47 protein-coding genes are annotated in these 54943 nt (G+C 71.2%); 27 read left to right on the forward strand and 20 right to left on the reverse strand.

Features of this window, described 5'->3' with window-relative positions:
• Positions 1–680: 680 nt before the first annotated feature.
• Both AB8A24_RS30190 and AB8A24_RS30195 read left to right on the forward strand, forming a co-directional pair.
• On the forward strand, positions 681–2153 hold the full coding sequence (locus AB8A24_RS30190) for a hypothetical protein (protein ID WP_328960776.1): 1473 nt from the start codon (positions 681–683) through the stop codon (positions 2151–2153).
• The gene (locus AB8A24_RS30195; protein ID WP_328960775.1) at positions 2150–2848 is read left to right on the forward strand and encodes a hypothetical protein; all 699 of its coding nucleotides are present in this window, start codon (positions 2150–2152) and stop codon (positions 2846–2848) included. Before AB8A24_RS30190 ends, AB8A24_RS30195 begins: the two co-directional genes overlap by 4 nt.
• 28 nt (positions 2849–2876) lie before the next feature.
• Here the strand turns inward: AB8A24_RS30195 and AB8A24_RS30200 are convergent, their stop codons facing one another.
• From AB8A24_RS30200 to AB8A24_RS30210, 3 genes are all read right to left on the reverse strand, one after another.
• Positions 2877–3395: a hypothetical protein gene (locus tag AB8A24_RS30200; RefSeq protein WP_328960774.1), complete on the reverse strand. Its 519-nt coding sequence runs from the start codon at positions 3393–3395 to the stop codon at positions 2877–2879.
• Positions 3396–3722: 327 nt separating this feature from the next.
• On the reverse strand, positions 3723–4664 hold the full coding sequence (locus AB8A24_RS30205; RefSeq protein ID WP_328960773.1) for a restriction endonuclease: 942 nt from the start codon (positions 4662–4664) through the stop codon (positions 3723–3725).
• 422 nt (positions 4665–5086) lie between these two features.
• Entirely contained in the window at positions 5087–5485 is a 399-nt protein-coding gene (locus AB8A24_RS30210) for a hypothetical protein (RefSeq protein ID WP_369478081.1), read from the reverse strand.
• A 55-nt stretch (positions 5486–5540) separates the two neighbouring features.
• Between AB8A24_RS30210 and AB8A24_RS30215 the strand changes: the two genes are divergently transcribed.
• From AB8A24_RS30215 to AB8A24_RS30225, 3 genes are all read left to right on the forward strand, one after another.
• Positions 5541–6590 carry a PucR family transcriptional regulator gene (locus tag AB8A24_RS30215; RefSeq protein WP_369478104.1) on the forward strand — a complete coding sequence of 350 codons (1050 nt, stop codon included), beginning with the start codon at positions 5541–5543 and terminating at the stop codon, positions 6588–6590.
• A gap of 195 nt (positions 6591–6785) precedes the next feature.
• Positions 6786–7295, forward strand: coding sequence for a hypothetical protein (locus tag AB8A24_RS30220; RefSeq protein ID WP_266481381.1), 510 nt, complete (start codon positions 6786–6788; stop codon positions 7293–7295).
• Between the two features lie 108 nt (positions 7296–7403).
• Positions 7404–8930 carry an SPFH domain-containing protein gene (locus AB8A24_RS30225; protein WP_328960770.1) on the forward strand — a complete coding sequence of 509 codons (1527 nt, stop codon included), beginning with the start codon at positions 7404–7406 and terminating at the stop codon, positions 8928–8930.
• 52 nt (positions 8931–8982) lie between these two features.
• Here AB8A24_RS30225 and AB8A24_RS30230 read toward each other — a convergent pair whose 3' ends face one another.
• Complete coding sequence (locus AB8A24_RS30230) at positions 8983–10470, reverse strand: SulP family inorganic anion transporter (RefSeq protein ID WP_369478082.1); 1488 nt, start codon at positions 10468–10470, stop codon at positions 8983–8985.
• Between the two features lie 352 nt (positions 10471–10822).
• Between AB8A24_RS30230 and AB8A24_RS30235 the strand changes: the two genes are divergently transcribed.
• A complete protein-coding gene (locus AB8A24_RS30235; protein ID WP_328965800.1) occupies positions 10823–12115 on the forward strand; it encodes a DUF5933 domain-containing protein in 1293 nt (430 codons plus the stop codon).
• 98 nt (positions 12116–12213) lie between these two features.
• Positions 12214–12861, forward strand: coding sequence for a GNAT family protein (locus AB8A24_RS30240; protein ID WP_328960768.1), 648 nt, complete (start codon positions 12214–12216; stop codon positions 12859–12861).
• A gap of 142 nt (positions 12862–13003) precedes the next feature.
• Here the strand turns inward: AB8A24_RS30240 and AB8A24_RS30245 are convergent, their stop codons facing one another.
• Positions 13004–15853: a M4 family metallopeptidase gene (locus AB8A24_RS30245; RefSeq protein WP_328960767.1), complete on the reverse strand. Its 2850-nt coding sequence runs from the start codon at positions 15851–15853 to the stop codon at positions 13004–13006.
• Between the two features lie 149 nt (positions 15854–16002).
• Between AB8A24_RS30245 and AB8A24_RS30250 the strand changes: the two genes are divergently transcribed.
• Positions 16003–17106: a hypothetical protein gene (locus AB8A24_RS30250; protein WP_369478083.1), complete on the forward strand. Its 1104-nt coding sequence runs from the start codon at positions 16003–16005 to the stop codon at positions 17104–17106.
• 36 nt (positions 17107–17142) lie between these two features.
• Here AB8A24_RS30250 and AB8A24_RS30255 read toward each other — a convergent pair whose 3' ends face one another.
• The 3 genes from AB8A24_RS30255 to AB8A24_RS30265 form a co-directional block, all read right to left on the reverse strand.
• Entirely contained in the window at positions 17143–17460 is a 318-nt protein-coding gene (locus tag AB8A24_RS30255) for a hypothetical protein (protein WP_369478084.1), read from the reverse strand.
• 80 nt (positions 17461–17540) lie between these two features.
• The gene (locus AB8A24_RS30260; RefSeq protein ID WP_369478085.1) at positions 17541–18698 is read right to left on the reverse strand and encodes an agmatine deiminase family protein; all 1158 of its coding nucleotides are present in this window, start codon (positions 18696–18698) and stop codon (positions 17541–17543) included.
• Positions 18699–18891: 193 nt separating this feature from the next.
• Positions 18892–19488, reverse strand: coding sequence for a TetR/AcrR family transcriptional regulator (locus AB8A24_RS30265; protein ID WP_369478086.1), 597 nt, complete (start codon positions 19486–19488; stop codon positions 18892–18894).
• A 115-nt stretch (positions 19489–19603) separates the two neighbouring features.
• Here AB8A24_RS30265 and AB8A24_RS30270 point away from each other — a divergent pair, with 115 nt between their 5' ends.
• The 11 genes from AB8A24_RS30270 (at position 19604) to AB8A24_RS30320 (ending at position 32700) form a co-directional block, all read left to right on the forward strand.
• Positions 19604–21289, forward strand: coding sequence for a serine/threonine-protein kinase (locus AB8A24_RS30270; RefSeq protein ID WP_369478087.1), 1686 nt, complete (start codon positions 19604–19606; stop codon positions 21287–21289).
• A 115-nt stretch (positions 21290–21404) separates the two neighbouring features.
• Positions 21405–22574: an agmatine deiminase family protein gene (locus AB8A24_RS30275; protein WP_328960761.1), complete on the forward strand. Its 1170-nt coding sequence runs from the start codon at positions 21405–21407 to the stop codon at positions 22572–22574.
• A gap of 113 nt (positions 22575–22687) precedes the next feature.
• On the forward strand, positions 22688–23269 hold the full coding sequence (locus AB8A24_RS30280; protein WP_202505360.1) for a TetR/AcrR family transcriptional regulator: 582 nt from the start codon (positions 22688–22690) through the stop codon (positions 23267–23269).
• Between the two features lie 450 nt (positions 23270–23719).
• Positions 23720–24430 carry an urease subunit gamma gene (ureA, locus tag AB8A24_RS30285; protein ID WP_369478088.1) on the forward strand — a complete coding sequence of 237 codons (711 nt, stop codon included), beginning with the start codon at positions 23720–23722 and terminating at the stop codon, positions 24428–24430.
• Entirely contained in the window at positions 24427–26163 is a 1737-nt protein-coding gene (locus tag AB8A24_RS30290) for an urease subunit alpha (protein ID WP_369478089.1), read from the forward strand. The genes ureA and AB8A24_RS30290 overlap by 4 nt, the downstream gene beginning before the upstream one ends.
• 122 nt (positions 26164–26285) lie before the next feature.
• Positions 26286–27299: an agmatine/peptidylarginine deiminase gene (locus AB8A24_RS30295; protein ID WP_369478090.1), complete on the forward strand. Its 1014-nt coding sequence runs from the start codon at positions 26286–26288 to the stop codon at positions 27297–27299.
• A gap of 87 nt (positions 27300–27386) precedes the next feature.
• Positions 27387–29060 carry an ABC transporter substrate-binding protein gene (locus AB8A24_RS30300; protein ID WP_369478091.1) on the forward strand — a complete coding sequence of 558 codons (1674 nt, stop codon included), beginning with the start codon at positions 27387–27389 and terminating at the stop codon, positions 29058–29060.
• Complete coding sequence (locus tag AB8A24_RS30305) at positions 29057–30019, forward strand: ABC transporter permease (protein WP_328960756.1); 963 nt, start codon at positions 29057–29059, stop codon at positions 30017–30019. Before AB8A24_RS30300 ends, AB8A24_RS30305 begins: the two co-directional genes overlap by 4 nt.
• Positions 30016–30870 carry an ABC transporter permease gene (locus tag AB8A24_RS30310; RefSeq protein ID WP_328960755.1) on the forward strand — a complete coding sequence of 285 codons (855 nt, stop codon included), beginning with the start codon at positions 30016–30018 and terminating at the stop codon, positions 30868–30870. The genes AB8A24_RS30305 and AB8A24_RS30310 overlap by 4 nt, the downstream gene beginning before the upstream one ends.
• Positions 30867–31886, forward strand: a complete 1020-nt coding sequence (locus AB8A24_RS30315; protein WP_369478092.1) for an ABC transporter ATP-binding protein — start codon at positions 30867–30869, stop codon at positions 31884–31886. The genes AB8A24_RS30310 and AB8A24_RS30315 overlap by 4 nt, the downstream gene beginning before the upstream one ends.
• Positions 31876–32700: an ATP-binding cassette domain-containing protein gene (locus AB8A24_RS30320; protein WP_328960753.1), complete on the forward strand. Its 825-nt coding sequence runs from the start codon at positions 31876–31878 to the stop codon at positions 32698–32700. The genes AB8A24_RS30315 and AB8A24_RS30320 overlap by 11 nt, the downstream gene beginning before the upstream one ends.
• A gap of 10 nt (positions 32701–32710) precedes the next feature.
• Here the strand turns inward: AB8A24_RS30320 and AB8A24_RS30325 are convergent, their stop codons facing one another.
• Positions 32711–33361, reverse strand: coding sequence for a TetR/AcrR family transcriptional regulator (locus tag AB8A24_RS30325; protein WP_328960752.1), 651 nt, complete (start codon positions 33359–33361; stop codon positions 32711–32713).
• 158 nt (positions 33362–33519) lie between these two features.
• Here AB8A24_RS30325 and AB8A24_RS30330 point away from each other — a divergent pair, with 158 nt between their 5' ends.
• Both AB8A24_RS30330 and AB8A24_RS30335 read left to right on the forward strand, forming a co-directional pair.
• A complete protein-coding gene (locus AB8A24_RS30330; RefSeq protein ID WP_369478093.1) occupies positions 33520–34695 on the forward strand; it encodes an agmatine/peptidylarginine deiminase in 1176 nt (391 codons plus the stop codon).
• Between the two features lie 240 nt (positions 34696–34935).
• Positions 34936–36753: an ABC transporter ATP-binding protein gene (locus tag AB8A24_RS30335; protein WP_369478094.1), complete on the forward strand. Its 1818-nt coding sequence runs from the start codon at positions 34936–34938 to the stop codon at positions 36751–36753.
• A 28-nt stretch (positions 36754–36781) separates the two neighbouring features.
• Here the strand turns inward: AB8A24_RS30335 and AB8A24_RS30340 are convergent, their stop codons facing one another.
• Both AB8A24_RS30340 and AB8A24_RS30345 read right to left on the reverse strand, forming a co-directional pair.
• Positions 36782–37678, reverse strand: a complete 897-nt coding sequence (locus AB8A24_RS30340; RefSeq protein ID WP_369478095.1) for an alpha/beta hydrolase — start codon at positions 37676–37678, stop codon at positions 36782–36784.
• A gap of 136 nt (positions 37679–37814) precedes the next feature.
• Positions 37815–38654: an alpha/beta fold hydrolase gene (locus AB8A24_RS30345; RefSeq protein ID WP_369478096.1), complete on the reverse strand. Its 840-nt coding sequence runs from the start codon at positions 38652–38654 to the stop codon at positions 37815–37817.
• Positions 38655–38820: 166 nt separating this feature from the next.
• Between AB8A24_RS30345 and AB8A24_RS30350 the strand changes: the two genes are divergently transcribed.
• From AB8A24_RS30350 to AB8A24_RS30365, 4 genes are all read left to right on the forward strand, one after another.
• On the forward strand, positions 38821–39678 hold the full coding sequence (locus AB8A24_RS30350; RefSeq protein WP_328960747.1) for a helix-turn-helix transcriptional regulator: 858 nt from the start codon (positions 38821–38823) through the stop codon (positions 39676–39678).
• Between the two features lie 4 nt (positions 39679–39682).
• Positions 39683–40219, forward strand: coding sequence for an NADPH-dependent FMN reductase (locus AB8A24_RS30355; RefSeq protein WP_328960746.1), 537 nt, complete (start codon positions 39683–39685; stop codon positions 40217–40219).
• Positions 40220–40280: 61 nt separating this feature from the next.
• Positions 40281–41018, forward strand: a complete 738-nt coding sequence (locus AB8A24_RS30360) for a carbonic anhydrase (protein WP_369478097.1) — start codon at positions 40281–40283, stop codon at positions 41016–41018.
• A 132-nt stretch (positions 41019–41150) separates the two neighbouring features.
• Positions 41151–43112 carry a flavin monoamine oxidase family protein gene (locus tag AB8A24_RS30365; RefSeq protein ID WP_369478098.1) on the forward strand — a complete coding sequence of 654 codons (1962 nt, stop codon included), beginning with the start codon at positions 41151–41153 and terminating at the stop codon, positions 43110–43112.
• A gap of 39 nt (positions 43113–43151) precedes the next feature.
• Here AB8A24_RS30365 and AB8A24_RS30370 read toward each other — a convergent pair whose 3' ends face one another.
• The gene (locus tag AB8A24_RS30370; RefSeq protein WP_369478099.1) at positions 43152–45140 is read right to left on the reverse strand and encodes an NAD-binding lipoprotein; all 1989 of its coding nucleotides are present in this window, start codon (positions 45138–45140) and stop codon (positions 43152–43154) included.
• 80 nt (positions 45141–45220) lie between these two features.
• Positions 45221–45802 (reverse strand): isochorismatase family protein, encoded by a 582-nt coding sequence (locus AB8A24_RS30375; RefSeq protein WP_328960742.1) that lies wholly within the window; start codon positions 45800–45802, stop codon positions 45221–45223.
• A gap of 113 nt (positions 45803–45915) precedes the next feature.
• Between AB8A24_RS30375 and AB8A24_RS30380 the strand changes: the two genes are divergently transcribed.
• Entirely contained in the window at positions 45916–46476 is a 561-nt protein-coding gene (locus AB8A24_RS30380; RefSeq protein ID WP_328960741.1) for a DUF6434 domain-containing protein, read from the forward strand.
• A 171-nt stretch (positions 46477–46647) separates the two neighbouring features.
• On the opposite strand, the gene AB8A24_RS30385 is transcribed toward AB8A24_RS30380, so the two are convergent.
• The gene (locus AB8A24_RS30385) at positions 46648–47211 is read right to left on the reverse strand and encodes a dihydrofolate reductase family protein (RefSeq protein ID WP_328960740.1); all 564 of its coding nucleotides are present in this window, start codon (positions 47209–47211) and stop codon (positions 46648–46650) included.
• Between AB8A24_RS30385 and AB8A24_RS30390 the strand changes: the two genes are divergently transcribed.
• A complete protein-coding gene (locus AB8A24_RS30390) occupies positions 47210–48373 on the forward strand; it encodes an enoyl-CoA hydratase/isomerase family protein (protein ID WP_369478100.1) in 1164 nt (387 codons plus the stop codon). The genes AB8A24_RS30385 and AB8A24_RS30390 overlap by 2 nt on opposite strands.
• Here the strand turns inward: AB8A24_RS30390 and AB8A24_RS30395 are convergent.
• The 6 genes from AB8A24_RS30395 to AB8A24_RS30420 form a co-directional block, all read right to left on the reverse strand.
• The gene (locus AB8A24_RS30395) at positions 48360–49100 is read right to left on the reverse strand and encodes a TetR/AcrR family transcriptional regulator (RefSeq protein ID WP_328960738.1); all 741 of its coding nucleotides are present in this window, start codon (positions 49098–49100) and stop codon (positions 48360–48362) included. The two genes, AB8A24_RS30390 and AB8A24_RS30395, sit on opposite strands and share 14 nt — an antisense overlap.
• A 127-nt stretch (positions 49101–49227) precedes the next feature.
• Entirely contained in the window at positions 49228–50151 is a 924-nt protein-coding gene (locus AB8A24_RS30400) for an SDR family oxidoreductase (RefSeq protein WP_328960737.1), read from the reverse strand.
• Between the two features lie 9 nt (positions 50152–50160).
• On the reverse strand, positions 50161–51420 hold the full coding sequence (locus tag AB8A24_RS30405) for an MFS transporter (protein WP_369478101.1): 1260 nt from the start codon (positions 51418–51420) through the stop codon (positions 50161–50163).
• Positions 51421–51443: 23 nt separating this feature from the next.
• Positions 51444–52718: an alkaline phosphatase family protein gene (locus AB8A24_RS30410; protein ID WP_328960735.1), complete on the reverse strand. Its 1275-nt coding sequence runs from the start codon at positions 52716–52718 to the stop codon at positions 51444–51446.
• Between the two features lie 47 nt (positions 52719–52765).
• Positions 52766–53827 carry a galactokinase gene (locus AB8A24_RS30415; RefSeq protein ID WP_369478102.1) on the reverse strand — a complete coding sequence of 354 codons (1062 nt, stop codon included), beginning with the start codon at positions 53825–53827 and terminating at the stop codon, positions 52766–52768.
• Positions 53824–54943, reverse strand: a 1120-nt coding sequence (locus AB8A24_RS30420; RefSeq protein WP_369478103.1) for a class I SAM-dependent methyltransferase, incomplete at its 5' end; no start/stop codon positions are given. The genes AB8A24_RS30415 and AB8A24_RS30420, both read right to left, overlap by 4 nt.

The following is a 54943-nucleotide window of genomic DNA, read 5'->3' on the forward strand; positions in this document are numbered from 1 at the left end:
GTGCTCACGCCATCACGAACGGCCGAATCGTCACACCGGTCACGGCTGACCAGAGGACTTCAACAAGATCCTGTTACGAGCTCTTACAGGTGCGGGGGCTTATCGTTCGACACGAATCCCTTGCAGATAGCCACCTTTGTAGGTCCCTGGTGGTGGATACCTAGTTACGGCAGGAGCTTCCTTAGGGCGATTCCTGGGGTCATCCATCCATCGCGACCAGGCCAGCACTTTCGGGCTAAGGCGGTACTTGGCTGCTTCCGCAAGTAGTTCCTCAGAGTATTGCTGGCTGGTCACAGCATGAGTTGACGTCTCGGGTGCAGCATCTGCTGTCTCACTGGCCGTATCGGGATCTTGAGAATGTGAGAAATCGTCGGAACCGAGTTGGCGCTCATGGAAATAACGCGGATTGACCACGAATACCACCACCACAATTGGATCAGTGGATGACTTGACTGATTCAGACGCCCCGTCACTGGCTGGTGTTCTCTGCCGATCTCCCTCCTTCATGATACTTGAAACTCTCCCTTTAGTGTAACTCTCTGTAGTGATGTATGCAACAAGGAAAGAGGTTCCATCTGCCCGATCGGGTGAATTTTGTACCTGAAGTGGCCGAGTGTAAGTTACTGCCCTCGTTCGAGGGGAAGCCTCATCGAAAATCTGTTATCCGCAGGAGTGAACACGTGTGCAATGAGTGCTCCTCGGGCGGAGCGGACAAGTTCGATGAGAGCGATGCAGAAGCCATCGCAGTTCTCTTGCTGAAAGACCCGAAATGGCGGGTGCGTGCGGTGGAGAGAATCGACCTCACGAGTGCGAGCTGGTGTGATCGCCGGCGATCCGTTCATGTGAAGGCGCTTGAATCTTTCCTTCCTTCGGAGTTTGTGAGCGGGCGTAAGAGGGCTCGCCTTTATGTTCCGATTGGAAGCTTCCCTAAAGGGCCGCTGCTCGATTTTAGCGTGAGTGTGGCGGGAGCCCCGGCCTTCTTGCTGCCACGCAATGAACACGCTCGAATTCATGTGGAATATGTAAAATTCCTCGCTGCTCAAGCGGGTATTACGGTAAGGCCGAGTCTTGAGTCGCTACTCGCAGCCATCTTCGGATTCGCCTCGAATCCATGGGAAGTGTTTTTGCAGTCAGAGTCGAACCCATCTAAAGGGGTAATTAATAGTCTGCTGTGTAATTACTTCAAGAAAAATGGCCTACCAGGCTGGAATGGGGGGCCTGTTGCGGTCGAGGTCGTCGAAACATGGGCCTCGGCTGTAGATGCGATTCAGAAGCTGGTGCGGGAGCGAGCGCCAGAGAATGTGCTAAGTGCGGCCGAGAATCCACTTCTCGCCCTGCCTCATCTCGAACCACACTTGCTGCCTAATCCCCAAACGGTTGTAGATCTCCTTTCGGAGCTGAAAGACTTCCTTACGGCGGTATGGGTGAAATCCGCATCCCCAACTCCAGATACGTCCAAGGGGGCATCGAACCAGCTCCTGGATTTCTATGCGTCGAGCGGGAATCACTGGAGCGCGATCGCGGAGTGCACCGTTCCCCTCCTTGAACCATTCATGATTAAAACTTCAGAACGGAGATCGCTTGGTCTTAAGTCTGGCCACATGGCTAGCCAAAAGGTCTCGAAGCAGCTTGTGACCTTCAATGACGCCTACTCGAACCATGTGAGTGTTCGGGTGCTCGACACGAACGTTGAGGTTGTCTCTCCGCAGGCAACGGTTCTTGATGAAAAGCGGGATCCAATCGACCTAACGCCGGACTATAAGCGAGCTACGCCAGAATTGCTGTCGTTCTATGATGCAGATCCTCACCGCCCGGCTCGGATCTGGCTAAACCTTCCCCTTCAAGCGAGCCTACCGGCACGAGTAAGCCGACTCGTCATCCTCACATTGACAGTAACAGCCTTGGTTGCCTTCTGCTTCTTTGTATTCAACTGGCTCGGAGTTGGGGGAAGTCAGGCGATGACAGGAGCAGATATTGCTGTCATCCTCGTTCCGTCTGCCATTGCAGCCTCCTTGCTCATTGTGCGGGAGGTTTCGACGCTCAGTACTGAAATCAACAAGGGGTGGACTCTCGCTACGGGCGGAGTGCTCATGGTTCTGTGGTTTTCGACCCTGATTGCCTACGGTCTGAGTGCCATCAACTGGGGAAAGTGAACAGCATGGTGCAAACTGCGGATGAGAAGAACGACAAGATCGACCGGAATCTGTCAGGTGTAGCAACGACCCTGGCTGGTGTCTTCGTCGCGATCGCCGGCGTAGGAACAGCGTTCGGGTTGACGCAGGACTCCTTGCTGACAGCCGTAAACAACGATACCTTGCGGTTTCTCGGAGTGGCTGCTCTTGCGCTTCTTGCCATTGGTATGAGCATTTGGTCCCTATTTCAGGGGGCAGACGCAACCGGGAACCGCAGGCAAAGCCTCATGCTCGGCCTCGGCGTCTTCTTCTACCTTGGCTCCTTGCTCCTTGCTATCACCGGAGTCGCAGAGTATGCAACGGGCAATGGACGGCCGAACGTAACTAAGCTGTCGATCGTGCCGGGATCGCCAAAAAAGGTCAGCTTCACGGTGCATGCCGATGGAGTCCAAGGCAGCAAAATGCTCATCGTAGAGGCTGAAGCGTTTGATGGAGAAAAGACGTTGAACGGTGGCGTGCTCTTCCGAAGCGTCCTGCATGCTGACGGCAACGGTGACATTGAGCAGTCAATCGAGTTCGTAATGGAACGCAACGACGCTACGCGGCTGACAATCCGGGCTTTTCCGGACCACGGGGACAAGGATGGTCCGACATGCGAATCCAGCACCACTCATGACAAGCTGGGGTGTGCAACGGTCTTCTTCTCAAAGTCGTAGTCAACCCCAAAATGGCTACCTTGGTGGGTCAAGCTGTCTCGCATAGAGCGAATATGGCAGCTTGCCCGACAGTAGCCTCAGTTCTTTCTGCTGTTGCCATGGAGCGGGCAAGGTCGGCTACGCGGTATTGCAGTGTGGGATTACCGCCAAAGTTGATCAACGCAGATCTTGCTTGTTCTGTAAGTTCTTCCTTTTCGAGAACCTCGGCGCCGTCCTTAAGTGCACAGCCGCGTGCTACAACGGTACGGGCGTCATTCATGTCCAGGTCGGACAGGGCTCCCGCGGCGATAGAGCTTATGCTCTCGTTGACATCGGCGGTGAAATCATCAGCCTGCGGTGGAATAACTATCTCGTGGGCAGGGGTGGTCAGAACCCTCGTGCCGTCTGACTCGACATCAAGAGTACGAACAGTTCTCCCTATGCTCCGCCCTGCGTCATCCAGTAATGATGCAGAAGAAGAACCAGGGCATTGAGGAGCCAAAACAGCCACCGCAGCCGTGAGCAAGGCTGGGGCAATGACGCGGCGGATTTTGGTGGGAGACATCATGGGGATCAACTCCCAACTTCATCCCGTTGCTTCCAGCCTGACACGGCAGAGGCAACGACACATCTCGACTCCCTCTTCACGTAGAGCCACGAGCGCGAGCCTCAGTGCTGATCGTTCCGAGGATGCTCTGGTCAAGCACGACCAGCAGCGGCGGTCCAGATAGAAGCCGATCGTCTCCGCCAGTGATCGACACTAAGCTTGCTGTCAGCCCGTGCCGGACTGGAGTGTGCGGGATAGGCCTGGGTGCCCCCGCTCCGGCGGGGACGCAGTACGACCCGGGCCGCAGCGCCCCGGGTGGCTCTCGTGTGACCCATCCGGGGCCTACGCTCACTCGGAGCCGGAGAAGATCTTGGACACCGGCAAGTAGCAGTGTCCCGTCTGACTGGCATGACCCTTCTTGCGGTCCAGGAGGTCGTCCAGCCTGATGCGCTGGTCGAGGACGGCCATGAAGTCGCTGCCGTCCATGGTGATGAAGGGTGTGCTGTAGCTGTAGGCGGCCAGGGCATCGGCGCTATAGCCGCTCATGCTGACGTAGAGCCCAAGCGTGTTCTTGCCCTTGCGCTCGATGTTGGCCTTGAACACGTCAAGCTGCCTGCGGCCGATGGCCTCCTTCCACCACTTGGCTTCGAGCACGTAGTGGTCCGTGTTGAAGGAGAAGGCGCCATCGATCTGTTCATGATCGAGGCTGTAGGACGCCCGCGGCTCCAGGTCGTACAGCGCAAACAGCTCGTTGATGAAGCCCTCGAAGGCGGTTCCCCGCTTGTGTGGGTCGCCGGCTGAGTGCATCAAGAGGAATCGCTGCTTCAGATCCTCGTGAGACTGGGCGAACGCCCGTCCGTCCTGAGCCTTCTTGGCGCTCTCAGTGATGGCAGCGGTATGTGCTTCGTGCTCTTGGATGACCTCTTGTTGTTTGGCCGTCCAGCGACGCAACTCCGTCACAGCCGCTGCGGCCTTGGCCACCATGTCGTCGCCGTCGACCTGGTTCATCAGGTTCGGGAAGGTATCCATGGCGGTGATGTCGAGCATCAGCGCGATGGTCAGATCGAGGTAGCGAACTTCGTTGGCTCGCAGGAGGTTGACCACCTGGCCGGACACTTCACGTTTGGTGGCCCCGAAGTCCAGCCGTGCCAACAGCTCGCTGTGGTCTTGCGGCATCCCTCGGAGGTACAGCTCAAACGGCTTCTTGTTCCAGAAGATCAGCGTCAGGGCCTCAACGAGAGCCAGGTACGCGCTGGGGTTAACCGTCTTCTTGCGAGCACCGTTGTGCATCCGTCCCCCTCCTGCGGGCCACCACTCAAGGTCACCGGGCAGTAACGGTAGCGCGGCGCAGGCTGATGATCTGCCCCTACGAGCAGATTCGATGCGCCGGTCCGCGATGCCACTGGAGGGCCCTGTAAATCAACGAGGCATGCGCAACACTGCGGATGATCAAGTAGCCGATCGGCGCGCATGCCGGCTTCCTAGAAGCTCAGGTGCCCTCGTGGGGCACACCAGGACTGAGCCCCGACGTGTCACCGGTTTGTCACACACCCCAGCCTGCACCCCGGGAGACAACCCTCTGACCTGGACGTTTGCCAGGCTGTGTGGACTGGACGGACGAGAACGACTGGGCGTCGGCTACTGGGGGTCAAGGGGTCGCAGGTTCAAATCCTGTCGTCCCGACTCGAAAGAGTCGCAGATCAGGGGGCGCTTCAGAGAGATCTGAAGCGGCCCCTGACTCGTTTTCGGGCCTCCGGGTGGGCCGTGTGCGGCACGGCCTCCTCGTGGGCGATGGTGCCTGCCGTGACGTGGGCGTTGATACCGGCTTCGAGGGTCTGCATGCCGTCACGGTGGCTGGTCGAGATCATGTTGCGGATCGCCGACGTGCCCACCAGGACCTCGAAGGCGGCCACCCGGCCCCGCCGCTGCGGGGGATGCGGGTCCGGTTGAGGGCGCCGGACCGGAGTGTGCGCCAATTGCAGCCGGGTCTGCGGCTGTTGCCCGGCCGGGAAGACGTCCACGATGCGGTCCGGCGTCTGCGACGCGTCGTTGGTGTGCAGGGTGGCGAGCACCAGGTGCCTGGTCTCGGCGCCGCCTGGTGCACGTGTCACCCTGGTCCCGAGTCGACGGCGGGTGACGGTGCGCGTCGGGATCGGGGGGAAGAACGTGGCGGACCGGGAGACACCGGAGGATCGGCTCGGCGGATACGCCGACGTACTGCGGCAGGCGAGCGCCACGGGACGTCGCCTCACCCGGACCGAGCTGGAGTCCCGCCGCGCCCAGGGGCAGCTGGCGGCCGAGACGGGCCTACCGTTGCGCGGGCTCATACGGGACCACCTGGCGGCCGCCCAGAGCGTCCGGACGCGATCGCAGGCGCCGTTGCTGGCCTTGGTCGAACAGGCGGTGGACGCGTTCGTCGAGGGGTACGAGCGGTCCCAGCGCCAGGCGGTCCGTCAGGAGGAGTCGGCCCGGCGCGAGTTCATCGACGACCTGCTGTACGGGCGCAGCGGGCTGGGCCTGCTGGCGGAACGGGCCGAACGGTTCGGGCTGCGCCTGTCGCAGGCCCACGCGGTGGCCGTGGCCGCCGGCCCCGAACCGTACGGGGACGGCTACCCCGTGGCGCGCCGCATCGAGGAGGCGGTCCTCGGCCGGTTCGGGAACCGGCACGTCCTGCTGGCCACCAAGGACGGCAGCCTCATCTGCGTGGCGCCCGGCGACCAGCCCGATGTCCTGGCCTACTTCGCCAAGCAGGCACACGCGGCGACGGACGGCGGGCGGGTCGCCATCGGCCGCTCGCACCCGGGCCCCGGCGGGGTCGTCCACTCGTACGAGGAGGCCCTCAACGCCCTCGATCTCGCCGAGCGGATGGGCCTGGAGGGGCCGGTGCTGCATGCCAGTGACCTCCTGGTCTACCCGGTCCTCAGCCGCGACCGGCAAGCCATGGCCGACCTCGTGGAGAGTGTCCTGGGCCCGCTCCACCAGGCACGCGGCGGCCACAAGCCCCTGCTGGACACCCTCATCGCCTACTTCGACAGCGGCTGCGTGGCCACGGAGGCCGCCCGCCGGCTCTCGCTGAGCGTGCGCGCCCTGACGTACCGGCTCGGGCGCATCCACACCCTCACCGGTGCGGACCCGGCGGACCCGGCGGACCGGTACACCCTCCAGACCGCGGTGATCGGCTCACGGCTGCTGGGCTGGCCCGACGCCACGGCCTGACCCCGACCCCGCGCCACCGAGAGGGGGAAGCCGCCGACGTTCGATGTCCCGGTGCCACCGACCGCCGGGACACGCTTCCGCACCACGGCGTCAAAGAAGCGTAAAGATTGCCGGAGGCAGGCAATGTGCGGCACCTCCGTGCGCCGGCACGATGCCCTTGTCCGGCGGTGATGCCGGCCGAGTGGGGAGGTGCTCATGGACTTGTTTCTGGGTCTCGGCATCGGGGGAATCGTCCTGCTGGCCGCCTCGCTGGTGTTCGACGGGGTCCTCGAAGGTGTCTTCGACGGTGCCCTGGACGGACTGTTCGACGGGTGGCTGTCGCTCCCGGTGATCGCGGGCTTCGTCTCGATGCTCGGTTTCACGGGGGCGATCGTGCTCGGGACCACGGGTCTCGGGCCGGGAGCGGCAGCCGCCGCCGGGGCCGTGGCCGGTGCGGGGGCCGGCTGGTCGACGTACCGGCTGAGCCTGGCCCTCGCCCGGGACGGCAGCGGGGCCGCCCCGCGCCACGGCGAGCTCGTCGGGTCGGCCGGGACCGTGGTCACCGCCATCCCCGCGGGCGGGTACGGCGAGGTCATGCTGCGGCTGGGCGGTCAGCCGGTCAAGTACGCCGCGACCGCCGACGGGCCGGTCGCCCTCGGGGCCGAGGTGTGGGTGACGGCGACACCGTCATCGACGTCGGTCGGCGTGCGCGCCGTCGAACGCTGACCCGAGCTCAGCGCCGAGCTCGGCGCCGACCTCAGCGCCTACCCGAGCGCCTCACCTTCACATCCACCACCGATCTGCCCTCGTGAGCGCGGGCAGGGGGGATCCACCATGAGTTCAGTCGTCGTTCCGGTCGTGGGAGTGGTCGTACTCCTCGTGCTGCTCGCACTGGTCGTCGTCACCCGCTACAAGGTCGCCGGTCCCAGCGAGGCCTTCCTCATCACGGGCCGACGCGGCAAGAAGTCCACCGATCCGGCCACCGGACAGATCTTCACCGACACCAGCGGTCAGAAGGTCGTGGTCGGCGGCGGGGTGTTCGTCGTGCCCTTCGTCCAGCAGCGCTACACCCTCGACCTGTCCAGCCGGCACATCCCGATCGCCGTGCGCGGAGCGGTCACGCTGCGCGGCATCAAGGCGAACCTCGAAGGCGTGGCGATCGTCAAGGTCGGCGGCAACGAGGACGCCATCCGCGCCGCCGCCCAGCGTTTCCTCCAGCAGCAGGACGGCATCGTCGGCTTCACCCAGGAGGTGCTCTCCGGTGCGCTGCGGGCCATCGTCGGCCGGATGTCGGTCGAGGACATCATCCGTGACCGGGCCGCCTTCGCCGGGCAGGTGGCGGAGGAGGCCGAGGCCAGCCTCTCCGGGCAGGGCCTGGTCCTGGACGCCTTCCAGATCCAGGACATCACCACCGAGGGCTCCTACCTGGAGGACCTCGGCCGCCCCGAGGCCGCCCGTGCCAAGCAGGAGGCCGACATCGCCGAGGCCAACGCCCGCCGGGCCGCCGAACAGGCCCGGCTGAAGGCCGAGGAGGAGATCGCGGTCGCGCAGCGCACCCTGTACCTGCGCCAGGCCGAGATCAAGGCCGAGACCGACGCCGCGGCCGCCCGGGCGAACGCCGCCGGCCCGCTGGCCGACGCCGACCGGCAGCAGCAGATCCTGGCCGAGCAGGAGAAGGTGGCCGAACGGCAGGCCGCGCTGACCGATCGACAGCTGGACACCGAGGTCCGCAAGCCGGCCGATGCCCGGCGCTACCAGGCGGAGCAGGAGGCCGAGGCGCTGCGCGTGGCCCGCGTGAAGCAGGCCGAGGCCGAGCGCCTCGCCGCCATCGCCGCCGCCCAGGCGGAGGCCGAGCGGGCCCGTCTGACGGGTGAGGGCGAGAAGCAGCGTCGCTCCGCCCTCGCCGAGGCCGAGGCCATCGAGGGCGCCAAGCGCGGTGAGGCCGAACGCGCCCGCCGTGCGGCCATCGCCGAAGCGGTACGGCTGGAGGGCGACGCGGAGGCGGCGGCGATCGCGGCCAAGGGCGCGGCCGAGGCCGGGGCGATGCAGAAGAAGGCCGACGCCTTCGAGAGCTACGGTGACGCGGCGATGGTCCAGATGCTGGTCGAGGTGCTCCCGCAGGTGGTCGCCAAGGCGGCCGAACCGCTCGGCGCCATCGACAAGATGACCGTCATCTCCACCGACGGCGCGAACCGGCTGTCCCGTACCGTCGCCGAGAACGTCGCCCAGGGCATGGAGCTGATCGGCTCCACCACGGGCGTCGACCTGACCCAGCTCCTCAAGGGCCTCGCCGCGAGCAGGTCGGCGACGTCCACCCCCGAGCCGGTCCCGGTCAACGGCAAGATCGCGATCAGCGACTGACGTAGGGCGTGGCCCTCGCCACCGGCCGACCGCGACTCCCGAAGATCCGCGGTCAGCCGGTGGCGGCCAGTTCGCCGCTGAGGGTCCGGTGCAGACGGGCGCTGGGCTCGTTCAGCCCGGTGATCCGGACGCTCTTGCCGCGCTGTGCGTACCGGTGCTCGATCGCGTCCAGCGCGGCGACCGAGGAGGCGTCCCAGATGTGCGCGGCGGACAGGTCGATGACGACCTCGGCGGGGTCGCCCGCGTAGTCGAAGCGGCCCACGAGCTCATTGGAGAAGGCGAAGAACAGCTCTCCGGTCACGGTGTAGACGACCCGGCCGCCGTCCGGGTCGGTGACCGCGGTGACGTCGGCGAGCGTGGCGACCCGCTTGGCGAAGACGACCACCGCCGTGACGGATCCCACCACGACGCCCACCGCGAGGTTGTGGGTGGCGACCACGCAGGCCACGGTCAGCACCATGACGGTGATCTCGCCCGCCGGCATCCGTCGGAGCGTCGCGGGCGCGACGGAATGCCAGTCGAAGGTCGCGAAGCAGACCATGACCATGACGGCGACCAGGGCGGCCATCGGGATGTCGGAGACGACCGGGCCGAAGACGATGCACAGCACCATCAGGAACACGCCCGCGAGGAAGGTGGAGAGCCGGGTCCGGGCGCCGGAGACCTTCACGTTGATCATGGTCTGGCCGATCATCGCGCAGCCGCCCATACCGCCGAGGAAGCCGGTCACGATGTTCGCGACGCCCTGCCCGACGGACTCCCGGGTCTTGGAGGACCGGGTGTCGGTGATCTCGTCGACCAGCTTCGCCGTCATCAGGGACTCCATCAGCCCGACGAGTGCCATGGCGAAGGCGTACGGGGCGACCGTGGTCAGCGTGTCGAGCGTGAACGGTACGTCGGGCAGCCCGGGGACCGGGAGCGAGGAGGGCAGCGCGCCCTTGTCCCCGACGGTCGGTACCGCGATGCCCGCGGCGACGGTGATCACCGTGAGGACGACGATCGCCACCAGCGGGGCCGGCACGGCGGTGGTGATCCTCGGGAACAGCACCGTGAGCGCCAGTCCGGCCGCCAGCAGCGGGTAGACGGCCCACGGCACGTTCCGCAGCTCCGGCACCTGGGCCATGAAGACCAGGATGGCGAGCGAGTTGACGAAGCCGACCATCACCGAGCGCGGGATGAACCGCATCAGCTTGCCCACGCCCAGCAGGCCGAGCGCGATCTGGAACACCCCGGCCAGGATCACCGCCGCGACCAGGTACCCGAACCCGTGCTCCCGGTTCAGCGGTGCGATCACCAGGGCCACCGCACCGGTGGCGGCGGAGATCATCGCGGGCCGCCCGCCGACGACGGAGATGGTGACGGCCATGGTGAACGAGGCGAACAGGCCGATCGCCGGATCCACCCCGGCGATGATCGAGAACGAGATCGCCTCCGGGATCAGCGCCAGGGCGACCACCAGCCCGCCCAGCGCCTCGGTGCGCAGCACCTTCGGCGAAAGCCAGGACGGGCGGAAGCCGCGCAGTCGCGCGGATATGGACACAGCGGAGTGGGACAAGGGGAGCAGACCTGTCGGACGGGCGTACGGGGAGAGGGAACGACCCAAGGTACAGCGCGGTCCCGGGTCGCCCGTCACCCGTCACGCGCTCGTAGGACGCCGACACCCGGCGGAGCGGAACTCTCCGCTCAGGTCACCCCGACCACGGCAGGTACCCGGGCGAACCGTCCGGTGCACCCACGCTCAATCAAACCTGCCCACTCCGTTAACATGTTCGACCTGACAATGTTCACGTTGGACCACGATAAGCGGCCGGAAATTGACATCAACGATATCGCGGGTTCTCTCTCGAATAGGCGACGGCACTAGCCCCGCCGGGCGGCCTCGACCGCGGGCCCTGCTCTGGGCCGTGGTCAGCGTGATCGCCGTCGGATTCCTCGTCGCACTGGAGCTGGCCGCGCGCTGGTACGACGTACCGGGCCCGATCACCGCCCAGGCACGAGAGGTGATTTTCGCCCCCAAGTCGGGGACCGTGCTGTACGCCAGCATGGCGCTGATGATGGTGGTGCTCACCTGGCGACAGCGGTTCATCGGGCTCGCCGCCGCGATCGGCATCGACCTCGTCCTCTGGCTCGTACGGTGGGCGCTCGGCGCCCAGATGATGTTCGGCACCGGCGCACTGTGGGTGACCTTGGCCTGGGCCGTCATCGCCGTCACGCGCCGGACCGGCAGCGAGCGCCTCCTGCTGCTCAAAGGCGTGGGACTGGCCCTGCTGCTGGTGACCGGCCGCAAGACCGGCTACACCTGGCTGTTCATCACCTCCGAGACCCGCCCGACGGTGCTCGACCAGTACGTGGCGACCGCCGACCACGCGCTGGGCAACCCGTCGTGGGTGGTGGGCCGGATCGTCGAGGCCACCGGCACGGTCGGCTTCCGCGTCCTGGAGTTCGTCTACATCCAGCTCGCGGTGGCCGCGGTCGCCGTCGCGCTGTACCAGCTGCGCCACGTGGCGACCCTGCGCCGCTTCCCGAGCCACCACCTGGTGCGCACCTTCCTGGTCATCGGCCTGCTCGGGCCCGGCATCTACATGATCTTCCCGGTGGTCGGGCCGATCTTCGCGTACGGCGCCGACGGCGGACAGTGGGCGATGGCCGACCTCTGGCCGAACACGCCGCCGCCGCTCGGTGCCCCCGGCCCGATGCCCTTCGACGAGTTCACCCCGCGCAACTGCATGCCCAGCCTGCACACGGCATGGGCCACCGCGATCTTCATCCATTCCCGCAAGGCCCCGCGGGCGCTGCGCTACGCCGGCACCTTCTGGCTGATCGCCACGCTCGGCGCCACGCTGGGCTTCGGCTACCACTACGGCGCGGACATCATCGCCGGTGTGGTCTTCACGGTCACGATCGAGACGGGGCTGCGCTCGCTCGCCCGCGGCTGGGACCGGCCCGGCGTCCTGCTGACCGGCTACGGCTTCGCGGTGTTCGTCGCGTACCTGGTCTCGTACCGCTATCTGTCGACGCAGCTGGCCGCGTACCCGTGGGTGTTCGGGCCGCTGCTGCTCCTGGCGATGGGCTCGGTGATCTACGGCTACGTCCGGACCACCAGGCTGTGGGAACGCCAGGACGCGGCCGCCGCGGGAGCGCGGGTGCCGGAACCACGACGCGAGCCGCAGCCCGAACTGGTGTGAGCGCGCGGGGTGCCCGGACCGGCCGACCCCGCCGTGCCCGCGCCGGGCGAATTCCGGTGGAGCCGATGATCGGCGCCGAGTAGGGTCGGCCCGTCGTGATGGACCGGGGGACGGGCGGGTCGGGCATGGAGCGGGCGAACGCGTCGGCGGAACTCGTGGGGGAGCGGGTCCGACTGGAGCCGCTGGAGCCGCGGCACCACGACCCACTGTGCGAGGCGGTCCGGGACGGCAGCCTGTGGGAGCTCGTGGTGACGACCGTCCCACACCCGGACGACGTCCGCGGTTTCATCGAGGACGCGATGACGGCCCGCGCCGAGGGCACGCAGATCCCCTACGCGACCGTGGACGCGGCGACGGGCCGGGTCGTCGGCTCGACCCGACTGATGACGATCAACACCGCACAGCGGCGGCTGGAGATCGGCTGGACCTTTCTCGCGCGGTCCTGGCAGGGAACCGGCGTCAACACCGAGGCGAAGGCGCTGATGCTGACGCACGCCTTCGAGACGATGGAGATGAACCGCGTCGAGCTGCTCACCGATGTACGGAACGCGAGGTCACGGGCGGCGATCGCCGGACTGGGCGCCACGCACGAGGGGGTGCTGCGACAGCACATGGTCATGCGGGACGGCTGGATCCGCGACACGGCGGTGTACAGCATCACCCGGCCGGAATGGCCGCGGGTGAAGAGCGCGCTGGAGGCACGCCGGGCGGGCCGGCTCGGCGCGCGCACCGCAGCGTCCGGATGATCGGCGTCGCCGACGGAGTGGACACCGGCGGCCGGCAACACCGTCAAGGCCGCCGCGACCGCGGTGAGCGGGTCCGGCACGATCGGGGCACGCGGACGGGGCCGACGGTACAGCTGTCGGCCCCGTCGCTCGGCGGGAGGGATCAGCAGGTGCCGGCCGGCCGCTCCCGGACCACCAGGTCGGTGGAGCCGGTGGTCGCGTCCAGCCAGGTGACCTGGCGGCCGGAGCCTGCCGCCGGGTAGCTCTGCTCACCGCGGTTGCAGGAGACCCGTTCGCGGCGGGAGCCGTCGGTGGTCAGCTGCCACAGCTTGGGCAGCGACTCGTTGCGGTAGCGCGTGTCGGGCGTCTGGGCGACGAGGGTCAGCGCGTCCTGCGAGACCGTCAGGTCGGAGGCGACGAAGGCGCCCGGCTTGTGCTCGCTGCTGACGATGAAGGCGCCGCGGCCGTCCAGGCCGGAGCTGATGACCGACGTCAGACCGCCGTCGCTCTCGTCGGTGTCGGCCAGCCAGAACACGTTCTTGCCGTTGATACCGGTCTGGCCGAGGCTCACCGGCTCGTCGAGCTGCTCCGTCATGACCGCCTTGCCGGTGACGAGGTCGACGACCTCCACGCCCAGCCGGTAGGAACCGCCCTCCGGGTAGAGCTTCGCGTAGGCGATCTTGTTGTCACTGATGGAGGGGAGAGCGGTCAGGGTGTTCCACCTCTTCCCGTCGGTGAAGACCGGGGCCTTGTCGGTGGGGCGCAGGTAGCCGACGTGCCGGCCGCCGAGGATGTCGTACTCCTCGAACACGACCGTGTTCTTCTCCACCCGCAGGCCCCCGACGCCGGTCACGGAGCTGTACAGGGTCTTGATCGGGCCGCCCGCCACGGGGCGGGAGAGGACGTCGACCGAGGTCGGGCCGTACGCCGTCCACACCACGGTCTTGCCGTCCGTCGCCGGGGCGGTGTGGTAGCGGCCGTCGTTGGGGCTGATCACCTTCGGGGCGCCCTTGCCGTCCAGGCGGCCGGCGTACACCGAGTAGGGCTCGGAGCCGTCGTCGTTGGACTTGGACGCCGTCCACCAGCCGCCGCCCGCACCCACTCCGGAGTCGGTGGTGTTCAGCTTGCCGAAGAGGGTGTCGGTGTCGACGCCGAGGGCCTGCTCCCAACCGGGGACGATGCCATGGGCGTTGAACGACCGCTTGACCGCGTTCTGCTGGCCGGCGGTCGCGCCCAGCGCCTTGGCCGCCGCGAGCACCGCGCCCCGGGCCTCGGTGAACCCGTCGATCGGCGTCATGTACTCGGTGACGGCCTTGTACACGATCTTGTCCGCCAGGGCGCCGCCCAGGTCCTCGCGCATGTCCCACAGCGCGCCGGAGAAGATCGTCGAGTTCAGGTGCACGCCGCCGTTGTCGGTGGCGAACGAGACGCCCAGGAAGCTCTTCGAGGTGGTGGCCCCGTCGTTGAGGTCGCGCAGGGCGCATTCGGCGGCGGCCTTCGTGCGGCACAGGTCCTCGCCGATCAGGCCGGCGGTCGGATCGCCCATCGGCGTCCCGTTCGCGGTGACGTCGATCGCGTTGCCGAAGTAGTCGGCCAGGGCCTCGTTCAGGGCGCCGGACTGGCCCGCGTAGACCAGGTTCGCCGTGTGCTCGATGACGCCGTGGGTCATCTCGTGGCCGACGACGTCCGTATCGGCCGACATCGGCTTGAACTCCGTGTCCCCGATGCCGTAGACCATCTTGGTCCCGTCCCAGAACGCGTTGGCGTAGGGCTGGCCGTAGTACGTCACGCCGACCAGGGAGTTGACGGCCCCGCCGTTCCCGTCGAGGCTGTCGCGCCCGAGGTTCTTCTTGTAGAAGTCGTAGACCTGGCCCGCGTTCCAGTGGGCGTCCACGGCTCCCGAGTCCGTCGCCGCGGCACCGAAGGAGGTGGTCGGGGAGGAGAACATCGTGATGCCGGAGGGCCACCTGCCCGAGGTCTCCGACACCGACTTGCCGCGGGCGTCCCACGTGGACAGCAGGCTCTTGCTCGTGGCGCGCATCCGGCCCGCGTCCGCGAGGAGGTAGCTGCCGGCCGCCGGGTCGTAGGCGATGTCCAGCGAGGCCGCGGCGCCGCTGAGTCGGGCTCCGGAACCGGTTTCCGGGACCAGGTTCGCGGGAGCGGCCGGCGGGCCGGCCGCCGTCGGGCTCTCGGTGAACTCACCGGCCGCCGGGGCCGCGGGGGCCGCCATCGTCTTCAGCGCGCTGTACTGGAGCGCCGGGTAGCCCGAGCGGGCGTCCACGTACACCTCGTCCACGACCGGTGCCCCGGTGCCGGGCGCGGTGCCGCGCACGGTGACGCGGTAGGCGAGGACGCCGGCCCCCTTGGGCAGGACGACGAGCCCCTTGGCCTCACCGGTCATGCCGGTGGCCGCCGGATCACCGGACTCGGACCGCGGTGCCTGGCCCTTGTCGAGGGCCGCTCCCAGCCGGCGGGCCGTGGCGGCCACCGCGCGGCGGACCGCGACGTCCTCGGTGACCTGGGGGGTCACCTCGGTGCTGAGAGCGGTGAAGTAGTGCCCCGAGGTGCCGGTGACCACGCGCTTGCCGTCCTGCTTCTGCATGCGCACGACGTACTGGCCGCCCAGGACGGGGACACCGCGATGCTTCTGCTGCAGCCGGACCGTCTCGTCCTTGGACCCGGTGGTCGTCGCCGTCAGGGGGACGAGGTCGCTGCCCGCCCGGGGGATCTTGTAGCGGCTCTTGTTCGCGGCGAGGTGCTGCCGTGCCGCGTCGGCCGGGGCGGCCTTGGCGTCCACGGGCTCCCGTATGTCCTCGACGAGCACCGGGGTCGCGGTTCCCTGGCCGGGTAAGGCGTTCGAGGGGCCGGGGTCCGAGGCCCACGCCGGCGACGCCTGCAAGGTCATTGCGGCGGCCAGCAGAACCGCGATCGCTCCGGCGGAGCGGAGGTCTTTCCGCCATATCTGTCGTGCGGCAGGGGTGGATGCCGTCGAACCTGCGCTGAGCTCGGGCAAGGGGTCTCCTCAACCATGAGTGCCTGATGCATTGCTGTGAGTTGCCGCCATGCAAGCGGCGCGGACGGCTCCCGACCAGAGCCGGGACCCCCTCAGAAGTGGCCATGCACACTTGTGGGGGCTCTGTGAAGGCGGTCAAAATCCCCGGCATGATCGAAACCGACCCGCATGACAGGACTCCGGCCCGCACGCAGGAAGACAGCCGGCCGGTGACGCACACGGCCGCCGATCCGGCCTCCGTGCTGCGCGTACTCATCCAGCGCAGGCAAGCCCTCCTGCACCAGGAGTCGGCCGACCTCAATTCCCTGCGCTCCTACGCCGACCGGCTGGCCCACCGGCTTCCGCCGCAGCCCGCGCCACCCCCCGACTCTCCGGCCGGCATCGAGATCCTCACCGGCACCGAAGCGGCCCGGGCCCGCCTCGACACCCTGCTCGATGCCGCGGAGACGGAGGTGCTGATCCTCGACCGCACGGCAAGGGCACCGGAGGCTCCCGGACGGGAGGAGGCCGCGGAGGCCGCGGAGGCCGGGGCGGTCGGCTGGGACCGCATACGCCGCCTGCTGGCGCGCGGCGTCGTCGTACGGACCGTCACCGACCGGCGCGGCACCGACTTCCCGGACCGGGCGAAGGAGCTGATCGCCCTCACCGGACTCGGCCTCCAGGCCCGGATCGGCCGGCGCCTGCCCACAGGCCTGGTCCTCGTGGACCGGCGTACCTGCCTGCTGCCCCCGCAGCCTGGCAGCGACGACCTGGCCGACGGAGTGGACGGAGCCGGCGGAGCGGCCCTGCTGCTCGGCGACTCCCTGGTGCACCGGGCCGCGCTGCCCCTGTTCGAGTCCCTGTGGGCGCGCGCCACCCCCGTGGGCAGCCCTGGCAGCCCGCTCGTCGCGGACCAACGGGAGCTGCTCGGGCTGCTCGCCTCCGGTCTGAAGGACGAGACCATCGCGCGTCGGCTCGGGGTGCACGTGCACACCGCCCGCCGGCGGATCACCCGCATGCTGGAGGAACTCGGTGCCGACACCCGCTTCCAGGCCGGCGTCCAGGCCGCCATCCGCGGCTGGCTGCAGCCGCACCCCGACCCGGACGGCGAGGCAGGGGGGCCGGTAGGTCACTTCACGGGGTCCGGCGCCTCCGCTCCGGCCGCGGGTCGGGCCGCACCCCACGATCTCCTGCTGCGCCCGCTCCACCCCGAGCCGGGCTCGTACCGTGAGCTGCGCGGGGGCGAGGCGGTGGACCCGGCACGGCGCCGTTGAGCGGAGCTCACCGACCGCGGCCGGCGGAGCGGCGGGTCAGGCCGTCCCGCTCCGGCTACACGTCGGTGGTCGGCCGGCGGCGACGCCTGACCAGAGCGCCCGCACCGGCCAGTGCGGCGCCAGGACGCGCAAGGTCATCTCGCGGCCCGCGGCGTCGACGCGCTGGATCGTGGCGCTGATGTCGACGCGGTCCCGGTCGGCGCGCCCCGCCGTGTACACCGTGTCCAGGGCCTGGCGTTCCCCGAACTGGAGCCACGCTCCCACGGTGACCGCCGCCACGATGGCGATCAGGACCGGGCCCGGCAGCAGCGGGACGCGGCGCGCGGGTCGTGCGGGGCGGTGGGAGTTCGACAAGGTGGCTCCGGTGGTGCGGGGTACGACGTGCGGGGCGGGCCGGGGTGGGCCGGGGCGGGCCGGGCGTGGCCGCGGACGGATCAGGCGGCGGGCTTGCCGGGCTGGTCGTGGGTCGAGCAGTGGATGCCGCCGCCGCCCGAGGCGATGGTGTCGATCTTCACCATGACGACGTCCCGCTCGGGGAAGTGCTCCCGCAGGATGCCGCGGGCGCGGTCGTCCGCCTTGCGGTCCCCGAACTGCGGCATGAACACCGAGTCGTTGGCGACGTAGAAATTGGCGTAGGTGGAGACGAAGTCGTCGCCCTCGCCCGTGATCCGGTTCAGGTCGGGCTGCGGCAGGTCGATGACCTCGAAACGGCGGCCGCGGGCGTCCGTCGACTTCGACAGGACGGACTTCGCCTGGTCGGCGGAGCGGGACCAGGAGTCCGGCGGGGTGCTGGGGTGGGCGCGGTCCAGCAGGACCACGCCGGGGGCGGTGAAGCGTACGAGGCTGTCCACGTGCGCGTCGGTGATGTCCTCGCCGCGTACGCCGGCCAGCCAGATGACCTTCTGGACGCCCAGGGTCTGCTTGAGCTCGGCCTCGATGGTGTCCCGGGACTTCCCCTTGTTGCGGTTGTCGTTGACGATCGAGCTCTCGGTGACCATCAGGGTGCCCTCGCCGTCGGTCTCGAAGGAGCCGCCTTCGGCGACGAGCGGGGCCTGGACCCGGGGGATCCGGTACTTCTCCAGCAGCAGGCGCCCCACCTGGGCGTCGTTCGCGTGCTCCTGCTTGTTGCCCCAGCCGTTGAAGTTGAAGTCGACGCCGACGACCTCGGCACCCTCCTCGACGAACACCGGCACGGTGTCGCGGGCCCACAGGTCGTCGACGGCCAGCGGGATCACCTCGACCTGGGAACCGACGGCCTTCTGGGCCGCGCTCACCTGGTCGGGCCGGGCCATCATGATCACTTCTTCGTAGCCGCCGACGGCCCGCGCGATCCGCGCGATGTCCTCGCGTACGTAGGGCAGGTCCTGCTCCCAGACCGAGGCGAGGGCCGGCCAGGACATGAAGGTGCGGGTGTGGCTCTCCCACTCGGCTCCGAACCGGCGCTTTCCGTCCGCGGCGGGCCGGGGGGAGCCGCCGGCCCCGGGCTGCTTGCCGGACTCGGCGGGACCGCAGGCAGCCGCACCGAAGACGGCGGCGCCGATCCCGGCGAAGGTGCGGAGGACGGACCGGCGGGTGGGGGGAGTGAACGACACGAGGGGACTCCGATCGTGTGCTGGCGGAGCGAGGGGGCATCCGGCCAGGGCGGGCACGGGAGGCGTGGCACAGGAGGGCGGGCCGGGCCCTATCCAAAGGGTGCACGCTTTGCACCGAGAACGTCCGGTACGCACGGGTGAGTGGTGCGGCCGGATGTCGTCCACTGTTGCACTGACTGGAATTTCAGTCAATTTACGTGGCGCGGGACCCGAGCTGCCCGATCTCGACCCCGATCGCCCCGCGCATCAGGTCACGGGCGTGCGCCACCGGCAGCAGGCCGCTCAGCCAGCGGCTGCTCAGGCCCTCCAGCAGGGCGGTCAGCCGTTCGGCGGCGTCGGTGACGGCGGCGCCGGGCGCGGCCGGGCACACCGCCGCCAGCAGGCCGGCGACCTCCTCCACCCAGGTCGCGCCGACCGCGGTGAGCTCGTCCCGCAGTTCCGGGTCGAAGATCGTGTGGGCCCGCAACTCCCCCCAGGCCGTACTGTTCTCGCGCACCTCGGGCAGGTCCTGGAATTCGAGCAGCAGGATCCGCTCCAGGAGTCGGCGCGGGTCCACGGTCGAAGGTGCGGCGCCCACCTCGTCGGCGGCGCCCGTGTAGCGGTCGGCCCGGTCGCTGATGAAGGCCAGGGCGTGCCGCAGGATGCCGGTCCGGTCCTTGAAGTGGTAATAGATCAGGGCGGTCGACACGCCGGCCTCGGCCGCCAGATCGCTCACCCGAAGCCCGCGGACCCCGCGCCTGGCGATGACCCGGGCGGCGCCCTCCAGGATGGCCCTTCTTCGATCCGACACCGGTCGATCCTCCCTTCTGGCGGTGTGCGTCTCGCATTGTCACACATTGACTGAAACTTTAGTTAGCGGCACGATGCGCCCCAGGTCATTGCCGCATCGTTGAAAGAGCCACCGCATGTTCGCTCAGCTTCCCGGCGTACAGTCCGCCCTCACGGCCCTGTCCGCCGACGACCCCCACGAGATGGGTGGCTACCGCCTCCACGCCCGGCTCGGCTCCGGCGGCATGGGGGTGGTCTACCTGGCGTACACGCCGGGCGGCCGGCCCATCGCGCTGAAGGCCGTCCGCCGCGAGTTCGCCGTGGACCCCGAGTTCCGCGAGCGCTTCGCCCAGGAGGTGGCGAGCGCCCGCCGGATCCACGGCCTCTTCACGGCGCAGGTGGTCGACTCGGGCGAGGACGACCACACCCCGTGGCTGGCCACGGCCTACGTGCCGGGCCCCTCGCTGCAGCAAGTCGTGCGGCGGCACGGGCCGTTGCCGGTGCGGACGGTGCTGCTGCTCGTCGCCGGCATCGCCGAGGCCCTCCAGGAGATCCACCGGGTGGGCGTCGTCCACCGGGACCTCAAACCGGCGAACGTGCTGATCGCGGGGGACGGGCCACGAGTGATCGACTTCGGTATCGCGCGCGCCGCCGACGCCGCCGCCCTCACCGGCGTGGGCCTACGGATCGGTACCGCCGCCTTCATGGCGCCGGAGCAGGCGCTGGGCCACCCGGTGACCTCGGCGACCGATGTCTTCGCGCTCGGGGTGCTCGCCGGTTTCGTCGCCGGCGGGGTTCCGCCCTTCGGGAACGGGCCGGAGTCCGGCGCCCTGTACCGGGTGGTCCACGAGCAGCCGGACCTCGGCCGGATCCCGCACGAGCTGCACGAGCTGCTGTCGTGGTGCCTGGCCAAGCGTCCGCAGGACCGTCCCACCACCGCCGACCTGATCGCGGCCGTCCACGCGCACCCGCTCGTGGGCCGGCGGCCGGAGTTCACCGACGGCTGGCTGCCCCGGCCGGTGCTGGAGGAGGTCGGGGGCCGGGCGGACGCCGGCCCGGACGCGGGGGTGGCGGGATCCGGTTCGTCCGCGGCCTCCGCGGGATCCGATCGGCCGGGGGCGCCCGTACCGGAGCACCTCCAGGCGACCATGGCGGCGGCCGCGCACCCCGCCCCCGGGACGGGCGGGACCATGCCGTACGCCCCGAGCCCGAGCCCGAGTCCCGGCCCGCATCAGGCCCCGGGCCCGGCTCCGGCCCCGGTTCCGGCGGTCCCGATGCCTCCGGCGCGCCGCGACCGGCGGCGCGTCAGGAGTCGGCTCCCCGTGGTCGCCCTGGCGGCCGCGGCGCTGCTGACATGCGGCGGCGGCGCCTACTGGTTCGGCCTCCCTCCGGAGGAGGGCGAGACCCCCGCCGCGGAACCCGCCGCATCCCCGTCCCGGCCGGCGGCGTCCGCCTACGTGCCCGGATACCCGCAGGCCGAGCTCACCGCCCCGGATTCCGGTTACGAGTTCGACCTGCGCGCCGGGAAGGTGGTCCCCGTCGAGAGCGCCGCCTGGTACCTCGCACGCGGCTCCGACGCCTTCGTGCTGTCCGAGGAGTCCGACGCGTACGTCGCCGACGGAACCGGAGAGCTGACCCCGGACGACTGTGCCCGGGGCATCGAGACCCGGCCCGTGACGACCCTTCCGTTCAAGGCGCTCGCCAAGGAGCGCCCCTTCTGCGTACGAAGCCCTGACCAGCGGGAACTCGCGATCGTACGGCTCGTCCAGGCGACCTCCGCAGGCTCCGTGACGATCGCCGTCGACCACTTCCGCACGAGCTGAACCCCCGAAGTGGAACCCCGTCCGGGCGCCGTCGCGACACGCAGGAAAGGTTGACTGAATTTTCAGTTAAGGCGAGGATGCCGTTCATCCCGCCCCTCCTCATCAGGGAGTCACCATGGATGTCACACCCCGCACCTCGCGCCGCCGAGTGCTCCAGTTCGGCGCGGCGGCCCTGCCGCTGGCGGCCCTCGGCTCCACCCTCCCCTCGCCGGCCCAGGCCGCCTCGGCCGCGCAGAACGGCACCGGCACGCTCCGCATGCCCGCCGAGACCGACCGGCACATCCGTACGTACATGGCCTGGCCGGCCCTCTCGTCGGTGTGGGGCAGCGGCCTCGCGGCGGTACGCAGGGACATCGCCGAGGTGGCCCACGTGATCTCGCGCTACGAGCCGGTGGTGGTGCTGGCGCGCCCCGGCCAGGCCGCCGAGGCCCGCTACCGGTGCGGACCGGGCGCCTACTACGGCATCCAGGTCATCGACATCCCCAACGACGACCTCTGGATCCGTGACTTCGGCCCCACCTTCGTCGTCGCCCCGGGTGCCGTCGCCGGCGTGGACACCAACTTCAACGGCTGGGGCAAGGCCGGTACGAAGTTCGCGCAGCCCTTCGCCGACGACGCGGCGGCGGCCCGCACGCTCCTCGCCGAGTACGAGGTGAACCGGATCCGTGCGGGCTTCGTCGGCGAGGGCGGCTCGCTGGAGACCGACGGCGAGGGCACCCTGCTGGCCACGGTCAGTTCGATGGTGAACGCCAACCGGAACCCGGGCATGAGTCAGGCCCAGGTCGAGCAGGCCATGAAGACGGCGCTCGGCATCGACAAGGTGATCTGGGTGCCGGGCCTCGCCGGCGAGGACATCACCGACTGCCACATCGACTGTCTGGCCCGCTTCATCGGTCCCGGCCGCGTCATCCTCGACAAGCCCGGCCCCGGCGCGGACAAGAAGTGGGTGGCCGTCTACGAGGAGACCGAGCGGGCCCTGCGGAGCGCCACCGACGCCCGGGGCCGCCGCCTGTCCATCACCGAACTGCCCGGCCCGGACCGGCGCGAGATCACCGGCCGGGGCGAGGAGTTCCTGTCCAGTTACACCAACTACTACACGGCGAACGGCGCGGTGATCGCTCCCCGGTTCGGCGACGGCTACGCCGACGGCGTCGCCTACGCGATCCTCCAGGCCGCCTACCCGTCCTACCGCGTCGAGCAGCTCCCGATCGACGGCATCGCCTCCGGCGGCGGCGGAATCCACTGCGCGACCCAGTCCCACCCGGCCGTACCGCCGGCGCTCTGACGGCCGGGCCGCCCCGGCCGGTCCCGCCCGCCGGGGCGGCCCGCGCGCCGTCCGGCACTCCTGGTGACGGGCCGCGTACGTACGCACCCGATCATCCCGGTAGGGTGCGGAGCATGTCGTCTCGTAGTACTCAGATCCTCGAAGCCGCCGCCCGGGTGATCGCCCGGCGCGGTGTACGCGGGCTGCGCGTGGAGGAACTCGCGGCCGAGGCCGGCGTCTCCACCGCCCTGATCTACTACCACTTCAAGGACCGCACGGGCGTCCTGCGCCAGACGCTCGAGTTCATCAACGACCGCGCCGAGCGCTACACCACCGACCGCGACCCGGACGAGCCGCCGCTCACCCCGCGCGAGGAGCTGGAGGAGACCCTCCTGCTGGAGCTCCAGGACACCGTGGAGGTACGGGAGAACAGCTCGGCCTGGGGCGAACTGCGGGCGAGCGCCGTCTTCGACGAGGTCCTGCGCGAGGACCTGGCGCGGGCGACCTTGGTGTGGGTCCAGGAGGTGGCAGCCCTGCTGGGTCAGGTCCAGCCGATGGTGCCGGCCTCAGCCCTCGCCGCGGCCGCCGAGCGGCTCACCGCCCTGCTGGAGGGGCTGAGCATGCGCTGGCTGAGCGGCGGCATCAAGATCGACCACGCCCGCGAGCTGATGCGGGGCGCCATCGACGCCGAGCTGGCCGGGCTCGGGCGGGGCTGACGTACACCGGCCGGGGCCGCTCCGCGCCCCGGCCTCCTGCGCGCTTCCCGCCGGCCCCGCGCGCGCATCCCTCCGCCCTCCGCTCGACTCCTGCACGTCTCTCGCGCGCCGTCCTCCGGACTCCCGTGTTTCCTTGCGAACCCAGGTCTGTTCAGACTCTTGACTGAATTTTCAGTCAATGTCAGAGTGAGGATTCCGGGCAGGGCGGACCGTACCTCCCGCGCCTTCGGGCCGCCGGCCGGCCCGTGCCACCTCACGGGCCGCGCCCGGCCCGTACTCCTCGACGCACCCCTTGAGGTGTCCCCCGGCGCGCCACCGGCCCTCGCGCACCACACATCCGGACGGCGACGCCCCGGCCCCCGGCCGCTCCCTCGCCCGCCTTCCGGAGGAAGGAATGATCATGATGGTTTCGACCGCCCCCCGCGCCGGGCGGGACAGCCGGGGGACGTCATGCCCCTGACCCCCACCGAACGTGACCGGCTGCTGCTCTTCACCGCCGCCGAGCTGGCCCGCGCCCGGCACGCCCGCGGCCTGCGGCTCAACGTCCCCGAGGCGACCGCCCTGATCGCGGACACGGTGTGCGAGGCGGCCCGCGACGGGTTGCGCCTGGCCGACGCCCTGGAGCGGGGCCGTAGCGTCCTCGGTCCGGACGACGTGCTCCCGGGGGTCGTCGACATCGTCACCGAGATCCAGGTCGAGGCCGTCTTCGAGGACGGCAGCCGCCTGGCCGCGATCAGCGAGCCCTTCGGCGCCCAGGAGCGCGACGACTCCGCCCCGGGTGCGGTCCTGCCCGCCTCGGACACGGTTGCCGCGCCGGACCCGGTAGCGATCCTCACCGTGCGCAACACCGCCGCGGTTCCGGTGAGTGTGACCTCGCACTTCCACTTCTTCGAGGCGAACCCGCGGCTCGACTTCGACCGGGCCGCCGCCTACGGGATGCGGCTGTGCGTGCCCGCGGGCTCGTCCGTGCGGTTCGATCCCCACGGCGAGGGCGAGGTCGGCCTGGTCCCCATCGGTGGTGACCGGATCGCGATCGGTTTCGCGGGGCTGGTGGACGGGCCCCTGGACGTGCCCGGAGCCAAGGACGAGGCCCTGCGCCGCGCGGCGGCCTGCGGCTACCTCGGCGTGACCGCCGGACACGAGGACGGAGATCGGTCGTGAGCAAGAAGACCCCGCACAGCGACCACTGTGCGCCGGGTGGTCGGCACATCGACCCGCACGAGTACGCGTCCGTCTTCGGCCCGCGGGCCGGGGACCGGGTCCGGCTGGGTGACTCCGGGCTCACGGTCCGGGTCGAGTACGACGCCCAGAGGCCGGGCGACGAGTTCCTGGCCGGTTTCGGCAAGACGGCCCGTGACGGTCTGCACCTGAAGGCGGCGGCGGTCCGTGAGACGTGTGATGTGGTGATCAGCAATGTGCTGGTCGTCGACGCCGTCCTCGGGATCCGCAAGGTGTCGATCGGTATCCGTGAGGGTCGGATCCATGCGATCGGTCGGGCCGGTAACCCCGACACCCTCGACGGGGTCGACGTGGTCGTCGGCACCGGCACGACGATCGTGTCCGGCGAGGGCCTGATCGCCACCGCCGGAGCCGTGGACACCCACGTCCACCTGCTCTCCCCGCGCATCATGGAGGCCTCGCTCGCGAGTGGCGTGACCACGATCATCGGCCAGGAGATCGGGCCGAGTTGGGGCGTCGGCGTCAATTCGCCCTGGGCCCTCAGACATGGGTTCAGTGCCTTCGACGCCTGGCCGGTGAACATCGGCTTCCTCGCACGCGGTTCCTCCTCGGACGAGGCTCCCCTCGTGGAGGCCTTGGTGGAGGGCGGCGCCTGCGGATTCAAGGTGCACGAGGACCTCGGGGCCCATACCCGGGCCCTGGACACCGCCCTGCGCGTGGCCGAGGAACACGACGTACAGGTCGCCCTGCACAGCGACGGCCTCAACGAGTGCCTCTCGGTGGAGGACACCCTGCGCGTCCTGGACGGCCGGACCATCCACGCCTTCCACATCGAGGGCTGCGGCGGCGGCCACGTCCCCAACGTGCTCAAGATGGCCGGCGTGCCGAACGTCATCGGCTCCTCCACCAACCCGACCCTGCCCTTCGGCCGGGACGCGGTCGCCGAGCACTACGGCATGATCGTCTCGGTCCATGACCTCAAGCCCGACCTCCCCGGCGACGCCGCCATGGCCCGCGACCGGATCCGCGCCGGCACGATGGGCGCCGAGGACGTACTGCACGACCTCGGGGCGATCGGCATCACCTCCTCCGACGCCCAGGGCATGGGCCGCGCGGGCGAGACGATCCGCCGCACCTTCGCCATGGCCGCCAAGATGAAGGGCGAACTCGGCCCGCTCGAAGGCGACGGCGAGGGCGACGACAACGCCCGCGTCCTGCGCTACATCGCCAAGCTCACCATCAACCCCGCCATCGCCCACGGACTCGCCCACGAGATCGGCTCCATCGAAGTCGGCAAACTCGCCGACATCGTCCTGTGGCGCCCCCCGTTCTTCGGCGCAAAGCCCCAACTCGTGCTGAAGTCCGGCTTCCCGGCCTACGGAGTCACCGGCGACCCCAACGCCGCCACCGACACCTGCGAACCACTCGTCCTCGGCCCCCTGTTCGGCGCGCACGGCGCGGCGCCGGCCGACCTCTCGGTCGCCTTCGTCAGCCGCGCCGCCGCCGAGTCGGGCTCCTCCGGGGGCCTGATCACCAGGCGCCGCCGGGTCGCCGTACGCGGCACGCGCGGCATCGGGCCGAAGGACCTGGTCGCCAACGCCCGCCTCGGCGACGTCGAGGTGAACGCCCGGACCGGGCTCGTGACGCTCGACGGCGAACCCCTGCGCTCCGAGCCGGCCCAGCAGGTCTCCCTGAACCGCCTCTACTTCCTCTAGTCGCCTCCTCTCGTCGCTTCCTCCAGTCCTTCCGTGCCCCCTCCCTTGCCGCACCTCTTCACTCTTGACTGAATTTTCAGTCGAATGGAAGACTCCACCCCACGCAAGAAATGAGACATGTGATGACCGATTTCCGTATGCCCGCCGAGTGGTCCCAGCACGACGGCTGTCTGATGGCCTGGCCCACCCGCGAGGACCTGTGGGGCAGCGTGCTCACCGAGGTGAAGGAGGAGTACGCGAACGTCGCCCGCGCCATCGCCGCGTTCGAGCCCGTCACGATGGTCGCCCCGCCCGGCTTCGGCGCGGACGCCCTCGCGCTGTGCGGCGACGGCGTCACCGTCATCGAGCTACCGCTCGACGACTCCTGGTTCCGCGACTCCGCCCCGCTCTTCGTCCTCGACGGCGACGGCAACCGCGCCGGGGTGGACTTCCGCTTCAACGCCTGGGGCCGCAAGCACCATCCGTTCGACTCGGACGACCGGATCAGCGGCCTGCTGCTGGAGCACCTCGGGGTCGACCGGATCCCCTCCGGGATGATCCTCGAAGGCGGGGCCGTCACCGTCGACGGCGAGGGCACGCTGATCACCACCGAGCAGTGCCTCTTGCACCCCAACCGCAACCCCGGCATGAACCGCGACCAGATCGAGGCCGAGCTCAAGACCCGGCTCGGCGTCACCAAGGTCATCTGGCTCCCGTACGGCGGCCTGCTCGACACCGAGACCGACGGCCACGTCGACGGGGTCTGCGCCTTCGCCGCCCCCGGCACGGTCGTGATCTCCCTGCCCGCCGACCCGGACCACCCCGACCACGCCCGGATGCGCGCCAACCGCGCCGTGCTGGAGGCGAGCACCGACGCTCGCGGCCGCCGCCTGGAGATCATCGAGGTACCGCAGACCGCCTTCGCCGAACTGGCCGACGGCGAGATCGAGGTGTCGTACCTCAACTACTACGTCGCCAACGGCGGCGTCGTCGTCCCGGTGGCCGGCGTGCCCCAGGACGAGGAAGCCCTCGCCGTGATCGCCACGGCCTACCCGGGCCGCAAGGTCGTCGGGGTCCGGGCGCTCGCCATCGCCTTCGGCGGCGGCGGCGTCCACTGCATCACCCAGCAGATCCCCGCGGTGCGGACCACCGTCTGACCCGGGAAACCGGCCGCTCCCGGCGGACCGCTCCGGCGGTTCGCCCGCTCCTCCCCCCGCATCCCTCACGGAATAGAGAGCGCGACGATGACCACCACCCCGCCCCGCCCCGGCAGACGCCTCCGCCGCCGGCGCGGCCGGCTCAGCCCCGTTGCCGTGGCCGCGACCGCCGCCCTGACCGCCGTCTCCCTGCTCGCGGCCTGCTCCGGACCGCCGAAGGAGAAGGCCGGCGGTGTCACCGACGTCAGGCTGTCGGCCTCCACGCCCGAGGCCCACGGCGAGATCGACTCCTTCACCTGGGCCGTCTACGCCGAACCTCCCACCCTCGACTACACGGTGGCCTTCGACTACCCGCAGAACACCGTCCTGTCCAACGTGTGCGAGAGCCTGATGCGCTGGACCCCGGGCCTCACCACCGAGCCCGGTCTCGCCCAGAAGGCGTCCAACCCGGACCCCACCACCTGGGTCTACGACCTGCGCCCCGGGGTGCGCTTCCACGACGGCAAGGAGATGACCGCCGACGACGTGGTCTTCAGCCTCGGCCGCCAGACGGACCCCGACAACGCGGCCGCCTGGGCCCAGGTGTTCCAGAACGTCGCCTCGATCACCAAGAGCGGCCCGCTGCAGGTCACCGTCAAACTCGCCAAGCCCGACTCGCAGTTCCCCCAGTACATGGCCACCGCCGCCGGAGTGGTCGCCTCCAAGGCCACCGTCGAGGCGGCCGGCAAGGACTACGGCACCACGGGCGGCCTCGGCTGCACCGGCCCCTTCGAGCTCGGCACGTGGAACAAGGGCCAGTCGATCGAGCTGGAACGCTTCGACGGCTACTGGGGCACCAAGGCCAAGTCGAAGAAGGCCGTCTTCCGCGTCCTGACCGACCCCTCCGCCCGGACGAACGCCATGCTCAGCGGCGAGGCCGACGGCGGATACCTGATCCCCACCGAGAGCTACGCCCGCCTGAAGAACAGCGGCACCGGCACCCTCTACTTCGGCGAGGGCCTGAGCACGGTCAACGTCAATGTCACCGACATGCAGGGCCCGCTCGGTGACATCCGCGTCCGCCGCGCGCTGTCCCTGGCGCTGGACCGCTCCGGCTTCGTCAAGGCCGGCCTCGGCGGGGCGGGCACCGTCACCAACTCCCTCACCACCCGCGCCGCCTGGGCCGCCGCCCCCGAGCGCACCCTGAAGACCGCCTTCGACAGCCTGCCGCCCACCGGCCAGGACATCGAGCAGGCCAAGGCCCTGGTCAAGGAGGCCGGCGCCACCGGCAAGACGCTCACCGTGGCCACCAGTTCCATAGGCCAGGACGTCTCCCTCCTCGCCACCGCCGTCCAGGCGGCTGGCACCCGGATCGGCCTGGACATCCAGCTGAAGACGATCGCCCCGAACGCCTTCACCGCGCTGTTCACCGACCCCCAGGCGCGCGAGGGCATCGACATGTTCCCGCTCACCTACTACGACTCGATCACCGACCCGCTCGACCTGCTGCAGAACTTCAAGACCGGCGCGTACATGAACTTCGCCGGCTACAGCGACCCCGAGTACGACAAACTCGTCGACCAGGCGAGCGCCGTCTACCCGATCGAGCAGCGGATGGACATCGAGGCGAAGCTGCAGCACCACGCCTCGGAACAGCTCCTGTGGATCCCCGTCGCCGAGTGGCCCACCGCGCTGTTCATGAACAACCGCATCACCGGCGCCCCCACCACCATCTCGTACATGTACTACCCGTGGGCCGCCGACGTGGGGGCCGCGCAGTGAGTTTCGTCAGATTCGCGCTGCGGAGGGTGGCGGAGATGGCCGCCACCCTCCTGACCGCCTCGTTCGTGGTCTTCGGAGCCATGTACCTGGCACCGGGCAACCCGGCGAGCTTCCTGCTCGCCGGCCGCTCCGCCTCCCCGGAGGCCCTCGCCTCGATCAACGCCCAGTACCACCTGGACGACCCCTTCCTCATGCGGTACGTCCGGTGGCTGGGCGACATCCTGCAGGGCGACTTCGGCCGGTCGATCACCTACCGCACCGACGTCTCGCGGCTGCTGGCGGACCGGCTGCCCACCACCCTGCTGCTCATCGTGATGTCGCTCGCCGTGGTCGTCGCCGTCGGCCTCCTCCTCGGCCGGATCGCCGCCGTCCGCGGCGGGGCCACCGACTCCGCCATCCTCGTCACCACGACCTTCGCCGTCGGCACCCCGTCCTTCGTCGCGGCGGTCCTGCTCCAAGGCCTCTTCGCCGTCAACCTCGGCTGGTTCCCCAGCAGCGGCGCGGGGGACGGCGGCCTCGGAGACATGCTCTGGCACCTCACGCTCCCGTCCATCGCCCTCGCGCTCTACCTGATCGGCATGCTCGCCCGGGTCACCCGCTCCGCCATGCTCGAAGCCCTCGACAGCGACCACGTCACCGTCGCCCGCAGCCGGGGCGTCCCCGAACGCCAGGTCATCAAGCGCCACGTCTTCCGCAACTCGCTCGGCACCGTCCTGACCACCGGCGGGCTCATCGTCTCCACGCTGCTGGTGTGCACCATCCTGGTCGAGACGGCCTTCAGCATCGGCGGCATCGGCCAGCTCCTCGAACTGTCCACCACCACCAAGGACTTCCCGACCGTCCAGGCGATCTCCCTGATCATCGTCGCCCTCTTCATGATCGTGAACCTGATCGTGGACCTCCTGCTGCCCCTGGTCGACCCCAGGGTCACCCTCGGAACGAGGAGCGCCGCCGTATGACCGCCGTCCTGACCCGCCGGCCCGGCCTCTCCCGGATCCGTGCCGCCGGCTCCCCGCTCCACCTGGTCTGCCTGGTGCTCATCGCCGTCGTCGTGCCGGCCGCCCTGCTCGCACCCTGGCTCGTACCCCACGACCCCAACGCGGTCGACCTCGGCAACGCGCTCGCCGCACCCGACGCCGCGCACCCGCTCGGCGTGGACGCGGCCGGCCGTGACACCCTCTCCCGGCTGCTGCTCGGCGCCCGTACCTCGCTGCTCGGACCGCTCGGCGTCGTCGCCTTCTCCACCGTCGCCGGTATCGCCATCGGCACGGCCGCGGCCTGGCGGGGCGGCTGGATCGACTCCGTGCTCTCCCGCAGCACCGAGCTCGTCTTCGCCTTCCCCGGCATGCTGCTGGCCATCCTGATCATCTCGGTCCACGGGGAGGGGCTGCTCGCCCCGGTCATCGCGCTCGCCGTGGCCTACCTGCCCTACGTCAGCCGCCTGACCCGCTCCCTGGTCCTGGCCGAACGGGCCCGCCCGTACGTCAGCGCCTACCAGGTCCAGGGCCACTCGGCGCTCCAGATCTGCCTGCGCCACATCCTGCCCAACATCGCCCCCGTCGTCCTCGCCCAGTCCACCATCAACTTCGGCTACGCCCTGATGGACCTGGCCGGACTGTCCTTCCTCGGGCTCGGCGTACCCGCCCTCACCCCCGACTGGGGCCGCATGGTCTTCGACGGCCAGACCGCCATCCAGCACGGCTACCCGCTGTCCGCGATCCTGCCCTGTGCCTTCATCGTGCTGACCGTGGTCGCCTTCAACGTGGTCGGCGAACGCTGGGCCGACCGCATAGCCAGGAGGGCCCGATGAGACCGCCGCACCCCACTACGCACGCCACGAAACCGGCGCACACCCTTGACGTCCAAGGGCTGCGGATCACCCTGCCCGGCACCGCCCGGCCCGTCCTCGACGGCGTCGACCTCACCGTCTCCGAAGGTGAGACCGTCGCCCTCGTCGGCGAGTCCGGCTCCGGCAAGAGCCTCACCTCGCGCAGCGCCCTCAACCTGCTGCCGCCCGGAGCCGTCGTCGAAGGAGCCGTACGGGTGGCCGGCGAGGACGTCCTCACCATGGACGCCGACCGGCTGCGCACCGTACGCGCCTCCGCCGTGGCCATGGTCTTCCAGGACCCGCGCGCCGCCGTCAACCCACTGCGCCGCATCGGGGACTTCCTCACCGAGAGCGCCACCTTGACCCGGGCCATGACCCGGGCCGAGGCGACCGCGCGCGCCACCGAGCTCCTGCGGGCGGTCGGCCTGGACCCGGCGGTGCTGCGCAAGTACCCGGGCCAGGTCTCCGGCGGCATGCTCCAGCGCGTGGTGATCGCGGCGGCCCTCATGGGGGACCCCGTGCTCCTGCTGGCCGACGAGCCCACCACCGCGCTGGACGTCACCTCCCAGGCCGAGGTCATCGCCCTGCTGGCCGGGCTCCGCGCCCGCTTCGGCACCGGTCTGCTGTTCGTCACGCACGACCTCGACCTGGCGGCGGCCATCAGTGACCGCGTCTACGTCATGTACGCGGGCCGGATCGCCGAGAGCGGGCCCGCCGAGGCCCTCTTCGCGAGCCCCCGACACCCGTACACGGCCGCCCTGCTGGCCTCCACCCCGCGGATGGACGGCCCGCGCGGCCGGCTCGCCGCCATCGAGGGGCAGCCGCCGGACCTGCGCCAGGCCCTGCACGGCTGCGCCTTCGCCGCGCGCTGCCCGCTCGCCACGGAGGTCTGCGACCAGCAGGTTCCGCTGCCGGTGGCCGCCCCGGGCCGGCCGGGCCACGTGGCCGCCTGCCATCACAGCGACCGGCTCGAAGGGAGCACCGTCGATGCCCGATAACGGACCGGGACGTCCCGGCAACGTCCTGGAGGTCACAGGCCTGCGCCGCTCCTACGGAGCCGTGCGCGCCGTGGACGACGTGTCCTTCGTCCTCCCCGAAGGCGGATCGCTGGGGATCGTGGGGGAGTCCGGCTCCGGCAAGACCACCACCGCGCGGATCATCGTCGGCCTGGAGCGTGCCGACGAGGGCGAGGTCCTGGTCGGCGGCCGGAACCGGACCGCGCGGGGCGAAGGCCGCGGCCGGGCGCGGCGCCTGGCCCGCGCCCGTGAGGTCCAGATGGTCTTCCAGGACCCGTACCTCTCCCTCGATCCGCGCACCGGCGTCGAGGCGGCCCTGCGCGAGACCCTGCGCCTGCACTTCCCGGGCCGCGACCACGCCCGGCGGACGAGGGAGTTGCTCGACCAGGTGGGTCTGGGCACCCGGGCCGCGGACGCCCTGCCGCGGCAACTGTCCGGCGGCCAGCGTCAGCGCGTCGCCATCGCCCGAGCGCTGGCCGTCGAGCCGTCCGTGCTCGTCCTGGACGAGGCGGTCGCCGCGCTCGACGTCTCCGTACAGGCCCAGATCCTCAACCTGCTCGCGGACATCAGGGAGCAGACCGGTATCGGGTACCTCTTCATCACCCACGACCTGGGCGTCGTACGGTGCGTGACCGACGAGGTCGTCGTCATGCGGCACGGCCGGATCGTCGAGGCGGGCGCCACGGCCGAGGTGTTGGCCGCGCCCCGGCATCCGTACACGCGACTGCTGCTGGAGTCGGTGCCCCGCCCGGGGTGGGACCCGGAGGCGATCGCCGCGGCCCGCCGGGCCTTGTAGCGGCGACCGGTCACGGCCCGGATCCGGCTCCCGCCGCGAGGGTACGGATCAGGGTCCGCAGGATCGGCTCCGTACCGCCGTCGGCTCCGAGGGAGTCCATGGCCGCCAGGCCGTCGACGGCGGCGGCCACGGCCAGTCCCAGGGGACGTGGATCGAGGCCCGCGCCGCGCTCGTCGGCCAGGACCTGGAAGAGGGCGACGAAGCAGGCGCGCCAGCGCCGGTACTCGGTTTCCAGGCTCTCCCGGACGCGGGCGTCGTTCAACGCCTGCCAGTGCAGGGCGGAATGGAGGTGGGAGAGCTCGGGGCCCTCGGGCCGGCCGAGCAGTTGCACGACCCGTTCGGCGCGCTCGGCGAACTGCCCGGGTGCGGACACCGCCGTCTCCAGCGGGGTGATCCATTCCGGGCGGATGTCCTCGATGACAGCGAGGACGAGATCCGTCCGGTCCTGGAAATGGTAGTGGCACATTCCGTGCGAAACGCCTGACAGCGCCGCGACGTTGCGGGTGGTGAAGCCCTCGCTCGTCTCGCCCGCGAGCAGGGTCCGTGCGGCGGCGATCAGTCGTGCCCGGGTCTGTTCGCCCTTCGCCGAGGCCCGTGGCCGGCCGGCCCTTGCGGGGGGAGCGGCCGGCCGGCCCCCGGAGTCCTTCGCGACAGCTGCCATGGCGTCACTCTAGCCGGCCTTCGGTCCGCGACCTGGGGCTTTCCACGATCCACCGGAATGACCTCGTCCAAAGTATTGACCGAGCGCTTGGCCAGTTTTAGCTTTCCGGTCAACCCCGCTGTCCCCGCGGGGAGTTGAGCCATCGGAGGAACCCCCACATGAACGATCACGCAGTGAACCGGCCCGCGGGCGAGGGCATGGGCATGGGCATGGGCATGGGCAGACGCAGGTTCCTGGCGGCGGCGGGACTCACCGCCGCCGCGGCCGCGCTCGCGGCGACCGAAGGGCGGGCCGGGGCCGCGTCCGCACCCCGGCCGACGGCGGCGGGCGCCTTCCGCGTGCCGATCGAGGACGTCCGGCACACCCGTACCTGGATGGCCTGGCCGGACTCCACCTCCATCTGGGGCAACACGCTCGGCGGCGTCCAGCAGGACATCGCGCTCATCGCACGCACCATCGCCAAGTACGAGCCGGTCTACATCTGCGCCAACTCCGGCAGCGCGGCCAAGGCCCGCTCGATGTGCGGCTCCACCGTCACCGTCATCAGCACCATCCCCGTCGACGACTGCTGGATGCGCGACACGGGACCCGTCTTCCGCACCGACGGATCCGGCGGTCTGGACGCCGTCGGCCTCAACTTCAACGGCTGGGGCAAGAAGCAGACCCACTCCCGCGACAACCTGGTCGCCGGACGGATCGCCTCCTACGTCGGGGTCCCCTTCACCGCCGCCGCCCTGGTCGGCGAGGGCGGCGCGATCGAACAGGACGGCGCCGGCACCCTGATGGCCACCCGCAGCAGCCTGATCAACAAGAACCGCAACCCCAACAAGTCGCAGGCACAGATCGAGTCCGCCATGCTCGCCGCCTACGGCGCCACCAAGGTCATCTGGTTCGACGGCGTCAAGGGCCAGGACATCACCGACGACCACGTCGACGCGACCTCGCGCTTCCTCGCACCCGGCCGGGCCGCCGTCCAGATGCCCCTGGCGTCGGACGACGACGTCTACGCCAAGGACGCGCGCCAGCAGTACCAGATCCTCTCCGCCTCCACGACCGCCGACGGCACGCGCATGACCGTCGACCGGATCCAGGGCCCCGACTACGACAAGATCCGCTCCTCCAACCCGGACTTCCTCGCCTCCTACGCCAACTACTACCTGTGCAACGGCGCCGTCATCACCGCCCACTTCGGCGACACCCGCGCCGACACCGCGGCGAAGGCCACCCTGGCCCGGCTCTACCCCGGCCGCGCCGTCGAGCAGCTCAACATCGACCGGCTCGGCACCGGTGGCGGCGGGATCCACTGCGTCACCCAGCAGCAGCCCGTCCCGTAATCGACACCTGCCCGGCGCACGGCAAGAACCTGGGCAAGGACCTGGGCCAGGGCCAGGGCGCGCGGACCAGGGCATGGACCAGGGGGCCGTTCCGGAACGATCCGGAACGGCCCTCCACCGTTTCCGGGCACGAACGGGTACGAGATACCGCCATTCGGGAAAAGCCTTGGACCGCGCGGAGGCCGCCACGGGACACTTCGGTTCCTGCAAGCCGTCCGCACACGAACGCACAGGGTTGTCATGGGAACGCCTGAACCGCCCGAAAAACGACCGGGCAAGGGCCCGGTACTCCTCGCACTTCGCTACTACGGACGGGAGTTGGTCCGCCTCCGCCTGCTGACCGCACCCGCGATGCTGCTCCCGGCGATGGGCAACATCGGCATCAACTACATCGCGCCCCTCATCGTCGCCAAGCTCGTCGGCCGCATCGCCGGGGGTGGCAGCAGCACCGTCGACGCGATGCTGCCGTACGTCCTCGCCTTCGCCGGGGTCCTGCTCCTCGCGGAGACGCTGTGGCGCCTCGGCCTGCACTGTCTCAACCGCCTCGACGCCTGCGGCATCGAGCACCTGTACGTCGTCGGCATGGACGAACTGTTCGCCAAGGACGCCGCGTTCTTCCACGACAACTTCGCCGGCTCGCTCACCAAACGGGTGCTGAGCTTCGCCTCCCGCTTCGAGGAGTTCGTCGACACCCTGACCTTCTCGGTCATGGGCAGCTTCGTACCGCTGGTGTTCGCCTCCGTGGTGCTGTGGCAGTACGACCCGCTGCTCGTCGCCGGACTCCTGGTCCTGATCGCCGTGACCGCGCTGGGAGTGGCACCACTGATCCGACGCCGCCAAGGACTCGTCGCCCAGCGCGAGGAGGCCATCGCCCGGGTGTCCGGCCACGTCGCCGACAGCCTGATGAACATGGACACCGTCCGGGCCTTCGCCGCCGAGGAACGCGAGGCGGCCGAACACCGCTCCCGCGTCGCGGAGTCGCGCCGGCTCACCCTGCGCTCCTGGGACTACGGCAACCTGCGCATCGACACGGTGGTCGCGCCGATGTCCGTACTGACCAACGCGCTGGGCCTGCTGCTCGCCGTCACGCTCGGCGGGGGAGAGCACGGCGTGGAGGCCGTCATCGTCGCCTTCACCTACTACGCGAGCGCGACACGGATCATGTTCGAGTTCAACCAGATCTACCGCCGGCTGGAGAGCTCGATGACGGAGGCGGCACAGTTCACCGAACTCCTCCTCACACCGCCGACCGTGCTCGACCCGGAATCGCCCGAGCCGCTGCGGCCCGGGTCCTCCGAGGTCCGCTTCGAGCGGGTCACCTTCGCCCACGGCGGCGGCAAGCCGCTCTTCGACAGCCTCGACCTGAACGTGCCCGGCGGCACGAAGATCGGTCTCGTCGGCCGATCCGGCGGCGGCAAGACCACACTCACCCGGCTGCTGATGCGGATGACGGACATCGAGTCCGGCCGGATCCTGATCGGCGGCCAGGACATCACCCGACTGCGCCAGGCCGACCTGCGCAGCCTGATCGCCTACGTCCCGCAGGACCCGGCGATGTTCCACCGCACCCTGCGGGACAACATCGCCTTCGCCCGACCGGACGCCACCGAGGCCGAGATCCGTCGCGCGGCCGAAGCCGCGCACGTCACCGAGTTCACCGACGCCCTGCCCGACGGCTTCGACACCATGGTGGGGGAGCGCGGCGTCAAGCTGTCCGGCGGACAGCGCCAGCGCGTCGCGCTCGCCCGGGCGATCCTGCGCGACGCACCGATCCTGCTGCTCGACGAGGCGACCAGCGCGCTGGACTCGGAGAGCGAGATCCTCGTCCAGGAGGCGCTGTGGCGGCTCATGGAGGGTCGGACGGCCCTCGTGGTGGCGCACAGGCTGAGTACGGTCGCGAACATGGACCAACTCGTCGTCCTCGACCGCGGACGCATCGTCGAAGCCGGCACGCACCAGGAGTTGCTCACCTCGGAGGGCGCCTACGCGAAGCTGTGGCAGCACCAGTCGGGGGGCTTCCTCGACGACACCTCCGCCGCACGCTCCGACCTCCACTGACCGCGGGCCCGGCCCGGCCGGGCCCGCCCTACGCGGCCAGGGCCCGGCGCAGGGCGCCGACGAGTGCGGCGCTCTGCCGCTGCGACACCTCGGCCGACGTGATCGCCTGGGACCCGTGGAACGTGCCGGGCCACTGGTGCAGCTCGACCGGTACGCCCGCCCGCATCAGGCGCACCGCGTAGTCGATGTTCTCGTCGCGCAGCGGGTCGAACTCCGCGGCGGAGATGTAGGCGGGCGGCAGGCCCGACAGATCGGTGGCCCGCGCCGGGGCGGCGTACGGGGTGGCCTGCCGGGAGCCCAGGTAGTGCCGCCACATCAAGGAGATCCTGTCGCGGTCGTGCCAGGGCGTGTCGGTGAAGTTCCGCTGCGACCAGGTCTCCTGCCGGTCGTCGAGCCCCGGCTCGTTGAGCAGCTGGAAGCGGATCGGCGGCCCCTGCTGGTCGCGCGCCCGCAGGGCCACCGCGGCCGAGATCCCCGCGCCGGCGCTGTGCCCGCCGACCGCGATCCGGTGCGGATCGACGCCGAGTTCGGCCGCGTGCTCGTGCGCCCAGGTCAGTACGGCGTAGGCGTCGTCCAGGGCGGCCGGGAACGGGTGCTCGGGGGAGCGGCGGTAGTCCACCGAGATCACCACCGCGCCCGAGCCGGCGGCGATCCGGGAGGCCCACGGGTGCTCGGTCTCCAGGTCGCCGAAGACGAATCCGCCGCCGCGCAGCCAGATGACGGCGCCCTGGGCCTGGTGCGGGCGGTAGATCCGCACCGGCACGCCCGGATCGGCGGGGACCGTGAGGTCCTCGATCTGCAGGCCCGAGGTGTCCGGCGCCGGACGCGAGGAGGCCAGCTCGGCGAGGATCTCGCGCGCGGTGACCGGGTCGGTCAGGTCGGTTCGGGGGAGGAGGGGGATGAAGGCTTCGAGTTCGGGATCCATGACGACCATCCTCACGGCCGCCGCCCGAGGGGTCACCCGACAGCCGTCGCGGGTCCGGGGCCGTTGGCGCGCCGATCGGCGCACCCGGCCGGGCCGGATCGCGGGCCGGGTCACGGGTCGGATCAACGGGGGCGGATCACGTGGCGGGGACGAACTCGCTCACCAGCCGCACGAATTCGTCCTCCTTCTCGAAGAAGGCGACGTGCCCGGCGTCGATCTCGGCGTAGCGACTGCCGGCGATCGCCGCGTGCAGGGCGCGGCTGTTCTCCACCGGGACGGTGATGTCCTGGGCGCAGCCGATCACGAGCGTCTCGGCCTGGATGCGCGGCAGCAGGTCGCGGATGTCGATGCGGGTGTCGAGGTCGACGTGGCGCAGGGTGCCGGGGGTGGGCGGCATGTTGGGGATCAGCAGCTCCACCTGTTCGCGGCCGATCGCGTTGAGGAATCCGCGGCTGAAGCCGGTCATGGCGACGGCGCGGCCGAAGGCGGCCGGGTCGGAGCGGCCGATCCGCTGCCACAGGGTGAAGAGGTTGCGCAGGTACTCGTCACCGTCGGTGTGGGCCCATCCGGCGACCAGGATCAACCGGCGTACGAGGTCCGGGCGCAGGGCGGCCACGGCGGCGGACACCGGGGCGCCCATGGAGAAGCCCAGCAGGTCCACCGGGCCGGCGTCCGCGTCCTCGATGACGGCGATGACCTGGGCGGCCAGGCCCTCCACGGTCAGCTGAGCCCCGTCGTCCACGGTGCGCTCGGTGCCGGAGAGGTCAGGGGTGATGACGGTGTGGTCGGCGGTGAAACGCGGCAGCACCTGGCCCCAGTTGACGGCGGAGCCGCCCGATCCGGTGCCGTGGACGAGCACGAGCGCGGGGCCCGAGCCGGTGCGGTCGTAGTGGACCTGGGCCTCGGCGACCCGCACGCTCGCGGTACGGGTACGGGTGGTGGCGGTGGCAGCGGTGGCGGTGGTGGTGGCGGACATGGCGGTCGCTCCTTCTGGTGGGGTGGGCGCCGGCGCCTCTCGCTCCGGCTCCGCCCACACTGCCGCCGCCGTGCCGCGGGTGGGAGAGCCCGCTCGAACCTAGGACCGGGGATCCCCCCCAGGCACCCGGGCGGGGCCCCACAGCCCGTCCGGCAGAATGATCCATATGACGATCGATCGCCGGGAACTCGCCGATTTCCTCCGCCGTTCGCGTGACCGCGTGCGTCCGTCGGACGTGGGACTGGCCGAGGGGCCGCGGCGGCGGACGGCCGGGCTGCGGCGCGAGGAGGTCGCCCAGCTCGCCGGGATGTCGGCCGACTACTACATGCGGATGGAGCAGGCCCGCGGCCCGCAGCCGTCACCGCAGATCCTCTCCTCGCTGGCCCGCGCCCTGCGGCTCAGCGACGACGAACGCGACCATCTCCACCTGCTCGCCGGGCACCGTCCGCCCGCCGGGCGGGTCGGCGGCGACCAGGTCGGTGCGGGCCTGCTGCACCTGCTGGACCAACTGCCCGGCACCGCCGCCCAGGTACTCGGCGACCTGGGTGACGTCCTGGCCCAGAACGACCTGGCACGGTCCCTGCTGGGCGGCGTGTGCACGGTCTCCGAGCACGGCCGCAACGTGATCTGGCGCTGGTTCGCCGACCCGGCCGCGCGCGGCGCGTATCCGCCCGAAGAGCACGACCACTACAGCCGGTTGCACGTCGCGGACCTGCGGGCGGCCGTCGCCCGCAGGGGCGCCGCCGACCCGGTGGCCGCCCGTCTGGTGGACCGCCTGCGGGGGGTCGGTGAGGAGTTCGCCGCCCTGTGGGACCTGCACGAGGTCGCCGTCCGCCGCCGCAGCCGGATGCGGGTCGTCCACCCGGTCGTGGGCCCCGTCGACCTCGACTGCCAGGTGCTCCTCGCCCAGGAGGAGGACCAGCGCCTCGTGCTCTTCACCCCGCCGCCCGGATCGGACACGGCCGACCGCCTCGCCCTGCTCCGGGTCCTCGGCACCGAGCGGTTCCCTTCGGAAGTAGGTTGACCTGATGTCCACACCGCCCCTGATCCTCCTGCTGTCCGGAAGCCTGCGGACCGGTTCCTCCAACGAGTCCGTCCTGCGCACCGCGCAGGCCGTGGCCCCCGCGCGGGTGCGCACCGTGCTCTACGCGGGCCTGGCCGACCTGCCGCACTTCAACCCCGACGACGACACCGACCCGCTGCCGGCCCCGGTGGCGGAGCTGCGCGCGGCGATCGGCGCGGCGACGGCGGTCCTGATCTGCAGCCCGGAGTACGCGGGCACCCTGCCGGGCTCGTTCAAGAACCTGCTCGACTGGACGGTCGGCGGTACCGAGATCTGCGACAAGCCCGTGGCCTGGGTCAACGCGGCCGCCGCCGGCCGGGGCCGGGGCGCGGAGGCCACGTTGCGGTCGGTACTGGGCTACACCGGCGCGGACATCGTGGAGTCGGCCTGCGTGAGCGTCCCGGTGGACCGGGGCAGGGTCGGCGCGGACGGGATCATCACCGACGAAGGGGTGCGCGAGCAGCTCGGCGCGGTGCTCGCACGGCTGCTGGTACCTCGCTGAAGGGTGCCGTCCGAGAGCGGCACCCAGGCTCCAGGAGCGAATGTGCATAGTTTGTCCTGATATGAGCATCCCTACGGACAGGAGTGGCGGCCCGGGGCGGCGCCAGCTGCTCCGGGTGGTCCTGACCGGCACGGTCGCCCTGGCAGCCGGCCTCGTGGCCGGGTCCCCCCGCCCTCCGCAGGACCCCGTCGCCGGGGGCCCCGGGAGGGTCCGGCCCGCCACCCCCGCATCCGCGCTCCGGGAACTGGAGACGGGGAACGCGCGCTGGCGCAGCCTGCACGAGCGGCACCCCGACGAGACGCGGACCGTGCGGCAGACGCTGGTCGGCGGCCAGCACCCGTTCGCCGTCGTCCTCGGCTGCGTCGACTCCCGCGTCCCCCCGGAGCTGGTCTTCGACCAGGGCCTGGGCGACCTGCTGACGGTCCGGTCGGCCGGCGAGGTCCTGGACGAGGCGGTGCTCGGCAGCATCGCGTACGGAGTCCTCGAACTCGGCATCCCGCTGATCGTCGTCCTGGGCCACCAGTCGTGCGGGGCGGTCGCGGCGGCCGTCCGGGCGGACGAGGGCGGGCCCGCGCTGCCGGGCCACATGCAGTACCTCGTCGATCAGATCCACCCGGCGATCGACCGCACCCTGCGCGGGGCCGACCGGATCGACGCGGCGATCACCGCGAACGTACGGCTGGTGCGGGCGCGGCTCGCCGCGGAACCGGAACTCGCCGCCAAGATCGCGGCCGGGGACCTGGCCGTCGTCGGAGCCCGCTACGAACTCACCGACCAGCAGGTGCGCCGGATCGCCTGACCCGCCGGGCCCGGCCCGGCCCGTATCCCAGTTCGTCAGCGCCGTGAGGATCGAACCGCACGTCCGGGTGAATGTTCCCCGCCTGGGTGGCTTTGGGCGCTCAAGGCGTCGGCGGGCCGGGAGAGTTGATCCATGATCATCGAACCCGTGCCCGCGCCCGAACCCACGCCCGGCCCCTCCGGCGAGCCCGACCCGGCCTCCTCCCGCCGCCCCTCCCGCCGTACCGTCATCGCCGGCGCGGCCGCCGTCGCGGGAGTCGGCGCCCTGTCGGTCGCCGCCGCGTCCGCCGGGACCCCGCAGGCGCCGTCGGGTTCCGCGCGCCCCGACTGGGAGACCTGCCTCACGATCGCCCGGGCCGTCCTCGTACGCGACGAGGACGACGAGCCCCTGGTGCCCCGTTACTCCGACATCCTGCTGAAGAACGGCCTGCCCCGGTCCCGTACCCGCAAGAAGGTACTGATCGTCGGCGCCGGTCCCGCCGGGCTCACCGCCGCCCATCTGCTGCGCGAGGCCGGACACCAGGTCACCGTCATCGAGGCCAACGGCAACCGGGTGGGCGGCCGGATCAAGACCTTCCGTACCGGCGGCCACGAGAAGTCCGCGGCCCCCTTCGCCGACCCCAAGCAGTACGCCGAGGCCGGCGCGATGCGCATTCCCGACAGCCACCCGCTGGTCACCGGCCTGATCGACAGCCTCGGCCTGAAGCGGCGGCGCTTCCACCTGGTCGATGTCGACGGGTCCGGCCGCCCCGCCTACCGTACGTGGATCTACGTCAACGGCATCCGCGTGCGCCGGGCCGACTACGCGCGCAGCCCGCAGGCCCTCAACAAGTCCTTCGGGGTCCCGGCGGCCTACGAGGGCGTGCCCGCCGCGCAGATCGTCCGCAACGCCTTCGCCCCCGTCCGCAAGGAGATCGAGGGCAAGAAGGACAAGCAGCTCGTCGAGGGCTGGGCGCGCGTCATCCAGCGCTACGGCCACATGTCGATGTACCGCTATCTGACCGAGGAGGCGAAGCTCGACGAGCGGACGATCGACCTGATCGGCACCGTCGAGAACCTCACCTCCCGCCTGCACCTCGCCTTCGTGCACAGCTTCATCGGGGCCTCGCTGATCAGCCCGGACACCGCCTTCTTCGAACTGCCCGGCGGCACCGCCACCCTGGCCGACGCCCTCTACGCCCGCGTCGACGACCTCGTCCGGCTCGACCGGCGCGCCACCCGGATCTCCCACGGGCAGGACGGGGTCACCATCGAGACCGTCTCCGAGGGCCGCGGCGGCAGCCCCGTACGGCGCGAGACCTTCACCGGCGACACCGCGATCATCACCGTGCCCTTCTCCGGCCTGCGCCACATCCCGGTCGCGCCCGCGCTCTCGTACGGCAAGCGGCGTGCGATCACCGAGCTGCACTACGACGCGGCGACCAAGGTGCTCCTGGAATTCAGCCGCCGCTGGTGGGAGTTCGACGAGGCCGACTGGAAGCGCGAGCTGGAGGCCGTCCGACCCGGCCTGTACCGCAAGTACCAGCTCGGGCAGACCCCGGCGGACGGCACGCTGCTCGGCGCGCACTCCTCCGTGTCCGATCGCGGCATCTCCGGCGGGCAGCGGGCGCACTACGCGGCCTGCCGGGCGGTCACCCGCGACCAGCCCGAGGCGGCCCACGTCATCGGCGGCGGCTCGGCCACCGACAACCCCAACCGCTTCATGTTCCAGCCCTCCTACCCCGTCGAGGGCAGCGCGGGCGGGGTCGTGCTCGCCTCCTACAGCTGGTCGGACGACGCCCTGAAGTGGGACTCGCTGGACGACGAGGAGCGCTACCCGCGCGCGCTCGCCGGGGTGCAGGAGGTGTTCGGGCAGCGGATCGAGGTGTTCTACACCGGAGTCGGGCGTACCCAGTCCTGGATGCGCGACCCGTACGCCTACGGCGAGGCCTCCGTGCTGCTGCCGGGCCAGCACACCGAGCTCTTCCCCCACGTCCGCAAGGCCGAAGGGAACCTGCACTTCGCCGGTTGCCACACCTCCATCAAGCCGGCGTGGATCGAGGGAGCCCTGGAGTCCGCGGTACGCACCGCCCTGGAGGTCCACTCGACGCTCTGATCGGCAAGCCCCAGGGCGCGGGCGCGCGGCGCTCGGCTCTCAGCTCTCGGCGAGCACGATCAGCCAGTCGTGCTCGCCGAAGCGCACCCGCTGCCCCTTGTCCGGATTGAGCCGCACGCCGTACGCCGGGCCCGCGGCGGCCTCGGCGCGCAGCCGGTAGCCGACCGCGCACTCGCGGCGCCGGCGCGCCGACTCGACGAGGGTCGCGAACGCCACCTCGCGATCGGTGCGCACGTAGTCCGCGACCGGCTTCAGGTGGAGTTCGTTGCCCTCCGCCTTGAACAACTCCTCGAAGACATGGGCCAGATAGGGGCTTTCCGAGATCTGGGTCATGAGGAGACTGATCAGCCGGCCGCTGACGATGAAGTCGGCGCCCGCCCGGGCGGGCGCCAGCAGCCGGTTGCCGTCGTCGGACATCTCCGTGGTGAGCGACAGCTCCCGCCCCGCAGCCGCCCCGATCGCCCGCAGGTGCAGCAGGGTGACCAGCGTCCGGTCGTCCGTCTCCGTCCCGGTCTCCGGAGCCAGGCCGAGGTCGATCGCGGGGGTGGGCGGCGGCGCCGCCGGGTGGGGGACGGGCTCGTGGCCCGTCTCGCCGATGACGATCACACTGTCGTAGGAGGGCACGTCCAGCTTGGCGAGCAGCTCGGGATCGGTGATGTCCCCGCTGCGGAAGGCCACTTCGAGGTGGCTGTGCGGCCGCGCGACGCCGGCGGCGCGGCGCATCCGTACGACGTCGGCGAGCGAGACGACGTCCAGCGTGGTCCCGGGGCCGACGAACTGGTCGAGCTGCTCCACGACGAGTGGCGCGCGGCGGTTCCACCCGAGGAGGAGCAGCCGTTCGGCCTCGGGCGTCCGGGGGCGGGCCGTGACGATCGCGTCCTCGTCGACGTACACGGACGCGTCCGCCGGGACGGCCGCGTCGTCGTCCTGGGAGATGAGGATGATCCGGTCGTCCGCGCCGATCGCCGTACCGGGGTCCGGATTGAGCGCGACACGGCCGTCGGCGCGCAGCAGACCGACCACCGAGGACGTGGTGAACGCCAGCAGGGCCTCGCCGAAGGTGTGCCCGGCGAGGCCTTGGGCGGCGGCGGTGTAGAACTCGTCGCCCGCGAAGTCGAGCAGTTCCTGGTAGACGAGCGACAGACCGGGCTCGCGGGCGGTCTGGACGAGCAGCCGGGCGATGATGTCGTCGACGCACAGGACGTGCCCGCCGGGCCCGGCGGCCAGCCGGGCGGTGAGGTGGTTGCGGGTGTCGCGCACGGCGGCGACCACCACCGCCCTGCCGGGTTCGGGGATCGCCGCGTCGAGGGCGAGCAGGGTCTTCACCACCTGGGCGTCTCCGGTGTCCCCCTCCGGCGGCAGGACGAGCACCGCCTTCGCGGTCCGCGGACTCACCCGGGCCAGTTCCGCGGGGTCGGTGGTACGGCCGTTGCGGCAGATGATCCGCGTCCTGCCGGTGCCGGTGCCGGTGCCGGTGCCGCTGCCGGAGGCGGTGGAGGTGGCGGTGCAGATCTCGTCCTCCATCTCCACCTTGTCCTTCGGTGCGAGCACGGCGATGGCCGACCTGCGTTGGTTGGCGTTCGCGGCCACCAGCTCCCCGACCACCGGGAAGATCTGGTCCGACCAGCCCAGCAGGACGGTGTGCCCGGATTCCAGCACGGTGGAGTGGCCGCGCCGGAGCAGCATGATGCGGCCGTTGATGCCGGTGGTGATCAGACCGACCAGCGTGGACACGAACAGCAGGGCGACCAGCGCGAGTGCCACGGAGGCCAGCACGTAGAGGGGAGATCCGACCGCGCCGCCGATCTTGAGCGTCTGCCCGACGCTGACCCATACGGCGGCGAGCCGGCCGGAGAGGGTCGCCGGGGCCGCCCGGTCGGCCCAGACGAGCACCGTGCTCGCCGGGACCACGACGGCGAGGCAGGCCAGGGCGAACCAGCCGATGAGCGCGGTGGTTCCCCCCGCCACCAGATTGTCGAACCGGTACCGCAGGCGCAGCCTCCAGGTCGTCGTGTGCCGCTGCGCCATGAGAACTCCCTCGTCTTCCGCGCTGCTAACCCACGGGGGCCCGCTCGGTTACGGGTGAACCGTCCACGCCCCGGCGGCGGTCAGGAGTCCAGGGCCGCGATGATCTCGTCCGTGGTGCTGACCTTGCCGATGCGCGGGAAGATCTTGCCGAAGGTGTGGACGTGGGAGTCGGCGTCGGCGTCGGTGGTGGCGTCCTCCGCGAAGACCAGGTCGTAGCTGAGCTCCCACGCCGTACGGGCGGTGGACTCGACGCCGACGCTGCTGGAGAGGCCGGCCAGCACGATGCGGTGGATGCCGCGGCGGCGCAGCTGGAGGTCGAGCTCGGTACCGGTGAAGGCGCCCCAGTGGCGCTTGGTGACGACCACGTCCCCGAGGGCGGCCAGTTCGGCCGGGATCTCGGAGAAGGCGGCGGGCGGGGCGGCCGCCGGGCCGGGGCGGTCCACGTTCGCGGTGGGCAGGTCTCCGCCGTCGGGGGACCACGCCACCTTGACCAGGACCACGGGCAGCCGGTGGGCGCGGAACGCCTCGGCGAGCGCGATCCCCTTCCCCAGGATCTCCGGGGCGGGCTTCGCGGTGGGTCGGTCGAGGATGCCTGTCTGGAGGTCGATGAGAACGAGGGCGGTGTCCCCGCCGAGGGTGAGGCGGTGGGGTTCGGCGGTCATGAGGTCTCCTCCGGCGATGTGGGGCATATGGTGCAAACCTATAGGGCCCTCCTGTCGATCCTCCCGGCCCCGCGGGCGCTTCTCCCGGATTCACCCACCTCTAGTATGGGAACGTGAGTACGAATGCAGATGAATCCCGGCCCGCCCCGACGCCCGCGCTGACCGGGGCCGAGCTGCTGCGCTGGTACTGGACCCTGGCCGAACTGAGCACTCTCGCCCGGGAGATGGGCCTCCCGGCCGGCGGCGGCAAGGTCGCCGTCACCGCTCGACTCGCCGCCGCGCTCGACGGACTCCCCGCACCCGCCGCCCCGGCGGCCCCCGCACGCCGCCGGGCCGGGCGCCGGCTCACCGCGCCCGTCACCGGGGCGACCGTGATCCCGCCGGGACAGAACTGCAGCCAGGTGCTGCGCGCGTACTTCGTCCGCGAGATCGGACCCGGCTTCCACTTCGACGCCTTCATGCGTGACTACATCGCCCGGCACGCGGGCCACACCCTCGCCGAGGCCGTCGCCCACTGGCACGCGACCCGCGCACGCGCGGCCGAACCCCAGGAGGTCGGCGCACAGTTCGAGTTCAACCGGTTCCTGCGCGCCTGGCACGCCCAGCACCCGGACGGGGCCCGCACCGAGGCCTTGGCGGCATGGCGGGCCCACCGGGCCCGCCCCCGGGACTGACCATCGGTCCCTAGTGCTGTGGCCGGAAAGGTTTGCCGGGTCGCGGTGTCCGGTGCGGTGCATCGCAAGGCGGAGGGCCGCGCGCCGTACCGGACGTACTTCCGTGGTCCGACAACGCGGCGAGGTGCCGTACCGGGCGCCGTGACCCGGTGGACCTTTCCGGTCACAGCACTAGGCGCGCTCGTAGCGCAGCAGGACCACGCCGTTGCCGAAGGTGTGGGTGTCCGTGTGCCGCAGGGTCACCGGAGCGTAGTCGAGGGTGGGGAAGAGCGGCGTGCCGCGCCCGATCCGAACCGGGTGCACGTAGATCCGGTACGCGTCCACGAGGTCCTGGCGCAGGAAGGAGGCGGCGAGACCCGCCCCGCTCAGCGTCAGGTCGCCGCCCGGGGCCGCCTTGAGCGCGGCGACCTCCTCGGGCACGACGTCCCGCACGATCGTGGTGTTCCACTCGGCCGACCGCAGGGTGCGCGAGTACACGTACTTGGGCTTGGACCGCCAGATCTCGGCGAACTCGGCCTCCGCACCTGTGCTCGCGGGATCGGCGTCGGCGGTCGGCCAGTAGTCCGCCATCAGCTCGTGCGTCACGCGCCCGCTGAGGAAACCGCCCATCGGGCGGAGCACGTCGTTCATGTGCTGGTGCAGCTCTTCGTCGACCTGGTGCCAGCCGATGTCCCGGTCCGGCCCCTCGATGAACCCGTCGAGCGACACCCCCGCCATCAGCACGATCTTCCTCATGGCCGACCACGGTACGCCCCGGGAGCGCCCGGCGCCGGGAGCGGCGCGGGCCGCGGCGATACTGGCCGGTGTGAAGACCGAAGACGCGCAGACCGAAGACGCGAACACCGTGCTGTTCCACACCGACGGCCGGACCGGGGTGGTCACCCTCAACCGCCCGAGGGCCATCAACGCCCTCACCCACCCCATGGTGATCCGCATCGACGAGGCCCTTGCCGCGTGGGCGGACGATCCCGCCGTCCAGCAGGTCCTGATCCGCGGGGCCGGTGAGCGCGGCTTGTGCGCGGGCGGGGACATCCGGGCCATCCACGACGACGCGAAGGCCGGGAACACCGCCTCGGCCGACTTCTGGCGCGACGAGTACCGGCTCAACGCCCGCATCGCCCGCTACCCCAAGCCGTACGTCGCCCTCATGGACGGCATCACCATGGGCGGCGGCGTCGGTGTCTCCGCCCACGGCTCGGTCCGGATCGTCACCGAACGCTCCCGTGTGGCCATGCCCGAGACCGGCATCGGCTTCGTCCCCGACGTCGGCGGCACCTACCTGCTCGGCCGCGCGCCCGGCGAACTCGGCACCCACCTCGCCCTCACCGGTACCGCGGTCGGCGCCGCCGACGCGCTGCTGTGCGGGCTCGCCGACCACTTGGTACCGGCCGACCGGCTCCCGGAGCTGACCGCCGCCCTCGCCGGGGCGCCCGCCCACGAGGTGCTCCCGCGGTACGCCGCCACCCCCGGGCCCGGTGAACTCGCCGACCGGCGCGGCTGGATCGACCACTGCTACGCGGCCGCCACCGTCGAGGAGATCGTGGAGCGGCTGCTCGGCCAGGGGGAGCCCGCCGCCAAGGAGGCCGCCGAGACGATCCTGACCAAGTCCCCGACCGCCCTCAAGGCCACCCTGGCCGCGCTGCGTCGGGCCGTGGAGCTCGGCCCGCTGGAGCGGGTGTTGGCCCAGGAGTTCCGGGTCTCCTGCAACGCCCTGACCGCGCCCGACCTGGTCGAGGGCATCCGGGCACAGGTCGTCGACAAGGACCGCGCTCCGCGCTGGTCGCCGGCGACCCTGGCCGAGGTGAGCGGCGCGGACGTGGAACGCTTCTTCGCCCCGCTCGGGGAGGACCGCGAACTGCGTCTGCCGCCGCCGCAGGGAGGCCTCAGCCGCGGCTGAGCCGCGTCTCCAGGCCGTCCAGGACCCGCTGGAGTCCGTAGTCGAAGTTCTCCTCGCGCAGCTTCTTCGGGTCCCGGCCCTCACTCGCCGAGTGCTCGGCGAGTGAACGCCGGGCGGCCGGGCGCATGCCCTCCAGCCACTCCTGCTCGCTCTGCCCGCCGCGGGCGAGCAGCGAGAGGTGGGCGGCCTCGCCCGTCGTGGCGCCGACCACGTAGGAGATGACCGCCCTCATGGCGAGCTCCGCCTCGTCCGCAGGGAAGCCGCCCGTCCGGAAGAGCGCCAGCATCCGATCCGACACGCGCGTCAGGTTCGGGCCGAGGCGCGCCGGCCCCACCCGGCCGATCACCGAGGCCACCCAGGGGTGACGCAGGACCATCGCGCGCAGGTCGTGGCCGCCGCGGGAGACGGCGTCGCGCCACTCGGCCGCGCTCGCCGCCCCGGGCACCTCCAGCTCGCCGTACACCTCGTCCAGGACCAGCTGGATCAGCTCGTCCTTGCCGGCCACATGCCGGTACAGGGAGGTGGCGGCGGCGCCCATCCCGGTACCGAGCTTGCGCATGCTGAGCTCCTCGATGCCCTCGGCGTCGAGGAGCCGGACGGCCGCCGCGACGATCTGGGCCCGGCTCAGCGCGGGCTGCCGCTCCTTGCGGCGCGGGCGCGTGAGGGCGGAGCCGTGGGCGGGCGCGGCCGGCGGGGTGGGACGGGTCTGCGGCTGGGCTGCTGACATACCGCCAGCCTAACCGACACCGCGAACACCGTACGCAGCCCGCGTACGCGCGGCTACCGGGTGTGTGGGGCGTCCGGGGCGTCCGACTCCGCGCCCGGAAGCGGGCATCGGCGCGGGTGACGGACGGTCAGCGGTAACCCGTGGTGTCCGCGGGGCGGTCCGGGTCCTGGACCTCGACCATGTAGCGCCAGCAGTCCGGCCGGCTGCCGTCCAGGTCCGTGAAGCCGTAGACCTGCGCGAGCTGCCCGCTGGAGAGCGACGCGCCGTTCCAGCGGGCCACCTCCGGGTCCGCGGCGAGCGCCGCGACCGCCCGGCCCACGTACGACGGGGTCTCGGAGATACCGAAGTGCGGGACCTTCGTGAGGGCGTCCCGCCAGTTCGCCTCCGTCACACCGAAGTGGTCCAGCATCATCTCCGACCGCAGCCAGCCCGGGGTCAGCGCCACCGCCGTCGCCCCGCGCGGCCCCAGCTCGTGCCCCAGCGCGAACGCCATCCGCAACACCGAGGACTTGGCGATGTCGTAGAAGAACGACACCCGATAGTTGGCCGCGTTGTACTCGGCGGTGCCGTCCGTCATCTCCACCACCAGCCCGCCCGGCTCGCGCAACAGCAACGGCACCGCGAAATGGCTGGTGACGGCATGGGTCTCCACGGCCAGCCGCAGCAGCCGCAGCCCCTTGTCCAGGTCGTGCTCCCAGACCGTGCTCTCCCACTCGAAGAGCACCTCCCCGCCCCAGATGTCGTTGACCAGGACGTCCAGGCGGCCCTGTTCCGCGTCGATCCGCCCGACCAGGGCCTCCACCTCCGCCGGCACCAGATGGTCGGCGACCACCGGGATGCCCCGGCCGCCCGCGGCCGTCACCAGCTCGGCCGTCTCCTCGATCGTCTCGGGCCGGTCGTACTCCGAGCGCCGACCCCGGGTGCTGCGCCCCGACACGTACACGGTCGCACCCCGCGCGCCCAACTGGACCGCGATGCCCCGGCCCGCGCCGCGCGTCGCCCCGGCCACCAAGGCCACCTTGCCTTCGAGAGTTCGCTGTGTTTCCGGCATGGCCCGACCCTACGACGGCCGGTCCGCCCGGGTCCCGCCGAACACGGCGACCGCCACCAGTGACAGCAGCAGCCCGGTCGCCGCCAGCCCCAGCGCCGCGCCCGGCCCCCACAGGGTCCAGGCCGAACCGAACAGCAGGGAACCCGCGAACCGGGCCAGCGCCTGGGCCGTCTGGAGCACCGCGAGCCCGGTCGTGCGCAGCCCTGCGGGCAGCAGCGGCCCCGCGGCGGCCATCAGCACCCCGTCGGTGGCCGCGTAGAACAGGCCGAGCGCCGCGAGCACACCGACGACCAGCAGCGCCCCGGCCGGTACCGGGGCCAGGAGCAGCAGAGCGGCGCCGAGCAGCAGCACGTGCCCGCCGAGGAAGACCCGGCGCCGGCCCAGCCGGTCGGCGAGCCGGCCCACGGGCAGCGCGGCCAGCAGGAACACGGCCGCCGTGCCGACGGGCAGCAGCGGGAAGTACGCGGCGGAGAGGTCGAGCCGGCGCTGGAGCAGCAGGTAGAGGAAGGCGTCGCCGACGGTGAACAGGCCGAGCACGGCCGCGGTCAGACACAGCCCCCGCAGGCCGGGCAGGCGCAGCAGGGTGCGTACCGGGGGCGGCGCGGGACGGACCGCGCGGACCGGCGCGGTGGTGGGCGCCGGGGCCTCCCGGACGAACAGGGCGAGCAGCACCACGCCCAGGACGGCGACGCAGCAGCTGACGGTGAACACGGCCTCGTACCCGTCCACCGCCACCCACAGCACCCCGAACGCGGCCAGCGGCCCCAGCAGGGCGCCCGCCGTGTCCAGCGCGCGGTGCACCCCGAAGGCGCGGCCCTGCTCGCCGGGCGGCACGGACAGCGAGATCAGCGCATCGCGCGGGGCGGTGCGCAGGCCCTTGCCGGTCCGGTCGGCGGCGAGCACCGCCGCCACCGACCAGGGGGTGGCGACGGCGAGCAGGGCCGCCTTGCAGGCGGCGGACAGCGCGTAGCCGGTGCCCGCGACGAGCTTGTGGCGCCGGGTGCGGTCGGCGATCCGCCCGCCCGCGAGGCGCAGCACCGCGGTGGCGCCCTGGTGCAGGCCGTCCAGGGCGCCGAACGCGAGCGGGGACATGCCGAGTCCGGCCATCAGGTACAACGGCAGGACGGCGGTGACCATCTCCGCGGAGACGTCCGTGACCAGGCTGACCAGCCCGAGGGCGAACACCGTGCCGGGGACGGCCCGCAGGGGGCCCTTCGGGGCCGGGGTGTTCCCGGCGATGTCCGAGGCCCGGCTGGTCGACAGGTACACGGATGCCTCCAGGGTCGGCCGGTCTAGAACCAGTTGACGGTGAGCGGGAACCCGGCGGTGACGGTGGTGCCCGTGGAGTCGGTGGCGGTCGCGGTGATCCGGACCGTGCCGCTGCCCCACGGTTTGCCGCTGATCCGGCCGGAGCCGGCGTCGACGGTCAGACCCCAGGGCAGGCCGGTGGCCGCGTACCGGACCGGAGGTCTGCCGCCAGTGGCGCTGAGCTGGATGGTGCAGGACTGGTTGAACTTGCAGGTCTGCGGACCGGGGTCGGCCAGTTGCAGACCGCCCGCGGTCGGCGTGGGCGTCGGCGTCGGGGTGGGTGTGGGTGTAGGCGTGGGTGTCGGGGTGGGGGTGGGGGTCGGGTTCGTCGAGGTGTCGAAGACCTCGGTGATCGGCTGGACGGCGGCCGCGTTGCCCGCGTGCGTCGCCGTCCCGAAGAGGTCCTCGAAGGTCCGCAGCAGATGGTGGTGGTTGAAGGCCGTCGCGTACGTGCCCGTCTTGACCTTCGCGCCGTGGAAGACGGTGGCGATCTGGTTCGAGCCCAGGTAGTTGTCCTCGTCCCAGGTCAGTACCAGCAGGCTGTTGTTGGCCTTCGCCCACTGCGCGTAGGCGTCGAGGTTGGTGCGGGTCCAGGTGTCACCCGTGCCGACCGAGCACGAGTGCATGTCGTTGCACTGGTTGGGGACCACGAAGGAGAGGCTCGGTAGCGCCGCGAAGTTGTCCCGGGGGAACTGCGTCCAGGTCTTGCCCGTGTTCAACGGCACGTTCTTGAAGGCGAACCACGGGTTGTGCTTCTGCGCGTACTGGCCGTTCGTGCAGGCCGTGGACCCCTCGCTCGGCAGGTCCTCGTTGTACGTCGCGAAGGTCTTGCCGGCCGCGATCAGCTCCTGGCCGAGGTTCGGGGCCGTCATCGACTGCGGGGTGTAGCAGCCGTCGCCGGTGATTCCCTGTGTGGCGCCGGAGAAGAGGTTGAAGTAGTTCGGCTGGCTGGGGTGGGTCAGCGCCTTCATCCCGGTCAGGCTCGCGCCGCCGTTCGCCAACTGGTTGATGTACGGGGCGTTCGCGCTGCCGATGATCTCCCCGTACTGCTTGTTCTCGTACACGACGACCACCACGTGGTCGTACGTCGGCAGCGCGGCGGCCGCGGCCGGCTCCACGGCGGAACCGGGCACGGCCGCTTGGGAGTTGGCCACGGTGAAGGCGCCCAGCAGGCCGAGCGCGCCGATCCCGGCCACCAGCGCCGGCCAGGGGGCCCCGCGTCTCGCGCGCGCCGTCGGTGAGGGTCGAAGGGTGGGCATGGGTGTCGTCCTCCTCGGTGTCGCCCGGGTCAGGCCCCGGGGCGTGGTCATTCCTCGCGCCGGGCCGCACCGGCCACGGCGATGTTCAGGAAGCGCGGTACGGGCCGCCCCCGGTCGCGGAAGTCCTCCGCCACCGCGGCCCGCACGGCCGCGAGTCGGGCTTCGGGGAGAAGCACCAGCACGCTGCGCCCCGGTTCGGGCCCCGGCCCGGGCGGCCAGGCGCTCAGTGCCCCGGCCCGGCGGGCGCAGGCGACGGCCCGCGCCAGGTCCCGCGGCCGATCCGCGGCCTCCCCGCGTACGGCGACCAGCACCAGCCGCGCTCCCGAGGCCGCCGGGTCGAAGGCGACGTGGCGCCTGCGCCGCCCGGGCCGCGCGCTCAGCAGCAGGGCCCGGCCGGGCCGGGCGAAGAGCACCGCCCGGCGCAGTCCGTCGTCCCCGTCCGGGAGCACTCCGGCCAGCAGCCGGGCCAGCCGCTCGCGGTCCGGCGGCTCACCCGTCGCCGTGTGCACGTCGGCCACAGCGAGCGCCACCGCGCAGTCCGTGGGCTCCGCCGTGGCCAGCCCGGCCGCGCCCGTCAGCGAGCCCTGCACGTGCAGGTCGGTCCCGCCGGGGCCGTACCCGGCCCGGGCCAGCGCCCGTAGCACGGCGTACGGCCGGACCGCCCAGGCGGGGGCGGCGGGCGGCGGCCCGGACAGGGGCAGCGGCAGATCGCAGCTGTCCGCGGGATGCCCGAGTGAGCTGAGCCGCACCAGCCCGTCCGTGCGCGGGGCCGCGGCGGCCGCCGTGGGCCAGCCGGCCGCCGCGACCAGCCCGGGGGAGCCCAGGTGGAAGGCGTACGGGGCGCTCCACACGGCGGCCGGGGGCCGCCCGTGCGCGGCCTCCAAGGCGTAGGCGACGAGGCGGTACAGCGGATCGGCCGTCGCCCGCCGGGCCAGGTCGCCTCCGGCCCGGTCGGCGGTGGCGGCGGTGGCGGGGGCGGCGGGGGTGGCGGTGACCGGCGCGGCCGGTCCGGGCTCGCCGCCGCCGGTAACGCCGGAACCCGCGGTACGCGAACCGGGCGCGCCGGCCCATGACATCACCCGGCCGCCGGCGGGTTCCGCGCCCGTCACGGCGTGTCCTTGCGGGCCAGCATCCGGTAGGCGTTCCCGCCGTCCGTGCGCCGGGCCGCCGCCGTGCGCACCGTGTCGAGGGCCACCGCGGCGGCGAAGCACGGCAGCGCCACCACCCGTACGGCGTGGGCGAGCAGCCGGGCGCGCGGCGTGGGCCCAGGGCCCCACGGACGGTCCGGATCCGGGGACAGTCGCGTCGCCGCGAGGGCCACCGCGCCGAAGAAGTCGTTGCCCTGGTGGGCCGGTCCGTGCTCCTCCGCGACCACCGTGAACCCCCGGTCGGCCAGCGCCTCGCGCAGATTGGCGGCGGGCATCAGGTGCTGGTGCTGGGGCTGGAACCAGGGCAGCCACAGCGGCCCGATGAGCCGGGCCATCCGCGACTGCGGATCGGGCAGCTCGATGGCCAGGAACCCGCCGGGGGCGAGGACGGTGGCCGCCGCGTCCAGTTCGGCGAGCGGCTCCCGGGTGTGCTCCAGGTAGTGGTACATGCTGACCACCTCGTACTGGCCCGCCAGCTTCGAGGCGAACTCCGGGAACTGGCCCAGGTATCCGGTCTCCACCCAGCCGCGCCGCTCCGCCTCGCGCACCCCATCGCCCATGTCGAGCCCGTCGAACCGGGTCCGCGGCCAGACCTCGCGCGCCGCGTTGCAGAAGTGGCCGTGCCCGGTACCGACATCGAGCCAGGACGCCGGGTCGGCGTGCGGGAGGAGCATCTCGGCGCGCCCCCGGTAGGCGGCGCCCTGAGTGCCGAAGACGATGCCCGTGCCCTCGCCGCCACGCCCGTCGTAGAAGTCCCGGTAGTAGAACTCCAGCCCCTCCGGGCTCAGTCGGGGATTCTGGAAGACGTGCCGGCACTCCTCGCACCGCTCCAGCGTGAACCGGCCCGGCTTGCCCTGGAGCAGGTCGGGCACCCGGACCCGGACGGTGAGCCGGTCGGAGCCGCACCACGGGCAGTCCGCCCGGCGTGGTTCGAGGAACCGGTCGACGCCCGCCGCCAGGTCCTCCTGGTACGCGGCGGCCCGCGCGGCCTCCACCGTGCCGTCCGACGGCGTGTCCCGGCCGGCGGCCGCGGCCGTACGCAGGCCCGCACCGAGGGCGCGCACCGGCCGGACCGCC

Source organism: Streptomyces sp. BF23-19 (genome assembly GCF_041106355.1).
GTDB lineage: Bacteria > Actinomycetota > Actinomycetes > Streptomycetales > Streptomycetaceae > Streptomyces > Streptomyces virginiae_A.

What these genes read in the sequence shown, in the direction of transcription:
- AB8A24_RS30325 (WP_328960752.1), bottom strand. Translation starts at nt 33,361, where the DNA reads ATGGCAGCTGTCGCGAAGGACTCCGGGGGCCGGCCGGCCGCTCCCCCC.
- AB8A24_RS30205 (WP_328960773.1), bottom strand. Translation starts at nt 4,664, where the DNA reads ATGCACAACGGTGCTCGCAAGAAGACGGTTAACCCCAGCGCGTACCTG.
- AB8A24_RS30220 (WP_266481381.1), top strand. Translation starts at nt 6,786, where the DNA reads ATGGACTTGTTTCTGGGTCTCGGCATCGGGGGAATCGTCCTGCTGGCC.
- AB8A24_RS30400 (WP_328960737.1), bottom strand. Translation starts at nt 50,151, where the DNA reads ATGCCGGAAACACAGCGAACTCTCGAAGGCAAGGTGGCCTTGGTGGCC.
- AB8A24_RS30295 (WP_369478090.1), top strand. Translation starts at nt 26,286, where the DNA reads ATGACCGATTTCCGTATGCCCGCCGAGTGGTCCCAGCACGACGGCTGT.
- AB8A24_RS30200 (WP_328960774.1), bottom strand. Translation starts at nt 3,395, where the DNA reads ATGATGTCTCCCACCAAAATCCGCCGCGTCATTGCCCCAGCCTTGCTC.
- AB8A24_RS30330 (WP_369478093.1), top strand. Translation starts at nt 33,520, where the DNA reads ATGAACGATCACGCAGTGAACCGGCCCGCGGGCGAGGGCATGGGCATG.
- AB8A24_RS30270 (WP_369478087.1), top strand. Translation starts at nt 19,604, where the DNA reads ATGTTCGCTCAGCTTCCCGGCGTACAGTCCGCCCTCACGGCCCTGTCC.
- AB8A24_RS30240 (WP_328960768.1), top strand. Translation starts at nt 12,214, where the DNA reads ATGGACCGGGGGACGGGCGGGTCGGGCATGGAGCGGGCGAACGCGTCG.
- AB8A24_RS30350 (WP_328960747.1), top strand. Translation starts at nt 38,821, where the DNA reads ATGACGATCGATCGCCGGGAACTCGCCGATTTCCTCCGCCGTTCGCGT.
- AB8A24_RS30300 (WP_369478091.1), top strand. Translation starts at nt 27,387, where the DNA reads ATGACCACCACCCCGCCCCGCCCCGGCAGACGCCTCCGCCGCCGGCGC.
- AB8A24_RS30315 (WP_369478092.1), top strand. Translation starts at nt 30,867, where the DNA reads ATGAGACCGCCGCACCCCACTACGCACGCCACGAAACCGGCGCACACC.
- AB8A24_RS30250 (WP_369478083.1), top strand. Translation starts at nt 16,003, where the DNA reads ATGATCGAAACCGACCCGCATGACAGGACTCCGGCCCGCACGCAGGAA.
- AB8A24_RS30275 (WP_328960761.1), top strand. Translation starts at nt 21,405, where the DNA reads ATGGATGTCACACCCCGCACCTCGCGCCGCCGAGTGCTCCAGTTCGGC.
- AB8A24_RS30225 (WP_328960770.1), top strand. Translation starts at nt 7,404, where the DNA reads ATGAGTTCAGTCGTCGTTCCGGTCGTGGGAGTGGTCGTACTCCTCGTG.
- AB8A24_RS30410 (WP_328960735.1), bottom strand. Translation starts at nt 52,718, where the DNA reads ATGCCCACCCTTCGACCCTCACCGACGGCGCGCGCGAGACGCGGGGCC.
- AB8A24_RS30375 (WP_328960742.1), bottom strand. Translation starts at nt 45,802, where the DNA reads ATGACCGCCGAACCCCACCGCCTCACCCTCGGCGGGGACACCGCCCTC.
- AB8A24_RS30370 (WP_369478099.1), bottom strand. Translation starts at nt 45,140, where the DNA reads ATGGCGCAGCGGCACACGACGACCTGGAGGCTGCGCCTGCGGTACCGG.
- AB8A24_RS30335 (WP_369478094.1), top strand. Translation starts at nt 34,936, where the DNA reads ATGGGAACGCCTGAACCGCCCGAAAAACGACCGGGCAAGGGCCCGGTA.
- AB8A24_RS30320 (WP_328960753.1), top strand. Translation starts at nt 31,876, where the DNA reads ATGCCCGATAACGGACCGGGACGTCCCGGCAACGTCCTGGAGGTCACA.
- AB8A24_RS30395 (WP_328960738.1), bottom strand. Translation starts at nt 49,100, where the DNA reads ATGTCAGCAGCCCAGCCGCAGACCCGTCCCACCCCGCCGGCCGCGCCC.
- AB8A24_RS30345 (WP_369478096.1), bottom strand. Translation starts at nt 38,654, where the DNA reads ATGTCCGCCACCACCACCGCCACCGCTGCCACCGCCACCACCCGTACC.
- AB8A24_RS30310 (WP_328960755.1), top strand. Translation starts at nt 30,016, where the DNA reads ATGACCGCCGTCCTGACCCGCCGGCCCGGCCTCTCCCGGATCCGTGCC.
- AB8A24_RS30390 (WP_369478100.1), top strand. Translation starts at nt 47,210, where the DNA reads ATGGCCGACCACGGTACGCCCCGGGAGCGCCCGGCGCCGGGAGCGGCG.
- AB8A24_RS30340 (WP_369478095.1), bottom strand. Translation starts at nt 37,678, where the DNA reads ATGGATCCCGAACTCGAAGCCTTCATCCCCCTCCTCCCCCGAACCGAC.
- AB8A24_RS30365 (WP_369478098.1), top strand. Translation starts at nt 41,151, where the DNA reads ATGATCATCGAACCCGTGCCCGCGCCCGAACCCACGCCCGGCCCCTCC.
- AB8A24_RS30280 (WP_202505360.1), top strand. Translation starts at nt 22,688, where the DNA reads ATGTCGTCTCGTAGTACTCAGATCCTCGAAGCCGCCGCCCGGGTGATC.
- ureA (WP_369478088.1), top strand. Translation starts at nt 23,720, where the DNA reads ATGCCCCTGACCCCCACCGAACGTGACCGGCTGCTGCTCTTCACCGCC.
- AB8A24_RS30360 (WP_369478097.1), top strand. Translation starts at nt 40,281, where the DNA reads ATGAGCATCCCTACGGACAGGAGTGGCGGCCCGGGGCGGCGCCAGCTG.
- AB8A24_RS30385 (WP_328960740.1), bottom strand. Translation starts at nt 47,211, where the DNA reads ATGAGGAAGATCGTGCTGATGGCGGGGGTGTCGCTCGACGGGTTCATC.
- AB8A24_RS30355 (WP_328960746.1), top strand. Translation starts at nt 39,683, where the DNA reads ATGTCCACACCGCCCCTGATCCTCCTGCTGTCCGGAAGCCTGCGGACC.